Raw genomic sequence first — 42,771 nt, forward strand, 5'->3', positions numbered from 1 at the left:
CCCCCCCCCCCGCCCCCCGCCCCCCCCCCCCCCGCCCCCCCCCCGCCCTTTTTATCAGGCAGAAGACGGCATACAAGTTGAATGGGTGTCAGGAGTTGAGTCGTGAGCTGTTCCAATCTGCCGCCGCCCAGGCCCCCGGCGCGGCTCGGCCACGGGCGGCGGGCGACCCCGCTGTCGCACGACCGAGCCCGCGGCATGCGCGATGGCCCTCGCCGAACCGGATGCGGCGTCAGGGGCCACCGGCACCGGGCCGGGGCGGCCGCGCCAGACCACCGGCCACCGGCGTTCACCGCGTACAGCACACCGGAACGGCCCGCCGCGCTGTAGCGACCAGGCTCCGGCCCCCGAGGTGGTCGGGACAGCTCGCGGCATACGGCACGACCCGACGCGCGGGACGTGCCGCGCCGCGGCGCACAAGGCCGGGCGGCGGGGGCACGCGGCGATCCGCACGTCCGCGCGGCGCGCAAGCGGGCCGTAGGCCATCTGACGACGCCCGCGTTCCCGCGTCGAGGGTCGGTCAGACGGTCAGGACCCGGCGCCCGCGCGTGTGTCCTGCCCGGCTGTCGGCGTGCGCGGCCGCGGCCTCGGCCAGCGTGTACGTCTTCTCGACGGGGATGTGCAGCTTCCCCCGCGCGATGAGTCCCGCCGCCTCGCCGAGCGCGTCCTCCATGCTGCCCGCCACGCCCGAGAACCGGACGCCGAACTCCGGCGCCGTCAGGTCGGCGATGGAGACCACCTTCCGCGGGTCCCCGGTCAGTTCGACCAGCTCGCGGAGCACGCCCGAGCCCGCCAGGTCGAGGGCCGCGTCGACGCGTCCGAGTCGCCGCACGCGCCCGGCCCACCCCTCGCCGTACGTCGTGGCGGCGGCGCCCAGACCGCGCAGGTAATCCTGGTTCGCCGCACCGGCCGTGCCGATCACCGCGATGCCCCGCTCGCGCGCGATCTGCAGCACCGCCGATCCCACACCCCCCGACGCGCCGCTGACCAGCAGCGTCTGCCCGGGCCTCACCTCCACCTCGCGGAGGACGCGCAACGCGGTCTCCACCACGGACGGGTACCCGGCAGCCTCCTCGAAGGTCAGCCCCTCGGGCATACGGACCCACGCCGACAGCACCGCGAACTCGGCGTACGTGCTCGACCCCTCGCCGAACACGTGATCGCCGGCCTCGACGCCCGTCACGCCATCGCCGACCTCGTCCACCACCCCGGCGGCGTCGATACCGACCCCGGAGGGCAGCACCGTCGGATGCGCCCCCAGCACCTGGCCTTCCCGAATCCTCCAGTCGACGGGATTCACGCCGGCCGCCCGCACGGCGACGCGTATCCGGCCGGGGCCCGCGTGTGGTTCCTCCTCGTCCATCAGCCGCAGCACCTCAGGACCGCCGAACTCGGCGAAGCTCACTCTCTTCATGCCGCCGACCGTAACACTAACCGTTAGCTTTTCCTAACGGTTACTAATTCAGACCTGGTAGCGTCAACCCATGACCGTGCAGCAGTCCGGACGCCGCGAGCGCAAGAAGGCCGCGACCCGTCAGAAGATCGCCGACACCGCCCTGCGGCTCTTCCTGGAACGCGGGTACGACGAGGTGGGCATCCGTGACGTGGCCGCCGAGGCCGACGTGGCCGTCACCACACTCTTCTCCCACTTCGCCTCGAAAGAGGCCCTGGTGTTCGAGCAGGACCAGGACTTCGAGCAGCGCCTCGCACAGGCCGTCACCGGCCGGGCGCCGGACGAGCCGCTGATCCCCGCGCTGCGCCGCGAGATCCACGCCCTGGTGCGCCACTGCACGGCGGAGGGCGCCGCCCCGATCTGGCGCATGATCGACGGATCGACCGCCCTGCGCGAGTACGAGGAGTCGATGAGGCTGCGCCACGCGGAGTCGCTTGCGGCGGCGATCGCCGCCGATCCCCGCCTGTCACGGACCGCGCTGGCCTGCCGCACGATCGCGAGGTTCGCGATCGACGCCTACCCGCTGGCCCGCGAGTCGGACGAACCGGAGGCCGCGGTGGACGAGGTCTTCCGGATGGTCGAGGCGGCCTGGGACGCAGCCGCCTGACCATCGGCCCTGCGTGAGCCGACCCTCAACCCCCCGTGGTGTGGGTGTGCGGGTCGCTGGTGGACGGTTCGCCCGTCTCGACGTGGCCGGCGAAGCGGCGGACGTACGCCGCGTCGGCGTCGTTCGTCACCGTGACGTCGTACCAGCGGTTCCCCGCGGCGACGCCCCAGTCCGGGACGGTCACCGAAGCGCCGGGGCGCACGGTGTACGTGTAGTGGTGCGCCGGCGCGTACGAGTCGGTGGCCGTGAAGGTGACCGTCGCGCCGCCACCGGGATTGGTGAACGTGAGGGTGACGTGCCCGCTGGAACGGTCGTGGCGCGCGGTGACCTCGGGGCCGAGCCCCGCGATGGTGCCGGCGAACTCGCGCAGCCAGCCGCCGGGCCCGAACACCGAGTACTGGTACCGGGACGCGCCCCCGCTCGGCAGCGCCCAGCTGTCGCTGAGCGTCTTTCCCGCCTCGACGGTGTACGGCCAGGGGCTGTCGGAGCGGACGGTCGAGGTGACGTGGAAACCGGCCCCCACGGACCCGAGGTTGGTGAACGTGAAGTGCAGGCGGCCGCCCTCCGCGTGGCTGTCGGCGGCCAGGTCGTACGGCAGCGGCCGCGCCTTGCGCAGGCCGGGCTCCTGCCGCGGCAGCGCGCCGTCGGCCGGCGGCACCGGGTGGTAGTCGGGCGGTGTGCTGTGGTCGGCGGGCGGCTGGTAGCCGCTGGTGCCCGGCAGGCCGGGGACCCTGCCGCTCGCCCCCGTGAAGTCGAACGCGGAGGTGAGGTCGCCGCACACCGCGCGCCGCCACGCGGAGACGTTCGGGTTGTGCACGCCGAACCGCTTCTCGATGAACTGCACGATCGACGTGTGGTCGAACGTCTGCGAGCACACCCAACCCCCGGTGCTCCACGGGGAGATGGCAAGCATCGGCACCCGCGGCCCTAGCCCGTACGGCAGGTTCTTCTCGTACGACGAGGAGGCGCCGCCCGTGTAGATCTCGCCCGAGGTGCTGACGGTGGAAAGGCCCCAGGAGGAGTCCACCGGCGGGTACGGGGGCACGGCGTGGTCGAAGAACCCGTCGTTCTCGTCGTAGGTGAGCAGCAGGACCGTCTTGCTCCACACATCGGGGTCGGAGGTGAGCGCGTCGAGGACCTGGGAGACGTACCAGGCACCGTAGTTGGCCGGCCAGCTCGGGTGCTCGCAGTACGCCTCGGGCGCGGCGATCCAGGAGACCTGCGGCAGCCTGCCGCCCTTCACGTCCGCCCGCAGGCCGTCGAACAGCCCGCCGCCGCCGTCGACATGCGTGCCCGTGCGCGCCTTCTCGTACAGCGGGCTGCCGGGTGCGGCGTTCTGGTACTGGGTGAAGTAGAGCAGCGAGTTGTCGCCGTAGTTGCCGATGTACGGGTCCGAGGTCCAGCCCCATCCGCCGGCCTTGTCCAGGCCCGTCCCGGTGTCCTGGTAGATCTTCCACGAGACACCGGCCCGCTCCAGCATCTCCGGGAACGTCCGCCAGCCGTACCCGGCCTCCTCGTTGCCGATCACGGGCCCGCCGCCCGAACCGTCGTTGCCGACCCAGCCCGTGTACATGTAGTAGCGGTTGGGGTCCGTGGAGGACAGCAGCGAGCAGTGGTAGGCGTCGCAGATGGTGAACGCGTCGGCCAGCGCGTAGTGGAACGGGATGTCCTTGCGGCTCAGGTGCGCCATGGTGGTGGCCGTCTTGGCCGGGATCCAGCTGTCCCAGTTGCCCTGGTTGAACGCGTTGTGCGTGCCGTTCCAGTCGTGGTTGAGGTCCTCGATGAACGTCAGCCCGAGGTTGGCCTCGTCCGGGCGGAACGGCAGGGTGACCTTGCCCGCACCGTCCGCCTGGTACCAGACGGGCTTCCCGTTCGGCAGCGGCACGGGACGCGGGTCGCCGAAGCCGCGCACGCCGTTCAGCGTGCCGAAGTAGTGGTCGAACGACCGGTTCTCCTGCATCAGCACGACGACGTGCTCGACGTCCTGCACGGTCCCGCTGCGTACGGCGGCCGGGATGGCGGCGGCGCGCGCGATGGCGGCGGGCAGCGCGGAGGTCGCGGCCGTGGCCGCGGCGAGTTGGAGGAAGCGCCGGCGGTTGACGTGCGACATCGTTGTCTCCTGGGGCGGGGAGCCGACCGGCGGTTGCCGTCTGCCGGTTGCCGTCTGTCGGTACGAGCGGCAGCGGGGAGATCGTTGCTCCGCTGACCGGGCCCCGTCAATACCACCACCCGGCGTTCGCCGGATCGCCCCCGAAGATTCAGGCGCACGGCAGCACGTCAACGCGCAGTCCATGGTGGTGTGCGCGGGTTGGGCCGAGCCGGGTCCTTGACGGGCGCGGCTGGCCGGCGTGCGTCGGCCCACTGTCAGTGCCGGCTGATAGGAAGCCGGGATGACCCAGGCACCCGCCTTCGAAGACCTGCTGGCCCTGGTCCAGGACCGCTCGGCGGCCACCCTGCGCGGCAGCGTCGCCGGTGCCCCCGATCTGGATGTCCGCGTCCCCAGCTGCCCCGACTGGTCGCTCCGCGACCTGGTCGAGCACGTTGCCGAGGTGCACCGGTTCTGGGCCGCGGTGGTCGCGGCGGGCCCCAGCGAGAAGCCACCGGTCGTGGCACCGGCCGTGGACACGCTGTCCGCCGACCTCTCGGCCCGTTCCGCCTCGGCCACCCAGGAGCTGATCGCCGCCCTGCGAGCCGCGGGCCCCTCGGTGGGCTGCTGGACATGGTGGGGAGGCTCCGACGTCCCGGCGACGAGCGGAGCCGTGGCGCGCCACCAGGTACAGGAGGCATCGATCCACGCCTTCGATGCCCAGCTGGCCACCGGAACTGCCCAGCCCGTTCCGGCTGTTGCGGCGCTCGACGGTATCGCCGAGTTCGTCGGCGTCAGCCATGGCACCGCCGGCCGCTGGCCGCACGAGCCGACCCGGATCGGCCTGCACGCCGCAGAGGGCGGGTCATGGCTGCTCGACTCGACGGAGTCGGGCTCGCACCTCGTCGACGGCCGGCACGAGGCGGATGCCGACGTCCACGGTTCGGCGAGCGACCTGTTGCTCACCCTGCACCGCCGCCCCACCCTGGGCAGCCTGCGGTACGAGGGCGACCGCGCCGCCCTGGAAAACCTGCTGAACTGGCCAGACCTGGACTGACCCCAGCCGGGAAACTGCCGGAGGTGCGGCGACCTCCGCAGCGAGGTCATACCGGCAGTGGCCAGGAGGGCCCGCTCGGGTCCCCGATCCACACGTACTGGGCGTGGTCGGTCGTCACTGACAGACCGAAGGCGGACTGGTCTGGCTGCCCCACTGCCTTCCACGTGGTGATGGCATCCTCGACCTGGTCCCACAGTCGCAGTGGCCCGTGCTGGTGCACGGCCCACGTGCCCGACACCCGTTCCGTCCAGGCCTGGGACCCGGTGGCCACGTCCCACAGAACGAGGCCATCCTCGGTCGTCATCAACTCGGCCGACGGCGCCGCGAGCTGAGCCAGGAACCTTCCCGTCCAGCCCTCAAGCTCCTGCGGTGGCACGAGACATTCACGCGCAGTCCCTTCATGCTGGAAGAAGGCGGGGTGCGGCGGGCGTTCATGCGGGCGGGCAAGCATGTAGGACACCTGGTCCCGGGTGAAGCGACCGGAGGCACTGCCATCCTCGGCGAGCGTCAGGCGCACGAGCCCGGATGCCAGCATCCAGCCACTGAGTGTCGTGGTGACGGTGCCTCCCGCACGGACCTGGACCATCCACGAGAACGGGATGGAACGCACCGAACAGGTGGCAACCAGGACGTCGTAAGGGGCACCCGGCGCATACCCGTGCAGGCCGTCCCCGACGACCAGGTCCGGAGACCACCCAGTTGCTCGCAGCGACGCAGCCGCGTGGCGGGCCACGCTCCGATCGCATTCGACGGACGTGACGCGTTCCGCTCCCAGGCGGTGACACAGCACAGCAGTCGAGTAGCCGGTACCCGTGCCGATCTCCAACACTCGGTCGGTCGACTCGACCCGAGCCACTTCGAGCATCCGGATGATGAGGGACGGCAGCGTTGACGACGACGTCGGGTTGCCCGACACAGACGATTCGGTGGAAGCGGCGTCGATGCCCTCGACCTGTGTCACCCACGTTTCATCGCGGTAGGCGAGGTCGAGCCATTCATCGAGGCGCACCTGGTCGCGGCGAACCGGCTCCCAGGCGGTGCCACAGGGCCGGAAAACGGCCTGGCCGAGGAATGCCTCCCGTGGAACGCTCTCGATGGCTGCCCGCCATGCGGGGTCGCTCAACGAGCCGCTTTCCGCCATGCGACGGGCGAGCCGGACGCGCAGTGAAGCAGCGTCGATCGTCATGTATCTGCTCCTGGTTTTGCCAGCTGGTCGGCGAGGGCTTCAGCGATCGGCCCGCAGATCGTGTCCGGGAACCAGGCCCATTGCCCGTTCGGATTGCATTCGTAGAGCCACCACCGGCCGTCCGCGTCCAGGCCGAAGTCGAGAGCGCCGTAGACGAGCCCGAACGCCTGGAGATACGAACGCACACCGCGCCGGATGTGAGGCGGCGTGCCGATCGGTGTGTAGCTCAGCACGTCGTAGTGGCGCCGCCAGTCCACGCCCGGTGAGCCGTCGACCCGCACGGCGAAGAACTGGTCACCAACCACCGTCAAACGAATGTCGGCCTCCTTCCTCACGCGTTGCTGGAACAGGTGCGCGGTCCTGGACACGCCCGAGTCGATGGCCTCAGGAGGCACGTCGTCGATCCATACGGTTCTGGCGCGCATGTCCTCTCCGGTGTAGTCGGTGTTCCACAGCGGCTTGTACAGCACCGGCGCATACCGCGCCGCGAACTCGCGGGCCTGGCATGGATCGCTGGTGACGAGCGTCGGCGGAATGCGGAGGCCGCAACGCGCCGCCGTCGCGAGCTGAGCGGGCTTGTACTCGGCGTCTCGGTTGCGCCAGGGATGATTGACGTAGTGCGCTAGAGGAAGGGACGCCAGGATCCCGCCGATCCCGTAGCGCGCCTGGTCAAGGCACCAACGTGCGTCCTGCTCTCGCAGGCCCGGCGAGGACGCGTACGGGTTCGGCCTTCGCCAGTAGACGGACCTGACCGCCTTGAGTTCGAACGCACGGCTCAGAGTTCTCATCGTGCCGGCCATTCCCGAGTCGTCGAACGAGGCGCTGGCCCGGACGCCCATCGGGAAGTCACCTGGATCGAGGCGCACGACCGGTACCGCGCGTTGGTTCAGCTCCGCGATCACCAGGTCCGCCGTGGCATCGTCCAGACGCGTGACCACGAGCACGGGCCCTGCGGGCCTCGCGGGCATCAGTCGGTGTCTCCCTGCTGGTCGCTGCCCTCGTCGCTGTTGCCGTCCAGACTCGTACGCGTGGTCGTCTCCTTCGAGGTCTCGGACCGCTTGTGCTTGGCCATCTCCGGCAGGCGGGTACCGTCTTCGCCGAGCCAGTTCCCGGTCTGCGTCTCCGCGTCCAGCACGACGCGTGTTGCCGGGAGAACGGCCCCTGCCGGAAACGGCTCCATTCTGCGGACTCCCCAGGGAGTCTTTTCAATCATGGTCATTTTCGGGATCTCCTTTGTAGTCGAAGCTCGCACGATGGTCTTCGTTGTCACTGTGCATAGCCGGAGGGACGCCCATACGTGCTTCCCGGGTCGAGAGGTGGTGCGTGTGAAGCCCCAGAATCCCTCGCTGAGAGCAGCCACGAGTTGCAGGCCCCGGCCGTTCTCGTCGTCGCCGAACGCCGGCCGCAGGACCGGGGGTTCATCGGTCTCGTCGTGGACCGAGACGTAGAGGCGGGGGCCGCTGAACCACAGGGACAGGGAGCATGCGCGTGCTCTCGGAGGTTTCGGCGCGGCGTCCAGCCGCCCGGGCTCGTGCGTGCCCGCGTGCCGTACGGCGTTGGCGGTCAACTCCGACACGATGGTGAGGGCGTCGTAGCCCGTCTCACGGGGAACACCCCAGGCACGGAAGCAGTCTCTCGCATGGCTGCGGGCGTGCCGAACGGATGACGGCTCACATGCCAGGTCGACTCTGCTGGAGTTGCCGGAACTGGGGTACAAGGTCACGCCTCCTGCGCGGATGGGCGAGGGAGCCAACGGCTCTTCGTGCATGCACTACGCAACCGCGTGATCACGCACAGGGGTACCGTTGAACGGGCACCGCAAGTGGAAACCGTGGAAAGTCCGTGCACACGCTGGGAGTCGGCAATGACCAACCGTGACGCGAACGACGGCCTCAAGTCCCTTCTGCAAGAGGCCGGATGGACCCAGGTCGAGCTCGCCGCCGCGGTGAACCGCGTGGCGGCGGAGGCGCAGGTCGACGGGCGTTGCGACAAGAGCAACGTCAACAAGTGGCTTGGCGGCACAGTGCCGAGGGCGAGGCTCCGTCCGCTCGTCGTCGAGGCCCTCTCCCGTCGCCTGGGCCGCCCCGTCACCCTCGCCGAAGCGGGAATGCCCCCGGCAGCAGCCGAGCCCGTCACCGGCCCCGCTTTGCCGGCGGACATGACGGAACAGCTCGTCACGACCGGAAGGGAAGACATGGACCCGTCTCGACGCAGGTTCCTCGCAACGACCCTCTACGCCGCCGCGTTGCCGGTCCCCGCGTACGTCGATCTCGCCGGCCGAGCCGACGCGCACGCGACCGGGCGCACCGTCCGGATCGGTGCGGGCGAAGTCGCCACGGTCAGGACGATGACCGATCGACTCGCGGACATTCTCGACGAGTTGGGGGGTGGTCACGCCAGGCCGATGGCGGCGGCCTTCCTCGTCAACACGGTCGCGCCGTACCTCCGTGCCGACGCCTCCGATGCTGTCCGGAAAGACATGCTGGCCGCTGCCTCCGACCTCGTGTACCTGACGGGCTGGATGGCGATGTACGAGAGGGCACACGGCCTGGGGCAGCGCTACTACCTGCAGGCCCTCTCGCTTGCGGGCGCTGCGGAGGATCACCTCACGTACTGCCGCACTCTGCGCGGCATGTCGCTGCAAGCGGCCAACCTCAAGCACGCCAGGAAGTCGTTGGAGCTGGCGGACTCCGCCGCTGAATCGGCCCCGAAGGCCGGTCCGCGGCTACAGGCGTTCCTCACCGGTCAGCAGGCTCACGGTGCGGCGCTGGTCGGTGACAGGCGTCAGGCTTTCACCCGGCTGACCGAGACGGAGGCCGCCCTGTCGAAGGCTGACGACCGCCGGGATGCGATCGGCGGCTACGACAAGGCCGCCTACCACTTCCATGTGTCGAGCGTCCTCTACGCGCTCGGTGACGTGCCCGGGTCGATCAAGGCCATGAACGATTCCAATCGGGTGCGGCCAGTGGTCGAGAAGCAGGGCAGGGCCCACGCGAACGGGCTGCTCGCGCAGCGCCAGCTCGAAGTGGGACACCTTGAGGCGTCGTGTGCCACGTGGAGTCGATTCCTCGACGACTACGAGACGCTGTCGTCGGCCCGCGCGGACGAGCACTTCGACACACTGCGGCGGCGTATCCGTCCGCACCGCGCCAACGCGCACGCACGGCAGGTCTACGAGCGGGCCACGGAACTGGCGCGCCACAAGGCCGCCGCCTAGCGCCGTGGCCGGAGGCGATCGCCGGGGCGGGCGAGGACCGTGAGCGGGCTCCATTCGCTGGGCGGTCGCCCGGCCGGGCGGCGGGGCTCGGGCGGCGGGCGGCCGTGACGGCCCCGCCGCCCGAGTGTGATGCGAATGACGGGTCAGACCCGGGCCACCGGCACCTGGAGTTCCGTCACCCAGTCGTCGCGGTTTTCCGGGCACTCCAGGTTGATCTCGCGGTGATACCCCGTCGAGCGGTAGCCGTTGGCGTCGATCCATCGGGCCAGGGCCTGGGCCGTGGGGAGCACGGTGTCCATGGAACCCCGGTGCACGATGGTCGCCGCCTGGTCGACGGACGGCAGGTCCAGGATTCGTACCGTGTCGTCCTGGAGAGGGGCGGAGACCTGGATGGCGGCGTGGACGGTGATCCTGCCACCGCCCTCCTGAGCCTCCTCGTAGTACGCGACGCCGGGGCCCGTGGGGGTGATGTCCGCCGCGCGCAGCCGCCGGAACAGCTCGTCGTAGAGCGGCCCGATGACCGGGCTGATGTGCTCGGGCTCGAAACCTGCGGCGGTGCCGGTCAGCTCCGCCACCCTTACGGACGGGACGCTCTTGAGGACAACGTCGTTCGTGGGCATGTGACCCTCACTCTCGATCGCTCGGAGCCTCGCCTCGACCTGGACCAGCCGCGCTTCCGCGGCAGCCACCGCGGTCTCCAGCTCGGCCCGCCGCAGCCGCAGCATGCCGCGCAGCTCGCCGGGGCCGACCTTGTCGTCCACGATGTCCCGGACCTGCTGGAGCGTGAACCCGAGGTCCTTGAGCGCGATGATCCGGTTGAGGCGTGCGAGCTGGGCAGCGGTGTAGTAGCGGTAGCCGCTGGCAGGATCGACGTGCGCCGGGCGCAGCAGCCCGGTCTCGTCGTAGTGCCGCAGCATGCGGGCCGATACACGGCCGTGCCGGGCGAAGTCTCCGATGGTGAACATGATGTCTCCGAGTTGACCGCCTGACACGGTGTGAAGGTCAAGCAGACGCGTCTTGCTGCGTGAGCATCCTGAGCATGGCCTGGGCCGTGTTGTTCTCGGAGTCGAGGCCGAAGGTCTCGTCACCTTCGAACGTGACGGGCTCGGCGCTGCGGGCGTGCATGGACTGCTCGTGCTCGGCGAGCGCGGCTTCCGCGTCGCCGGGGTGCGAGGCGAGGCTCTTGCCGAGTTCCGCGCCGTCGAGCATGGCCAGGTTGGCGCCTTCGCCGTTCGGGGCCGCGAGGTGGGCGGCGTCGCCGATGAGGGTTACTCCCGGCACCCGGCTCCACCGGAGGCCGGCCGGCAGGGCGTGGTGCGGCCGCAGCACGGGGCCCGTGTCGGCGTCCGTGATCAGCGCGGTGAGCTCCGGCGCCCAGCCGTCGAACTCGTGCGCGATGCGCGCGGCCGCGGCGGCGGGGTCGGCGAAGTCGATGGCGGCGAACCAGGCTTCCGGCCTCGCCAGTGCGGCATAGGTGTGCAGGGTGTCGCCGCTCTCCCGGTGGGTGAATATCTCCTTGCCCGGCGAGGGCGCGATCATCGACCCGCCGCCCACCAGCCGTGCCGAACGGGTGTGCCGGGTGTCGGCGTCGAACAGGTAGGTCTCGACGAACGACGTGCCGGCGTACTCCGGTACGGCATCGGAGAGCAGTGGCCGGACCCGCGACCAGGCGCCGTCCGCGCCGACCAGCAGGCTCGTGACGACGGTGCTGCCGTCAAAGAACGTCACCTCGTGGCGGCCCTCGCCGAGGGAGCGCGCGCCGGTCGCCTTCTGTCCCCAGCGGACCGTGCCTGCCGGGAGTGAGTCGAGCAGGAGACGCCGCAGCTCCGCGCGCTGCACCTCGGGGCGCCCGCCCGTGCCGTCGTCGACCGTCTCGTGCAGGACGGTCCCGTCCCGCTCGACGAGCCGCATGGTCTGGCGGCCCTCGATGACGATGGAGTGGAACTCTTCCATCAAGTCGGCTTTCTTGAGGGCGAGTCGCCCGTTGTGGTCGTGGATGTCGAGCATTCCGCCCTGTGCGCGTGCCGTCGGCGAGGCGTCGGCCTCGTGGACCGTGACCGGGACTCCGTGGACGTGCAGGACGCGGGCCAGCGTCAGTCCGCCGAGTCCGGCGCCGATGATCGTAACGGGGGTGTGCATGGTCGCTCCTCCGGGTCGGGGCCGCCCAGTGGTCCTGCGGCGGCCGCTACGAGAACGGTGCCGAAACGCGTCGACAGGCCGCCGACATCGGGCCGACAGCACCCACAGACGGCCGACGCGGCCGGAAGGGCGTGCGGCTCGGCGCCCGGGCTCCGAGGGCGCGCGGCCCGTAGGCTGGGGGCGTGTCGGTCTCTCGTCTGCAGCGCGTCGCCGTGCTCGTGCTCGCGGGGGCCAAGCCGCTCGACGTGGGGATTCCCGCGCAGGTGTTCACGACCCGGGCGAGCATGCCGTACGAGGTGCGGATGTGCGGCGCCGCGCCCGGGCTCGTGGCCGGTGGGGACGGGCTGTCCTACCACGTCGCCCACGGGCTCTCCGCGCTCGCCTGGGCCGATGTCGTCTTCGTGCCCGGCTACCGCTTTCCCGACCGCGACGACCCGCCGCCCGACGTCGTCGACGCGCTGGTCGGCGCCCACCGGCGCGGCGCGCGGCTCGCCGCCATCTCGACGGGCGCCTTCGCGCTCGCCGCGACCGGACTGCTCGACGGCAAGCGCGCCACCACGCACTGGCACTACACGCGGGCGCTCGCCGCGCGGCATCCGCTCGTGCGCGTCGACGAGAACGTGCTGTTCGTCGACGAGGGCAGCGTCCTGACGTCCGCCGGAGCCGCCTCCGGCATCGACCTGTGCCTGCACCTGCTGCGCCGCGACCTCGGCGTGGCCGCGTCGAACCATGCCGCGCGGCGCCTCGTCGCGGCGCCCTACCGCAGCGGCGGCCAGGCGCAGTACGTGCCGCGCAGCGTGCCCGAGCCGCTCGGCGAGCGGTTCGCCGCCACCCGCCAGTGGGCGCTGCACCGGCTCGGCGAACACCTCTCCCTCGGTGTGCTCGCCCGGCACGCGGCGGTCTCACCGCGCACGTTCTCGCGCCGCTTCGCCGAGGACACCGGCTACACGCCCATGCAGTGGGTCATGCGCGCCCGCATCGACGCGGCACGCGAGCTGCTTGAGCGGTCGCAACTCGGCGTCGAGCAGATCGCGGTGGACGTCGGCCTCGGGACCGGCGCCAACCTGCGGATGCACTTCCAGCGCGTCCTCGGCACCTCGCCGAGCGAGTACCGGCGCACGTTCACTCGCGGCGAGTAGGAGCCGCGCCGGGCGGCCCCGGGGGCGGCCGCGGGGGCGTGCGCCGCGCGCGTGGCGCGATCCTTGCGAACCATGGCGCCCGCGCCGGGGCCGCTCGACCGGTCGCGCGAGCGAGCCTGGTGGGGACCGCAGGGAAACGGAAAGGACACCGGCCTTGACTCGCATCGCCATCAACGGATTCGGCCGCATCGGACGCAACGTGCTGCGCGCCCTGCTGGAGCGCGGCAGCGACAGCATCGAGGTCGTCGCCGTCAACGACCTCACCGAGCCCGCCACCCTCGCGCGCCTGCTCGCCTTCGACACGACGGCGGGCCGCCTCGGCCGCCCCGTCACGGTCGACGGGGACACGCTCGTCGTCGACGGCCGCCGCATCAAGGTGCTCGCCGAGCGGGAGCCCGCGCGGCTGCCGTGGGCCGAACTCGGCGTCGACGTCGTGCTCGAGGCGACCGGCCGCTTCGCGTCCGCCGCTGCCGCCCGCGCCCACATCGACGCGGGCGCGCGGAAGGTGCTCGTCAGCGCGCCCTCCGACGGCGCCGACGTGACGCTCGCGTTCGGCGTCAACAACGACGCGTACGACCCGGCCGCGCACACGGTCGTCTCGAACGCCTCGTGCACGACCAACGCGCTGGCGCCGCTCGCCCAGGTGCTCGACGAACTCGCGGGCATCGAGCACGGGTTCATGACGACCGTGCACGCCTACACGCAGGAGCAGAACCTGCAGGACGGCCCGCACCGCGACGCCCGGCGCGCACGCGCCGCCGGCGTCAACATCGTGCCGACCACGACGGGCGCCGCGAAGGCGATCGGCCTCGTGCTGCCGAACCTGGACGGCAGGCTCTCGGGCGACTCGATCCGCGTGCCCGTGCCGGTGGGCTCCATCGTCGAACTCAACACGGTGGTCGCCCATGACGTGACACGCGACGACGTGCTGGCCGCGTACCTCAAGGCGGCGCAGGGCCCGCTGGCCGGCGTACTGGAGTACTCGGATGACCCGCTCGTGTCGTCCGACATCACCGGCAACCCGGCCTCGTCGATCTTCGACTCGGCGCTGACCCGCGTCGACGGCCGGCACGTCAAGGTGGTCGCCTGGTACGACAACGAGTGGGGGTTCTCGAACCGCGTGATCGACACGCTCGAACTCCTCGCCGCCGGCTGAGCCGTTGGCGGCAGCAGGGGCGTGTGGACGCGGAGGCCGCGGCGTGCGGCCTCCGGTCCAGCCCTCTCACTCGACTTCGATGCCGAAGTCCCCCACCAGCGCCTCAAGGCCGCCCCGGTAGCCCTTGCCGCCCAGCACGAAGTCCCAGTCGCCGCCCGCGCGCCGCCGGAACGAGCCGAGTACCAGGGCCGTCTCGCCCGGACGCCCGTCCGAGACCGCCAGCCGGTCGAGTTCCGCGCCCGACGCGTCCCGCAGCAGTACGCCCGCGTCCGTGAACCCCGACAGGTCGGCCTCCGGGTTGGCCACCGGGTCGACGGCGGCGACGAGGACGAGCCGGTCGGCGCCCGGCGGCAGGCGGTCGAAGCCGACGCGTATCGCCGCGCGGTCGCCGCGGGACGGCTCCACCATGGCGACCGAACCGTCCGGCGTGCGGCGGTTGTTGAAGAACACGAAGTGGTCGTCGCTCAGCACGCGCCCGCCGCGGCACACCAGCGCGCACACGTCCAGCGCGACCTGCCCGGCCCACACCATGCCGAGCGTCGCGGCGTCCGGATCGGCCTGCGGTACGTCCACCAGCGTGGCGCCGGGGCCGGCACCCGTGTCCGAACCGGCGCCAACGCCAACGCCAATTCCGGCGCCCGTGCCCCCGCCTTCACCGAGCCGGCCGCGCAGCCCGTACCTGTGCAGCAGCTCCACCAGCTCGGGGCCCGAGACCAGTTGCAGCGGCTTGCCGTTGGCGAACGCCCGCGAGCCGTTGCCGAACCCCGAGGTCGTGACGAGGAGCCCCTTGTTCGCGCCCTGGTCCTGGACCGTCCCGTACAGGTCGCGCACCGCGGTGGGCGGCACCGTGTTGCGGTAGCGCTTCACCTGCACCACGATCTTGCCGCCGCTGATCGGGTCGGGGTCGAGCGCGTCCACGTCCACACCGCCGTCGCCCGACCTGCGCGTCGTCAGCGCCCGCATCCCGCGCGCCCGGAACAGCTCGGCGACGAGCTCCTCGAACTCCAGCGGGTCCATCTCGAACAGGTCGGGCTCCTCGCCCGCGCCGTGCGAGACGACGGCGCCCGCGCCCACGTCGCCCGGCAGCCGGCCGTGCGCGACCGCCGCGAGCTGCTCGGGACGGGTGGACAGGCGGCCGCGCAAGCCGTCCACCAGGCAGTCGACCGGGCTCACCAGCTCCAGGTTGAGCGCCTCGAAGTCCGCGCGACGCACATCCACCGACGCCAGGTACACGCGCGTCCGGCGACCCGTCGCCGGGTCCGGGCCTTCGGCGAAGCCGTTCAGCGCCACCGCGCGCAGCACGCCGAACTCGTCCGCCGCGAAGACGTCACGCAGCACGAGCAGGACACACTGCGCGAGCGTGTCCCGGTAGAGCGCGCGCCGCTGCGTGACCGGGCGCGCCACCTCGCGCTCCTCGTCCGCACTCGCCACGTACCGCACCGACTTCACCTCGGGCACGGCCTCGTACGGCGGGAGCTCCCAGTCGAGCACCAGCTCGCCCGCGAACCCGTCGAAGGCCGCCGACACCTGGCGCGGGAACGCGTCGGGCCACGCCGTCGACGCGTACAAGGCGGCCGAGAAGTACTCGACGACCGTGGCCGCCTCGCCGTCGCGCAGCCCGGCCGCCATCGCGCGCACGCTGTCGTTGTGGCGCTGCGTCCCGGCCCGCACGCCGGCCGCCCACTCGTCGTACGCCCTGCGGTACTCGGCGAGTTGGCGCGTGCGCTGCTCCTGCGCGTACTGGGCCGCGCGCAGGTCGTGCTCGTAGCGCTGCCGCGCCTCCTGGAGCGCCGCCTGGCGCCGCGCCTGCGACCAGCCGCCGCCGGCCGGCCGGTAGCGCGCCGGGTCGGGCAGGGGGACGGGATGGGCCAGCGCGCCCGGCGCGAACGGCTCGAGCGGGCCCTGCTCGCGCATCAGCGACGCCGTGCCGAACGGCGGCGCGCCGCACCCCTTCACCAGCAGCCCCGACAGCTCGGCGACACGCCCCTCGAGCTCGGCGGTGCGGCGCTGGGCCTCCGCCTCGCGCTCCCGCTTGTACTGCGCGCGCAGCTCGCGGTCGGCCCGCGTCGCCGCCTGATGCCGCCGCCGCTCCTCCCGCTGGGCGGCGGCCCGCTCGCGCTGCCGCGCCTCGTACTGCCGCTGCTGCTGACGCTGCGCCTCCGCCCAGACCCCCGCCAGTCCGCCGGCACGATGGCTCATGTCCCACGCCCTCCCCACACCGCGGCGCGTGCGGTGCCACCCCGCCGCGCCGCGTTCCCCTCACCCGGCACTTTTCGCGCTGCCCGCGCGTCTCGTGGTCGATTCTCCCGGACGCCGACCACCGTGAATGCAGGGTCCGCCCTACATTCGCCGATGAGTTTCGCGCGCGGGACGGGTCTTCCCCTCCGACAGCGCACGCAGAGCGACCGGCTCATGGAGGAACCATGCCCAAGCTCATCCCGAACCTGTGGTTCGACTCGAACGGCATGGAGGCCGCGGAGTACTACGTCTCGGTCTTCCCGAACTCGCGGATCAACCACGTCTCGCACTACGGCGACGCGGGGCCGGGCCCGGCGGGCACGGTCCTGACCGTCGAGTTCGAGCTGGACGGCCGGCCTTTCACGATCATCAACGGCGGCCCGGAGTTCACGTTCGACGAGGCGGTCTCGTTCCAGATCGACTGCGCCGACCAGCAGGAGGTCGACGCCTACTGGGACCGGCTGGTCGGCGACGGCGGCCAGGAGGGCCCCTGCGGCTGGCTCAAGGACAAGTACGGCCTGTCGTGGCAGGTGGTGCCCGCCGCCATGGCCGCGCTGATGGCCGACCCGGACCAGGCGCGTACCGACCGGGCGATGAAGGCCATGCTCGGCATGAAGAAGCTCGACATCGCGGCCCTGGAGGCAGCGGCGAACGGGGCGTGACGGGCGGCATCGCGGGTCGCGCCCGCGATGCCGCCGGGTCGCGGCCGCGCGCGGGGCGGGTCGCGCCGTCGGGGTCGTCCGCGCCGTCACGGGGGCGGGGCGGACGGGCGTCTGCGCCGACTCCGAGGGTGGGGAGGATCGGTCCCTGGTGGGGCTGACCCGGTTATGGCCGGCGTCCTGGTAGGCGCGGGTGAGCGTGTACGGGGCTTGGCTCGAGCGCCGGCCGTGATGACGTCGAAGTCCTCGTCCCGCAGCGCGCGGGCGATCACATCACGCGGCCAACGGTCGTCCTCGGCAAGGAGGACCAGGCTGTCGAGGGTCTTTCTCACGGTGACGCCCATCTCTTCCGCGGTCGCACGGAGAGGTGATGTCTACGCCACTGCAGGCGGTGGTGGCTTCGTCTCCGGTGTGGTCTCAAGCCGGTAGCCGTGTCCGCGCAGCGTGGTGATGTGCGGCAGGAGGCACAGGGAGGATGCCGATGCCTGTGCTGTGGCCAGCTTGCGGCGGAGCGAGGCCATGGTGACGTCGAGGGTCTTGGTGGGGCCGAACCAGTTCTCGTCCCAGACCTGGGCCATCAGCTCCTCACGGGATACGGCGGCGTCGGCTCGGCGGGCGAGTGCGGTCAGCAGGTCGAATTCCTTGGGGCGCAGGACGAGCTCTGACCCGCCTACCAGGCACCGGCGGGCCTGGAGGTCCATGGTCAGTCCGCCGAGTAGGATCGGCGGCTCGGCAGGGGACGGGGCGGGCCGGCGTCTGAGGTGGGCGCGCAGCCGGGCCATCAGCACGGAGAGGCTGAATGGCTTCTGGAGGTAGTCGTCGGCGCCTGCGTCGAGTCCGGCGATGACGTCGATCTCCTCGCTGCGTGCGGTGAGGATCACGATGAGCGTGCCGGGCAGATGGGTGCGAAGGTGACGGGCCACGTCCAGGCCGTCGGCGTCGGGGAGGCCGAGGTCGAGGATCACCACGTCATAGGCTGCCGACCGGGCGACCTCGCCGAGTGCGCCGCCGGCCGTCCGGCACCAGGTGGGGGCGTATCCGCCGCCGGTGAGGCCGGTCTCCAGGTGGCGTCCGATGACGTCGTCGTCCTCGACGACGAGGACCCGGAGACCGGCCGGCGGCACGGGCTCTTGCATGGTCACAGCGTAGAGCGCCCGTCTCCGCCTGTGTCCTTCACAGGTCGCGCAGCTCCTCGACGGCGGGCCGCCGGGAGCGTCGGGCCCCGTTGAGTGCCGCGCCGGCGACGGCGGCGACGGATGTCAGCACTGCCAGAGCCAGGTATGGCCAGGGGACCGCAAGCGCTGCGGGCGGTGGATCGAACACGCCGCTGAGGACCTTGACGAGCATCTGGGACAGGACCCACCCGATGACGCCGCCGCCGATCAGGCCCCCGGCCGTGACGAGGGCGGCCTCGCCCAGCACGAGGCCGCGGAGCTGCCGCCGTTTCGCGCCGAGCACGGTGGCGATGGCGAAGGTGCGCCGGCGCTCGGCAAGCCCCAGGGCCAGCACCAGACCGCCTGCCCCGGCCGCGAGGAGGATGGCGAAGACCAACTCGATGCGGGTCAGTCCTGACAGGTCGACGGAGGTGAGGCTGGTGCCGACCTTCGAACGCGTCTGGGTGATGTCGGTCACCTGTGCGTTCGTGCCGACCGTGTGCCGAAGCCGGTCGGCGACCGCCTTCTGGTGGGTACCGCCGGTGTCCACCAGGAACGTGCCGACCGCGTCGCTCCCGGTGACCTTGGCGACGTAGGAGGCGTTGGCGACGAAGAAGCTGTCGCTCGGCGCGGTGGGGAACTCCTTGACGACCCCCGCGTAGTGGAAGGGCACGGTGCGCAGCCGGTGAGTGCGGCCGTCCTGGATGCGCAGTTTGACGGTGTCACCGGGCTTGAGCTGGAAGTCCCGCACGGTCTCGGCGCTCAACAGCAGCGAATCCGGGTGCTTGGCCAGCTTGTCCATCAGCTGCTGCGCGGTGCCGCCGGCGAAGTAGGAGTCCTGCAGAGAGGTCGCCGAGGTGATCGAGTGGGGCCGTACCCCGTACAGGTCCTGCAGGTCGGAGCCGACGTAGGCGAAGCGGTGCTGAAGCGGTTCCACATGCCGTACGCCCTGGACGTGCAGTCGGCTTGCGGGCTTCGGTCCCACGTGGGCCCCGGGCGGTTCGGTGACCGCCACGTCGGCGCCGTTGGTGAGCTGCGCGTCGGCTTCCGCCTGCTGGGCGTAGGTCGCGTTGAAGGTGGCGGTGGATGCGGCGAAGGCCAGGGCGAGGGCGAGGACGACCACGGAGCGGGCCAGCGGCCTGCGGCGACGGGTCAGGAGAGCAGCGGCCATGCCCGAGAGGTTTCCCGTCAGGGGTCGGTTCAGCCTGCCGAGCACCCTGCGGCCGTGGGTGAGCGCCAGGGTCGCCAGTCGCCACAACAGCAGTGCCGCGCCGCCCCACAAGAGCGCGGGTCCGAAGAACGCCCAGTACGAGACCGAGATGCGCGGTACCCCTTCCGGCGCGAGCACGAGGGCGTACTGATCGCCGCTGGAAGCCCAGAAGACCAGCAGGGAGATCGCGATCAGGGCGAAGTCCAGGCAGTAGCGCATCCACCAGGGGGACCGGTGCGTGGAGGCGCTGCGCCGCGCGTCCGCCACGGTACTCGAGCGCAGTTCGCGTAGGGCCGGCACGAGCACGGCGGAGGCGGCGACGGCCAGTCCCACGACGACGGCGGCGCCGAACCAGAGTGCCGCCGACAGTCCGGTCGCGCCGAACGCGGCTGTGCCGAAGGCTGTTTGGCCCAGAACGGCCGCGGCGCCGATGCCGAGCAGGCCGCCGGCCAGTCCGACGGTGCCGGCCTCGAGGGCGGCAAGGCCGAGCACCTGCCGGGGCCGCAGCCCGCGCAGTCGCAGCAGAGCTTGCTCACCGCGGCGCCGTTCCGCACCCGCGCCGGTCACGGCCGCGGTCAGCACGGCCGCCAGCACGGCCCCGGGGAGGCCGAGGAAGAGGAAGAGGATCTGCGCGTAGAGCGCGTCCTCGCGCGCCGCGCCGAGTGCGGCGCCCAGGTTGTCGCCGACCAGGGCGCCGCCGGAGGCGCGTGCCTCCAGGTTGTGGGCCGCGTGGGTCACGCTCTGGTAGGCGCCCGACGGGTCGGCCGGCAGCGGCGCGTCCCGGTTGACGTGGATCTGGGTCGTCACGGCGGACGGGTCGGCGGCAGCCGCCTTCTTCACCAGGGCCGCGAACTGACGGCTCGGCATGAGCAGCACGTTGTCCGGCGGTGCGGCCGGCTGCGCCTGGGGAGGGGCGCCCACCTTCTGGAAGAGTGAGTCGGCCTGCGGCAGCTCCACGACTCCGTCGATGTGCACCGACACCGCCCGGCCGGTGCCCGGCAGCCGCACCTGGACGGTGTCGCCGGGGGCGGCGTGCAGATTGGCGGCGGTCTGCTGAGCGAGAAGCACACCGGTGGGTGATCCCGTCAGCCTCCGGATCTCACCGGGAAACGCCTTCTGGTAGCCGTTCGGGAGGCCGAGCAGCATCCCCGCGCCGGTCCGCTGCGAGGCGCCGCCGGAGCTGGAGCTGAAGGCCGTGGTGCGCGCGTAGCCGACCGGCAGCGCCGTCTTTGTGCCGCTGTCCGCGCGGACCTGCGAGAGCACCGCGTGAGCGGAGGCCCCCGGTTGCACCTCGACCTGCCAGTCGACTGCCACCGCCTGTTGCGCCCGGTGGGTCATCTGCGACTTCGAGGCGGTGAGGAAGGCGCCCAGCGACGCCACCAGGCACACGGAGACCGCGATCCCGGCGACGGTGGCCAGCAGCCTGCCGGTCCGGCGGCGCAGCAGCCCGCCGAGCCACGCGACGATCATGACTTCTCCTCCTGGACGTCGACCAGCCGGCCGCCGTGCATGGCCAGCCTCGTGGTCATGCGCGCGGCGATGGCAGGGTCGTGGGTGGTCACGACGAGCGCGGCGCCCGTCGCGTCGGCAGCGGAGAGCAGCGTGTCCAGAACGCGCTGGCCGGTCACTCCGTCGAGGCGGCCGGTCGGTTCGTCGGCCAGGATGAGGCGCGGAGCGAGCGCCAGTACCCGGGCGACCGCCGCCCGCTGCCCCTGGCCGCCCGAGATCTCCTCGGGCAGGTGCTCGGCGAGGTCGGCGATCGCGGTCAGACGCAGTGCGGCCAGGGCGGCGGCGTGGGCCGTCTCCTCGGACGCTCCGCCGACCACCAGAGGCAGCGCGACGTTCTCGGCCACGGTCAGCGCGGGTATCAGACTGGGCCCCTGGAAGATCATGCCGACGTCCTGCGCCGAGAACGGTCCGGAGCGCAGGACCGTGCCTCCGGTGGGCTCCTCGAGTCCTGCGATCAGGTGCAGCAGCGTGGACTTGCCCGACCCGGACGCACCGGTGATGGCCATGCGCTCGCCGGCGCGGATCCGGCAGTTGACGCCCTGCACCGCCACGACGGCGGTCGGCCCGCCGCCGAAGGTGCGCGAGGCGTCGCGGCATTCGAGCAGCACGTCAGTCGCGCTCATCGACGTTCCTCCCGTCGTGCAAGGTGATCACCCGGTCGGCGATGCTCAGCGCGGCGCTGCTGTGGGTGACCAGCAGCACGGCGCGACCGTCGTTCGCGCGACGCCGCAGGATCTGAAGGACGCGCTGCTCGCTGTCGCCGTCGAGTTCGCCGGTCGGCTCGTCGGCCAGCACCACGTCGGGGTCGTTGGCGAGAGCCGCCGCGAGGCCGGCTCGGGCGAGTTCACCACCGGAGAGTTCTTGTGGGAGGGCGTCGGCACGGTGACTCAGCTCAACCTGGTCGAGCAGCTCCGTCACAGGCCGGTGCCGCCCGTGGCGGTCGGCTGCGCGGGCCAGGCGGATGTTGTCGCGCACGCTCAGGTGGCGGATGAGGGTTCCCGACTGCAGCAGGATCCCGACGTGCCGGGCGCGAAGGCGGGAGCGTTCCGCCTCCGGCCGGTGGCTGATCCGCGTGCCACCGACGTGGACGGCGCCTCCCGAGGGCTCGTCCAGCCCGGCCAGGCAGGCGAGCAGGGTCGACTTGCCCGACCCGGAGGGGCCGATGACCGCCACCGTCTCGCCGCGCCGCACGCGGATGTCCACACCGCGCAGGGCGGCCGTCTCGTCCTCACCGACGCGGAAGAAGCGGTACAGGCCGCGCCCGTCGAGGAGCGGCGCGGCATTCGGGTCGTCGTCCTTCATCGCGTTCACTTCCAGCTGAAGGAGTCGGTGACGATGCGCCACGGATCGACATTGTCCGCGTGCACCGGCCCGGAGAGGGTGATGTCCACCTGGTGGCCGTTGCGGAAGAAGGCGTACCGCTCGAAGGCGTCCGTGACCGTCTTGCCGGTCACCGGGTCCGGTGCTGAGTCGCCCTGATAGGTGAGCAGCACGACCTTGCCGGCGTGCCGGGAGACGGTCTTCACATCGCTCTTCGTGAAGTGCGGCACCTGCTTGCGGAGCTTCGGCACGACGGTCGCCTTGACGGATGCGGGATCCGGCGCCGTCGAGGAGGAGGCGGAGATCGCGATGTGGTTCAGCTTGTCGGCAAAGGTGGTGCCGGAGCCCTGGTTCTTGCGTGTCCAGCCTTCCGGAACCTTGACCGTGAAGGTGCCCTTGTCGGGTGTGAAGGACACATAAGCCTGGTTGTCGGGTATGTCGCCGGCCGGGTTGGACTCGGCGGAGGGCCCCGGTGAACCGCCCGCGTCGTGTGAGGCGCCGGATGAGGCGCCGGACGAGGCGCCGCAACCGGCGAGCAGGCCGCCGGCCAGAAGGGCAGCCGCTGTGGTGAGGAGATGAGTGCGCATCGTTCGTCGAGCCCTTCTGGAGAGGAACGGACACCCAGGACGCTAGGAAGGTGCGGGTTAACCCATCCGACGCTGACGGTTAGACGACGGCAAAACCCGGTGTCACCTTCCCTACCCCCCCCTGTCGGGCCGCATCATGGGGCCATGAGACGGCGTGTCGTACGGGTGGCGGTGGTATCCGTCCTGGTGGCCCTGGTGCTCTTCGCGCTTCCACTGGGCGCCGCGCTGAGGGCCTACCTGTTCGCCGACGAACGCAACGAACTCGAGCGGGAGGCACTCGCCGCCGCCGTCCGCGTCGGGCCGGACTTCGCCTCAGGTGACCGGGTCGAACTACCGCCCGCACCCCCCGGCGTACGCATCGGCGTCTACGACATGAGCCTGCGACGCCAAGCGGGAGCCGGCCCCCGCAAGGCAGGCAGCGCGGCCCGCCGCGCGGCACGCGGCAGCGTCTTTGCCGCACACACCACCGCGGACGGGGCACTGGTCACGGCCGTGCCGGTCTCGCGCAACGAGCAGGTGGTGGGCATCGTGCGGGCCTCGACGGATACCGGCGGGCTGTGGTGGCACGTCGCGGAAGGCTGGCTCGCACTGGTCGCCACCGCACTGGTGGCTCTCGGCGCGGCGATCTTGGCGGCCCGACGCCAGGCACGCGCCCTCACGAAGCCGCTGGAGTCACTCTCCCGCCAGTGCCGCGCCGTTGCCGGAGGGGATCTGTCCGCCCGCGCCTCCCCCAGCGCCATCGCCGAAATCGACCAGGTCGCCCGCACCCATAACGACATGGTCAGCAGCATCTCCCGGCTCCTGGAACGCGAGAGGAACTTCGCGGCCAACGCCTCCCACCAACTACGCACGCCACTCACCGGGCTGCAACTCGCTCTGGAAGCGGCCCTGACCAACCCGCACGCGGACCTGCGGGCCGCCCTGGAAGAAGCCTCCGACAGCTCCCGCCGCCTGCAGACCACCGTGGACGAGGTGCTGGCGCTCGCCCACAGCCGGCGGCCGGACTCACTTACCGGCGTAGCGGAACTCGGGACGGTGCTGGACGCACTCGAGCACCGCTGGCACGGCCTCTTGGCCCTCGGCGACCGCCGGTTGACCGTGCAATCCGAATCATCGGCGCGCGCCCGGCACGTGCCCCGTGTGTGCGGCCAGATCCTGGACGCACTGCTGGACAACGCACGAGTGCACGGGCAGGGCACGGTCGAGGTCCGGGTCCGCGAGGTCGGAGGCGCCGCAGCGATCGACGTCGCCGACGAGGGGCACATCTCCACGGGCACCACGGTGCTCTTCGCGCGGGGGCAATCGGGCGGGGCCGGCACCGGGATCGGTCTCGCTCTGGCCCGTGAACTGGCCGAATCAGCCGGATGCAGGCTCAACCTGGCGCGCGCGGATCCCTCGATGTTCACGCTGTTGTGCCCACCGGAGTGACCACATCCGCTACCGCCGGATCGCCCTGGCAACTACCGCCGGATCGCCCTGGACGCTGCCCCAGACGCACTGGGCCACTGTTACGCCCAGCTCAAGCCACTCCTGACGGAGACGCCGACAAGCCGGCCGCCGCCGTCGACCAACTCCCCGTTGGCCGGCAACCAGCCGGCATCATGGCCGACGACGAAGCGTCACAACCGTCTGACCAGTCAAGACCGCGGGGGGCCGCCCGCGGGATCGTCCGCGCATTCCCGGGGCGGGCGGACGATCCCGGCAGGTGGCGGGTCGTCAGAGCGTGACCACGACCTTGCCGTGGACGTGGCGTCCGGCCTGCAGTTCCACCGCGTCGCGGATCCGCTCGACGGGGAAGGTCGCGGCGATCGGCACGGTGACGTCGCCTGCGACGATCGCCTTGGCGATCCGCTCCAGCGAGCCGGGCTCAGCGTCGAAGCCGCCGGTCTCGCGCACGCCACCGGGAGCGTTGCCGCCCGCCGCGATCGTGGAGATGCGCTCGGGCCGCACGCCGAGCGCGAGCGCGGCCTCGGCCGTCTCGGTGCCGAACAGGTCGGTCGCCGCGGTCACACCGCCGGGGGCCACCTCCCGTACCCGGTCGGCCAGCCCGTCGCCGTACGCCACGGGCTCCGCGCCCAGCTGCCGCAGGAACGCGAACGTGGACTCCGAGGCGGTCCCGATCACCCTGGCGCCCGCCAGCTTCGCGAGCTGCACGACGAACACGCCGACCCCGCCCGCGGCGCCGCCCACCAGGACGGTGTCGCCGGAGCCCAGGCCGATCGACGCCAGGGCGGCCGCGGCCGTCGCACCGGCCACCGCGAGCGTGCCCGCCACCTCGTCACTGATGTCCTCAGGGGTGCGGTGGAGTGCCTCGGGCCCCTCCATGGGCGTCTTGACCACCACGTGATCGGCGACGGCCCTGCTCAGCGCGCCGCCGTACACGCGGTCGCCGACGGCGAAGCCCGTGACGCCGGCGCCGGCCTCGTCCACGACGCCCGCGTAGTCGTGGCCGAAACCGGACGGCAGCGTGACGCCGAATCGCTCGGCCGCCTCCGGCATCGAGGCGAGGAGCCAGTCCATGGGGTTGAGGCCGGCGGCCGTCACGCGGACGCGGACCTCGCCCGGCCCGGCGTGCGGCTCCGGAACCTCCCGCAGGTCCAGGACCTCGGGGCCTCCGAACTTCTCGTACATGATTGCTCGGCTCATGGGAAACCTCCAGCGAGAGAGAGTGATGGGACTTGGTCTCATCACTGTACACCGGTGACGGGACCAAGTGCCGTAGACTCGTCCCATGGCCCGCTGGCAGCCCAACGCACCCGAGCGACTCGTCGTCGCCGCCCTCGACCTGTTCGCCGAGCGCGGCTACGAGAGCACGACGGTGATCGACATCGCGGAGCGCGCGGGACTGACGAAGAGCACCTTCTTCCGGCACTTCCCCGACAAGCGGGAGGTGCTCTTCGCGGGCGGCGGCTCGATGGCCGACGTGCTCGCGGAGGGCATCGCCGCGGCGCCGGACACCGCCGCCCCGCTCGAAGCCGTGGCTCACGGCCTGGACGCGGTCGGCAGGGAGGTCTTCGTACCCGCCCGCCGCGCGTTCGCGACGAAGCGGCAGACGGTGATCGCCGCCAACCCGGAGCTGAGGGAACGGGAGGCACTCAAGGGGATCGACCTCACCGCCGCGATGGCCGGCGCGCTGCGGAGCCGCGGCGTTTCCGACGTGGCCTCGCGCGTGGCGGTGCAGCTCGGCGCGCTCGTCATGAAGATCGCCTACGAGCGCTGGACGGGCACGGACGAGGGCGAGGAGTTCGGCGACGTCGCACGGCAGGCGCTCGCCGAAGTACGCGAAGCCGGCGCACTGTCCCTCGCGTGACGCCGCCGAAACGCTGACGCGACCGCCACGTTGACGCTGACGCAACGTTGACGCCGCCGCAACCTTGACGCCGCCGCAACGCTGAACGCGACCGAAGCGCCGGTGCCGCCGAAGCCGTGACGCCGGTAGGCCGCCCGCAACCCCGGTCCGCACGCGGCATTTGCTGGCCGAGCGTTCACCCGGACGCCAACCGCGCGCCACCCGCCCGCCCGTACGGCTCGCAGAGCATGTTCACCGAAATCCGACAGCGCATGCCGGCACACACCCGTGCGGGGAGCGGCCTGGGTGCGCACGCATGGACAGGTGGACAGATGTTCAGTGCAAGAGCCACCGCGGCGCCCGGCAGGCGGGGCGCGGGCGCGGGCAGGGCCACGGGCAGGGCCGCGGCACTCGTCGCGGCCGCCGCGCTCGTCGCCCTCGGCGGTTCCGCGGTCCCGGCCTCCGCCGCCCACAAGGCCAGGGACAACAGCGCGAGGACCACCACACCGATCAAGCACGTCGTGGTCATCTTCGGCGAGAACGAGTCCTTCGACCACTACTTCGCCACCTACCCGAAGGCCGCGAACACGGACGGCACCCCGTTCGTCGCCGCGGGGAACACACCGAAGGTCGACAACCTCGCGAACGCGCACCTTCTGAAGAAGAACCCCAACCAGTACGCGCCGAAGCGCCTTTCCGCGTCCCAGGCGCTGACCTGCGACCAGAACCACAGCTACGGCCCCGAGCAACTCGCCTACAACAACGGCAAGGCCGACAAGTTCGTCCAGAACACGGAGACGGACACCTGCTCGGGCGGGCTGTTCGGCGAGCCCGGCCTGTCCATGGACTACTACGACGGCAACACCACGACCGCGCTGTGGAACTACGCGCAGCACTACACACTGAGCGACAACTCGTACGGTTCGACCTTCGGCCCGTCGACGCCCGGCGCGCTGAACCTGATCTCCGGCCAGACGCACGGTGTCGTCTCGATGGACCCGTCCACCGGCACCGAGCACCCGAAGCGGACGAAGACGCCGAGTTCGTCCGTGCTGGCGTCGCCGGACAAGAAGGGCGTCGGCACCGTCATCGGCGACCCGGACCCCGCCTACGACGACTGCTCGGACTCGAACCACAAGTCCACGTCGGCGCTCGCGGCGATGAAGGGCAAGAACATCGGCGACCTGCTCAACGCCAAGAAGGTGACCTGGGGCTGGTTCCAGGGCGGCTTCCGGCCGACGCAGGCGTGGGACGGGACGAAGGGCGACTACGCGGTCTGCGGCGCGACCCACACGAACATCGGCGGCGCGTCCGTCGTCGACTACAGCCCGCACCACTCGCCGTTCCAGTACTACAAGTCCACGTCGAACCCGCACCACTTGGCGCCGGCGAGCGTCAAGGAGATCGGCCACGCGGGCCGCGCGAACCACGACTACGACCTGACGGACTTCGACGCGGCACTCGCCGCCCAGAGGCTGCCCGCCGTGTCGTTCCTGAAGGCCGCCGAGTACCAGGACGCCCACCCCGGCTACTCGGACCCGATCGACGAGCAGAACTTCCTCATCTCCGAGATCAACAAGATCCAGAAGTCGCCGCAGTGGAAGTCCACCGCGATCGTCCTCGCCTACGACGACTCGGACGGCTGGTACGACCACGTCTCGCCGCCCGTGCTGAACGGGTCGAAGGACACCACGATCGGCTCCAACGGCAAGCCCACGGACTCCGCCGCCTGCCGCCGGGGGCCCAGGGCCAGGGGCGGCTACGCCGACCGCTGCGGACCGGGCCCGCGCGTGCCGATGATGGTCATCTCGCCGTACGCGAAGACCAACCACGTCGACCACACACTGACGGAGCAGGCGTCCGTCACGCGCTTCATCGAGGACAACTGGTCGACGCGGAAGATCGGTGACGCGTCGTTCGACTCGCGCGCCGGCACGATGCGCAACTTCTTCGACTTCAGGAGGCCCAACAAGGTCGAGGTGCTCCTCGACAAGAAGGGCCGGGTCTCCAAGGTCACGTCCATCCCGAAGAAGGCGCCGAAGCCGCGGACGGACGTCAGGATCACCGGACCCATGGGCGGCGGCCTCGACGGCGCGGGACTCGCCTCGCAGAGCGGGCCCTCGACTTCCGTGACCGTTCCGGTCGTTGCCGGGGTGGCGCTGCTGGCGGCGATCGGCGGCGGCGCCGCGCTGCGCAGGAGGCGGAGGAACGCCGCGTGAGGCCGTAAAGCGTCAGGAACACCGCCCGGAGGGCGGAGGGGCGGAAAACGGGAGGGGCGGCGTCACCGGAGGGTGGCGCCGCCCCTCCGCGCTTGTGTGACCAGCCCGTTCGAACCAAGTCTTGAACAAATTGCGAGTGAACTGTGAGATTCCTGAGACTATAGTTATGCGTCCCGAGTCGGGTACGTGTGCGACTCGGACTTCACCTTCAACGCGCCCGGGCACACTCGGCTGCGCGTCTTTCACATCCCTGGGGGGGTTGTGTCGCATTCCCTTTCGGCGCTTTCCCGTACGCGCCGTTCCCGCCGCCTCGTCGCGGCCTGCACCACCGGAATCCTCGCCGCCGGAGCCTTCGCTCTCGGCCCGGCCGCCGTCGCGCAGGCCGACACCGGTTCCGGCGCCACCGCACCGCACACCGTGAAGCCGGCCGCGCCGCAGACCACTCTGCGGCCCACGTTCACACTGCGGAAGCGCGCCACCTCGCCCACGAAGCGCACCCGTTCGCTGGCGGTCGCCGGCGCGGCGGCGCTGCACACGCCGCGCTTCGACCCCAACGACGACGGCTACGCCGACCTGCTCACCCAGGAGGAGGACGGCACGATCGCGGAGTGGAACTCCGACACCGGCGAGTGGACGTCCAACGGCGTCACCCCCGTCAAGTATCTCGACGTCCTGACGCCCGGCCACGAGACGGCCTCGGGCACCCAGGTCCTCACGCTCACCACCACGGGCCACCTGTCCCTGTGGGACTACACGTCCTTCCCCAGCGGCTCGCCGGTGTGGACGGGCACGGGGTGGAACACCTACAACAAGGTCGTCGCGGTCGGTGACACCAACGGCGACGGCCGGGGCGACCTACTCGCCCGTACGCACAGCGGGGACCTGTACCTCTACCTCGGCACGGGCAACACGTCCAACCCGTTCACCACCAGGGTCAAGGTGGGGACCGGCTTCGGCATCTACGACCAGATGGTCGGTGGCGGCGACATCACCGGCACCGGCCACGAGTCGCTGATCGCCCGCGACCTGAACGGCTACCTCTGGTACTACCGGCTCGACGGCACGCAGGCGAAGCCTCTCGCCACCCGCGTGAAGATCGGCTCCGGCTGGAACACGTACAACCAGATCATCGGCTACGGCGACGCCCAGGGGCAGCAGGGCGGGCTTTTCGGCCGTAAGGTCTCCGGTGACCTGTACTTCTACCAGGGCGCGCCCGGCGGCAGCGGTGTGCACACGCTCACGAGCAAGACGCACGTCGGGAGCGGCTGGTACGACGAGCTCCTCTCCGGCCAGGGCAGCAATCCGTTCTGGGGCAAGAACCGGCTGTGGGCCGTGAGCTCGGGCGGCACGCTGTACGTCTACTTCGGCACGAAAACCGGCGGAGTCACCTCGCGCATCAACGCGAGTGGCGACAGCAACTGGAAGGGCGCCAAACTGGCGTCCACCGTCTCCCTCACCAGCCAGGACGAGCAGTCGCTGCTCGAGGTCTTCCAGGGCACTCTCTACAACGACACCCCGGGCTACGTGGACAAGGCGACGACGGGCTTCGGCGGATACAACATCGTGTTCGGCCCCGGCGACCTCAACGGCGACGGCAACAGCGACCTGATCGCCCGCGACTCCGGCGGCACGCTGTGGCTCTACCCCGGCAAGGGCGACGGAACGTTCCACGCGCGGACGAGGATCGGCAGCGGCTGGAACCAGTTCAACCGCATCACCGGCGCCGGCGACATCAACGGTGACGGCTACGCCGACATCGTCGCCCGGAACTCGAAGGGCCAGCTCTACTTCTACGCCGGCACCGGCAAGGGCAGCGCGCCGTTCAAGTCGAAGTCCCTGATCGGCTCCGGCTGGAACACCTACACCAAGCTCGCCGCGCCCGGCGACCTTGACGGTGACGGCCGCGCCGACATCGTGGGCGTCAACTCGGCCGGCCAGCTCTACCGCTACTCCGGTACGGGACACACCGGCACCGCCACGTTCAAGGTGCGTTCGGAGATCGGCAAGAGCGGCTGGAACAGCTACACCTCGGTGTTCTGACCGGCCCAGGGCCCCGTCCCGCGCGAGCGGCGGGGCCCTGACCACCTTCGACGCGCGGCCACCGCACGATCACCAGGGTCCACGACCCGCCGGCGATCGCGCGGTGGCCGCTGCCGTTTCCGCGCATACCCAGCCACAAGTCATGGCCAACGATTGACACGACGCAACGATCACCGTCTAATGATCAGCTTCCGGATCCCCCCACCGATTGTGATCGCTTTTGATGAGACACCAGAGTGTCCGGTGTGACGCGTGAGGCCACCCAGACCGGCGTTCCGTACGGCATATCCGCCCACACACGAAATGACCGACACGGCCCTCGGAGCCACGTTCCAGCCGGAGTTCCAGCCGGAGTTCCAGAACTGGCAGGCGCCCGCGCACGACTTCGGCGATGGACCGCCCGCCGCGGAGGTGCTGACGCCTGACGAGGTCGCGCTGGTGCGTGCGAGCGCGGCGGTGGTCGAGCCGATGGCGACCGAGATGGCGGAGTACTTCTACGCGGTACTGTTCGCGCGCTACCCGCAGGTCAGGGACCTGTTCCCGGTCGAGATGGACGTACAGCGCGACCGGCTGCTGCGCGGTCTGCTGCGGATCGTGGACCTCGTCGACGACCCGGAGAACCTGGTCGGCCTCTGCGCCCGCCTGGGGCGCGACCACCGCAAGTTCGGCGCCGTGACCGCCCATTACCCCGCGGTCGGTGACTGCCTGCTCGAAGCGCTGGCGCGGTTCGCCGGGCCCGCGTGGAGCGACGCCACGGCCGACGCGTGGGCCCGGGCCTACAGCACGGTCGCCCGTGTGATGTCCCAGGCGGCGGAGGACGACGCGCTGCGCGGGCCCGCCGTCTGGCCGGCCGAGATCGTCCACCACGTCCACCGCGGCCACGGCATCGCCGAGATCACCGTACGTCCGCACAGCCCCTACCCCTACAGGGCGGGCCAGTACGTCAGCATGGAAACACCGTGGCAGCCGAGGGCCTGGCGCTACTACTCGCCGTGCCACGCCCCGCGCACGGACACCACGCTCACCTTCCACGTGCGTGCCGTGAACGGCGGCGCGGTCAGCACGGGCCTCGTCCACCACTCGCGGCTCGGCGACGTCGTCCACCTGGGTCCCGCGCAGGGGGAAATGGTCCTCGACCCCGACGGCACCCGCGACATCGTCTGCGTCGCCGGCGGCACCGGCCTCGCGCCCATACGCGCCCTGGTGGAGCAGGCCGCACGCAACGGGTCGCACCGATACGTCGACGTGTTCCTCGGCGCGCGGACCGGCGAGGAGCTGTACGGCATGGACGACATGCTGCGCATGGCGCAGCGCCACCACTGGCTTTCCGTGCGCGCCGCCGTGTCCCACCAGCGCATACCGGGACGCGAGGGCCTACTGCCCGACGTGCTGCGCGAATTCGGGCCCTGGTACCAGCACGAGGCCTTCCTGTGCGGTCCCGTCCCCATGGTGAGGGCCGCCACCCAGGCCCTCATGGACCACGGAATGCCCCGTCACCGCATCCGCTACGACCCTTTGGAAGGCGTACCTGCCCTGGAAGCGCCCCTGGCAACGGCCCCGGAAGAAGACGAAAGGTTCTGAAGCCTTGGTGAGCGGCCACTACGACGATGCCTCCCCCTCTCTCGGGGAGCGCCTCCTGCAGCGCGAGCTGGGCACCACCGAGCGTGCCACGGCCTTCTACGACCGGCAGGTGCACGCGCAACTCACCCCGGCGATGGCGCGTTTCATCGCGCGCCAGTCCATGGTCTTCCTGTCCACGGCCGACGCGGCGGGCCGCTGCGACACGAGTTTCCGCGCCGGGCCGCCCGGCTTCGTGGAGGTCCTTGACGACCACACCGTCGCCTACCCCGAGTACCGGGGCAACGGCGTGATGGCCAGCGCGGGCAACGTGACGGAGAACCCGCACATCGGCCTGCTCTTCATGGACTTCACCCAGGACCACATCGGGCTCCACGTCAACGGCACGGCACACCTGCGCGCCGACAGCGACCAGCGGGCCCTCTACCCCGGGATAGCCCCGCCCCAGGCGGCCGGCCGCGCGCCGATGATGTGGCTGCACATCACCGTCCACGAGGCGTACGTCCACTGCTCGCGGCACATTCCGCACCTGCAGGCCGTGCCGCGCGTCCCCCGCGCGCGGGGCGGCGGCCGCAACCGCCCCAAGGACGCCGACTACTTCACCGCTCAGGAGCCGCGGTACTCGCCGGCGTACGAGAACGCCGCCGCCTACGAGGGTGCCGCCGCCTACGAGAACGCGACGGCACGACGTCCCCAGGAACCCGCCGCGTACCACCAAGAGCTGCCCCCCGAGCGCTGGTACGAGGCCGAGCCGCAGCCCCGGCCGCAGCCGCAGCCCCAGCCGGAGTGGCGGGGCCGGTAGCGCAGTCCGCACGCACGCGCCGTCACCGGAAGCCCCGGCGCCGGTCCCGTGGGCTGACGGGAGCCGTGCGGCCGCACAAGCGGAACGTGCACGCCTATGGACTCCCCGTGAGGCACACCCGTAACCTGCTCGGCAGTCCGCCGGATTGAAACGTTCTAACTCGGCCCACTGGGAGCATGATGGATCGCGCAGCAGCACAGGGACCACGGCGTCGCACCGTCGTCGCGGCCGCCATGACGTCCGCCCTGGTCAGTACCGTCGGCCTCGGCGCCGTGCCGGCCTTCGCGGCCCCGCGTCGGGGGCGCGGGCCCGGCATGGCGAAGGCCCCGTCCGGGCGTTGGGATCGGTTCAATCTCTCGCCCCGCGACCGGACCGTGCGGCCCGTGTCCACCTACCCGCGCGCCGGCCACGGCCCCGGCCGCGACGTCACCCACGCCGTGCTCAGCGGCCAAGGCGCCTCCGTCACCTTCGACTTCGGCCAGGAGACCGGGGGCTTCGTCACCCTGCGGTTCTCGTCGGCCACCGACGCGGGGCAGACCGTCGGCCTGACCTACTCCGAGCTGTCCACCTACGTGAGCGCCACGTCTAGCGACGGCTCCAACGGCGGCTCGAACGTCGAACCGCCCGTCCAGTACGCCGTCACCCCCGGCGGCGCGGTCAGCACCCGCCGCGACACGCCCGTCGCCGGGACGAGCGACGCGGCCGCCGCCGACCCCGCGTCCCAGCTGCGCGGCGGCTTCCGCTACCTCACCGTCACCAACCAGACCACCGGCACCGTGCGCCTCACCGACGTGACCGTGACCGTCACCTTCGCGCCGAACGCGGCCGACCTGCGCGCGTACCCCAACTACTTCCACTGCGACGACGACCTGCTCAACCGGGTCTGGTACGCGGGCGCCTACACCGTCCAGACCAACATCATCGCCCGCGACCAGGGGCGCGTGTGGGGGCCACCCGACGTCGGCTGGAACAACAGCGCCCTCGTCGGCGAGAGCGGCCCCACCGTCCTCGTCGACGGCGCGAAGCGCGACCGTACGGTGTGGCCGGGCGACCTCGGCATCTCGGTGCTCACCGACTACGTGTCACTCGGCGACCTGGACACCGTGCGGGGCAGCCTGGAGACGCTCTACCACCACCAGGACCCGGCGACCGGCGCCCTGCCCTACGCCGGGCCCGCCGTCGACTTCATCGGCAACTCCGACGCGTACCACCTGTGGACGCTCATCGGCACGGCCGCGTACGTGCAACTGTCGGGCGACACGGCGTGGGCGCGCTCCGTCTACGCCGCCTACCGCAAGGCCCTCGCCTTCTCCCTGGCCAAGCTGGACACGGACGGGCTGCTCGATGTGACCGCCGCCGCCGACTGGGCACGCACCGACGCCGACGGCAAGAACCTCGAAGCCAACGCCATCATGCACCGCGCGCTGATCACCGCGGCGGGCCTCGCCCGCACGCTGCGCGACACCACGTCCGCCGCGGACTGGGCGCACCGCGCGGCCGTCCTCAAGTCGGCCGTGGAGTCCGGCGGTTACTGGGACGCGTCGGCAGGCCTCTACCGCGACAAGCCCACGGGGCCCGGCGCGTCGCTCCATCCGCAGGACGGCAACGCGCTCGCGCTGTGGTTCGGGCTCGTCGACTCCACCGACCGTGCCGCCACCATCAGCGCGGCGCTCGCCGGGCGCTGGACGCCCGTCGGGGCGCTGACGCCGGAGAAGTCCGCCGCGTCCGTGCACCCGTTCCCCGGCTCCATGGAGGTGCACGCCCACTTCGCCGCCGGCCGCGACGCCACCGCGCTCGACCTGATACGCCGCGAGTGGGGGTACATGCTCGACGCGGAGCAGGGCACGGCGTCCACGTTCTGGGAGGGCTACCGCACCGACGGCACGTCCGACTACGGCGGTTCGTACATGAGCGCGGCACACGGCTGGTCCACGGGCCCGACCTCGGCGCTCACGTACCGGCTGCTGGGCATCGCGCCCGCCGACGACGGCGGCCCGGGACACACCGTCGTGCCGCACCCGGGCGGACAGCGCTACGCGGAGGGCCAGTTGACGACGGCGGACGGGGTGATCGCCGCCTCCTGGCAGCGCGGCCACGACGGCGCCTTCGACCTCACGGTCAGCGCGCCCCACGGCGCCGTCATCGAGGTCGGGGTGCCGGTCGGTGACGGCAAGGGCCAGGTCGTACGGCTGGACGGCACGACCGTCTGGGACGGCGCCCCGCGCGCCCACCACGCCCGTCACGCCGACGGCTACGTGTACGTGACCGGACTGCCGGGCGGCAGCCACCGGTTCACCGTGCGCAAGGGCCGCGGCCGCGCCGGGAAGAGGGGCTGACCATGACCGTCACGCGTACACCGAGCCCGTCGCACAGCCCCCGCACCTCCCGCGTTCGCCGCGCCTGCCTGGCCGCTGTGGCCTCCGGCGCCGCGCTGTTCGCGCTGCTGCCGGCCTCCGGGCCCGCGGCCGCCGCCCCGCACCCGGCGCGCGGCCCCTGGTCCGACGCGCACTACATGCCGCACCCCGGCGACTGGCGCCCGTACGTCCTCGCGCCGAGCGGTCACACCGTCGCGCCGCGGCGGATACTGTCGACCGATCCGCGCGGCGGCTCCCTCAGCGGCGACCCGCGCGCGCTGCTCGGCCAGGGGCGCGGGACCGTCCGCCTCACCAGCACCGGCGACCGCACCACATCGCCGCTGGTCACCCTCGACTTCGGTAAGGAGGTCGGCGGGCGCGTCAGCATCCGCGTGGCGGGCGCGTCGGCGACCCCGCCCAAGCTGCACGTGTGCTTCAGCGAGTCCCGCCAGTACGCGGCGACCACGCCCACCGCCAACAGCGGCGAGGCCGCGTACGCGCCGGGCTGCGACACCGCGAACATCTGGAACGGCTACCCGGGCCAGCCGTACACGTACGACTCCGACAGCCACACGCTCACCTTCGACCCGTCGCACCTGCCCGCCACCGTCACCGACCAGCAGATCAGGGGCGGCTTCCGGTACGCGACGCTCTTCCTCGACGGCCCCGGGTGGCTCGACCTCGGCGCCTCGTCCCTGCGGTTCGACGCCGCGCCGAAACAGGCGGACCCGGCCGCGTACAAGGGATGGTTCCTCTCCAGTGACAACGAGCTCAACAAGATCTGGTACGCGGGCGCCTACACCGTCCAGATGGACACCTGGATGCCCGGCACGGCCAAGAGCTGGCCGTACACACCGGGCGAGCCCGACCACGCCGACGCCGTGATCCCCGGCGCCGACCCGGGCAAGGAGGTCATACTCGACGGCGCGAAGCGCGACCGTGTGGTGTGGCAGGGCGACCTGGCCGTGCAGGCCCCGGTCACGTACCTCACCACCGACGACACCGACGCCGTCGACAACTCCCTCTCGTCGCTGGCCGGTCAGCAGCTCGCGGACGGATTCGTCCCGGCGGAGAGCCTCGTCGGACAGCACAACCAGGACGAGATCCGCACCTACGGCGAGTACGTGACGTGGTTCGTGCAGAACCACTACGACCACTGGCTCTACACCGGCGACTCGGCGTACCTCAAGAAGTGGTGGCCGGCTCTGACCCGCGCCACGGCCTGGCTGGAGTCGGTCAGGCAGCAGGACCCGGGCGGCCTCATCGCGTTCGGGAACGCCGGATCGTGCGGCCACTACGGGTACAGCGACTGCGGACACGAGACGTACGTCAACGCGCTGTACGTCCGCAACCTGCGCGACATGGCGCGGCTCGCCACCGCGGAGGGCGACAAGGCGTCCTCCGGCACCTACGCCGAGCGCGCCGACGTCGTCGCGGCGGCGATCAACTCCCAGCTGTGGGACGCTTCCACGGGCGCGTACCGGCTCTCCCGGGAGACTCCGGGCGCCTACCCGCAGGACGCCAACGCGACCGCCGTCCTGACGGGCATCGCGGGCCCTGACCAGGCCACGCGCGCCATGGACTACCTGCACCGCACCAGCTGGGGCACGTACGGCGCGCTCACCGTCGCGCCCTCCACACCGAACGCGTCGATCAAGCCGTTCTACGAGCCGCTGCCCAGCGGATTCGAGGCGAGCGCGCGGCTGTCGCTCGCCGACCCGAGCGGCACGCAGCAGGCGCGCGGACTCGACCTGATCCGCACGTTCTGGGGCCACCAGCTGGCCGGCGACCCGGGCTCCACGTTCTGGGAGAAGGCCGACACGGCGGGGAACCCGGGCATCCAGCAGTTCACCAGCCTCGCGCACGGCTGGGCCTCGGGGCCCACCGTCTCCCTGACCTCGCAGGTGCTCGGTGTCACACCGACCGGGCCCGGCTACGCGTCGTACGACATCGTGCCGGTGGACGGCGGCCTGCACTGGGCGCAGGGCGCGGTCCCGACGCCGCACGGCACGATCACCGCGTCCTGGCGCCGCACCGCGCACGGCTTCACGCTCACCACGCGCGCGCCGCACGGCACGAGCGGGCGGCTCGCGGTGCCGACCGGCGGCAAGCACGTACGGGTCACGCTCGACGGCCGCACGGTGTGGAACGGCACGCGGGCGGTCGGCCACGCGCACGCGACGAGCGACGGCGTGCACGTGTACGTCGACGGCGTCCCGGCGGGACACCACACGCTGACGGCGCACTGACCTGGTACAGCACGAAGCACAGGACGGCGTGGGGCCCCTCCCGGAACCGGGAGGGGCCCCACGCTCCGTCTTCCGTGACTAGCGTCCGGTCGTGAAGGTGTGCGTGCCCGGGCCGAGTCCGGTGACCGTCACGTACGAGCCGTCGCCGCTGACGCCCTTCACCCGCGCGCGGCGCCCGTCCCACACCACCGTGCGGCCCGCGCGTACCCGCGTCGCCGCGCCGTCGACGGGCACGGCCACCGAACCGCGGGTGCCGTGCGGCGCGTGCACGGTCAGGGTGAGCCCGCCGCCGTCCTCGCGGTCCCAGCGGACGGTGAGCGGGCCGTGCGGCGTGGGCAGTTGGCCCTCCGCCCAGCTGAGCGACGCCGGCGGGCACGGGCGCACCGCCCACTCGGCGAAGCCGGGCGCCGTGGGGACGGCGCCGAGCAACTGGTTGGTGAGCGCGGGCAGTACGCCCGTGGACCAGCCGTGCGCGCAGCTCGTGTACGCGTCCTCGTAGAGGGAGCCGCCGGGACCTATGCCCTCCCAGTGCGTGATGCCGGGGTCGTGCGACGCCATCCACCCGTAGGTGCGGCGGATCTGGTCGATCGCGGAGTCCGCGCGGCCGGTCCGGAAGCGTGCGACCAGCTCGGGGTACGACGTGAAGGCGTAGACACGCTGCGAGGCGCCGCCGAACAGTGTGTCGTTGTCCATGAACGCGTTGCCGTAACGGGTCTTCGTCGTCGCGTCGAGGTGGTCGAGCGCCGAGCCCGCGCGGTCGGCGTCCGCGACGCCCGCCGTGATGGCGATGGAGTTGCCGTCCTGCGCGTGGCGCACCGCGCCCGTCGCGGAGTCCAGGTAGGCGCCGGCGGCCTCGTCCCACAGGTGGGCGTTGACGGCCTTGGCGACCGCGTCGGCGCGGTCGCGCCAGCGGGCGGCGTCGGAGGTGTGGCCGAGGAAGCCGGCGAGCGATGCCGCGTCCTTGAGTGCCTGGACGTAGTTGGCGTTGTAGTACGTGACGCGCCCGGTGCGGCCGAGGAACGCGTAGTCGCCGTACCCACTCGTGCCGTTGAGGCCCTTGCTCAGCAGGCCCGCCGAGTCCGTGACGCTCGGGTACCAGGTGTCGAGCACCTTGAGCAGGTGCGGGTAGTAGGCGGCCGCGTAGGCGCGATCGCCGGTGTACAGCACGTAGTCCCAGCTGCACGTCACCCACCAGAGCGGATAGTCGAACAGCGGCAGCGTGTAGTTGTTGATGGACGCGGGCGGTATCCAGCCGTCGGCGCGCTGGTGGTCGGCGAGGTCCGCGAGGACGTTGCGCGCGGCCTCGGCGGCGTCGACGTGGGTGAGGTAGAGGGTGCGGGCGGAGACCGCGAGGTCCCCGACGTACGGGTCGCGGTCGCGCTTGGCGCCGTCGTGCAGCACGAGCTTGCCGTCGAGCGTGGGCGAGTAGGCGTTCCTCGGGTCGACGTCGTCGCGCCTGAAGTGGTCGGTGACCAGCTCGTTGGTGTAGGCGGCGGCGTACCAGTAGCGGTTGAGCTCGTCGTCCGAGGACAGGAACCAGCCGCCGTAGCTCTCCGGGGTACCGACGTACGCGGTGAAGTCCAGCGACACCGAGTCGACGGCGACCGTGCCCCAGGGCTGTGCGGCAGGCGCGTCGGAGGCGAGCGCGTCGAGGGTGATGCGCAGGTAGCGGAAGCCGTGCAGGCCGTCCGCGTACACCTTGTCGGGGGCCGAGGCGTCGTCGCCCGCCTGGTAGCCGCGGTGGTCGTCGCGCCACTCCGCGCCCTTCGCGGGGACGGCGAACTGGTCGGTGCCGTGGCCGGGGTCGCCGGCCTGGTCGCCGCGGGTGAAGTCGGAGCGCGTGGTGAGGAACTTCGTCGACTCGGAGAACGCCAGCCGCACGCCGGGGTTGTTGCCGGACGCGTACGCGAACCGCACGCGCGGGTAGCCGACGACGACCTTGCCGAAGTCCACGGTGACACTGGGCGGTTCCACCACGGGCACGACGTCGGGCCACACCTCGTTGACGCGGGTGAACTCGCCCTGCGGGGTGGCCTGGTCGGCCGTCACGGTGATCCGGACGGCGGTGGTGGTGACCGGCGCGGCGAAGGGCACGGGCCGCTGCACGGCGGTGTTGCCCGTAACGGTGGCGGCGCGCTGCCAGGCTCCACCGTCCCAGGTGTCGACGGTGAACGCGGTGGGCACGCCGTCCGCGTTGGACAGGACGGTCACGCCGGGCAGGGTGTGCGCGGCAGGCAGCGTGATAGTCAGGGTGTCCGGATAGGCGCCCTGCGTGTCGTCGTTCCAGAACGTGTCGGGGTCGCCGTCGATCGCGTTCTTCGCGTCGTACGTGCGGGGGTTGCCGTCGTTGCCGCCGTTGGGCGCGTGCGCGGAGGACGCCTCGGCGGTCGTGCCGTCGGGCCAGGCGGGCGGGGCGGCGGGACGTGGTCTGGTGAGGACGGCCGGGCGGCCGCCGGGCTTCAGCAGAGCGTCCGCGTCGCGCACGTCGCCGGTGGTGGCGTCCGGCAGGACGCGGGCGGGGCGCACGGTGCGCGAGGACGGCCCTTGGACGTAGCGGTGCCAGGCTCCCGCGCCTTGTGCGGGGTGCGGCGGCCTTCCCGGGTGCCCGGGCCGGGCGGCGAAGGCGGTGCCGGAGAACGGGCCGAGCGCGACCGCGCCCACCGCGGCGCCCGCGGCACCGGCCGCCAGCACCGCGCGGCGGGCGGGACCCGAGCGTGCGGCCGGGTCGTCGTCGTGCTGCCTTGAGGTCATGGTGTCGCTGCCTTTCACACGGGTTCAGCAGGTGTCGGGACGAGTGTGTTGAAACGTTTCAAAAGGCGAGATCAAGGGCGACGGTATACCGGCGACCCTCGGCTGTACAGAGCCCCGGCAGCCGCGCGGGACCGCGACCGGCGCATCGGTGCGCCGTCGCGTGCCCCCTTGACGTGTCCGCGCCGTGGCGCTCCCCTGGGGATGGCCGCGCCCCAGCCGGGTGCGCGACGCCCCCCACGTGAACGGCCGCGCGCCGTGCGGCCGGAGAGGACAGCCGTGCACCTCACCCGCGTACGGTCCGCCGCCACCCGCGGCAGACGCCTCACGCTCCTCGCAGCCCTGTGCCTGCCGCTGTCGCTGCTCGCCGTGCCACCCAGCGCGTCCGCCGCCACGACGGGCGGCACGGCTGCCGACACGGCTGCCTACGCGGCGACCGGGACGGGGGCGGGGGCCGTCACGGCTCCGGCCGCCGCCCGGCACGCCGCCGCTGCCGCCGCTGCCGCCGCATCGATCTGCGACATCTACTGCGACACCAGGGACCCGGCGGACGCCAGTGCCCCGCGCGACGCCGCGACGGCGACGGTGCACGGGCGCACGATCAAACTGGTGCTCTCCGACAACGATGTCATGGGGTTCGCCTCCATCGACGGCGGCGGCCAGGGCGACGAGGTCTGGCTCGACCGCTCCTTCGACGGCGGCAGGACCTGGGCGTCGGGCAGCAAGCTCGGCGACACGTTCACCCCGGCCGGCTCCCAGGGCTGGCGCACGCTCATGTACAACGTCGACGACTGGGCCAACACGGGCGTCGGCGCCCTGCGCGCCTGCGGCAAGGCGGGCGACCAGCCCGAGATCGCCTGCACGCAGTGGGCCCGCGTCAACCGCAACGCGTGGTCACGCTCCACCGCCGCCGCCACCGCGCTGATGATGCTCTACGACAACAAGACCGGCCTGTTCGAGTCGAACGGCTGGTGGACCGGGGCCAACGCGCTCACCGCCGTCATCGACAACGCCCGCATCAGCGGCATGGGCAGCTACGAGTACGCCATCTCGAAGACGTACGACCTCAACAAGAACGCCCAGGGCGGCAACTTCACCAACAACTTCCTCGACGACACCGGCTGGTGGGGCCTGGCCTGGGTCGACGCGTACGACCTCACCCACGACTCCCGCTACCTCGACACGGCGCGCGCCGACGCCGACCACATGAACGCCTACTGGGAGACCGGCACGTGCGGCGGCGGCGTGTGGTGGAGCTCCGACAGCGACAAGCGCTACAAGAACGCGATCACCAACGAGCTCTACCTGGAACTCAACGCGGCCCTGCACAACCGCATCCCCGGCGACACCGCCTACCTCGGCAGGGCGCGCGCCGAGTGGTCCTGGTTCAAGGGCAGCGGAATGATCAACGGCGGCCACCTGATCAACGACGGCCTGAACAGCTCGAACTGCGCCCCCACCGGCTCCACGTACACCTACAACCAGGGCGTGGTGCTCGGCGGCCTGAGCGAGCTGTACCGCGCGACCGGCGACACCACCCTGCTCGACACGGCGCAGACGCTCGCGAACGCCTCCACCGCGTCCAGCGCACTCAACCCCGGCGGCGTCCTCAGCGACATCGGCGAGGCCGGCAACTGCTCCTCGGACGGTGCGAGCTTCAAGGGCCCCTACGTGCGGGGTCTCGCGGCGCTCGACAGCACGATGTCGAGCCACCCGTACAGCGCCTACCTGGACCGTCAGGCGGACGCGGCCTACGCACACGACCGCGACCTCCTCGACCAGTACGGCCCGCACTGGAACGGCCCCTTCTCGCTCCCCACCCCCGGCCACGGCTGCCAGCAGTCGGCGCTCTCCGCCCTCAACGCGGCCGAACAGAACTGAGCTGCCGCCGTCCTACCGGCGCCCGGCGCGACTGCCCCGATCAGGCTGAGCGGGACAGTCGCCCCGGTGCGCGTACAGCACCACCTGCGCACCCTTGACGCGTATGCGGTCGCACAGCACGAAGTGGCGCCGCAGCACCTCCCGTTTGACGACCTCCGTCGCGGTCGTGTCCAGCGGCTGGCCCCGCGGGTCGGTGAGCGCGACGACCCTGCGGGCCGCGAGCACCCGCTCGCGCACCACGGGTGCCGGCTCCTCCTCGCCCTCCAGCGTGTGCGACCTGACGGCGTCGCGCCGCAGCGCGAGGTCCCGGAGACCCAGATAGGGGCCCGGGTAGGACATCCGCCACTCGCGCCGCCTCGACGGCATGAACAGCACGCCGTCGGCGCCGGGCGCGAGCCGCCGCACGGCGTGCGACACGGCCGTCACGTCGTCCTTGCGGCTGTCGGGCGTCCGCATCTCCAGCGTCACCGGTACGAGCGCGAGGACGGCGAGCACGACGCCGCACCAGGCGCCGCGCCTGCGCCAGGCCCTCCCGCGCGTCTGCGCGAACAGCGCGTCGAGCGCCCGCCCCATCAGCAGTCCGAGACCCAGGTACGAGTAGAGGACGTACCGGTCCAGATACATGGGCTTGTAGGCGCCGGCCGCCAGCAGCAGCGCCGTCGGCACGACCAGCAGCGGCAGCCCGAGACGCGCGGCCGTCACCGGCCCCGTCCTCCACGGCGCCCCGCGACGTGGGGCGGGCCCGTGGAGCGCCGCGCAGCCCACGCCGAGCGCCACGACCGCCGCGATCTGGAGCCACTGCACAAGCCCGGGCCCGCCGAGCCACGCGACCTGCGCCGACTGCCCGGTGCTGAACACGGCGAGCGGCGCGACCGCCATGGCGCTCACCAGCAGTTG

Annotated in this window: 30 protein-coding genes and 2 pseudogenes; 15 read left to right on the forward strand and 17 right to left on the reverse strand. The window is 71.8% G+C overall.

Annotation, left to right across the window (positions count from 1 at the left end):
* Window positions 1-517 precede the first annotated feature (517 nt).
* Window positions 518-1,411, reverse strand: coding sequence for an NADP-dependent oxidoreductase (locus tag JFN87_RS13665; RefSeq protein ID WP_209340297.1), 894 nt, complete (start codon window positions 1,409-1,411; stop codon window positions 518-520).
* Between the two features lie 70 nt (window positions 1,412-1,481).
* Between JFN87_RS13665 and JFN87_RS13670 the strand changes: the two genes are divergently transcribed.
* Entirely contained in the window at window positions 1,482-2,057 is a 576-nt protein-coding gene (locus JFN87_RS13670) for a TetR/AcrR family transcriptional regulator (protein ID WP_209340298.1), read from the forward strand.
* A 25-nt stretch (window positions 2,058-2,082) separates the two neighbouring features.
* On the opposite strand, the gene JFN87_RS13675 is transcribed toward JFN87_RS13670, so the two are convergent.
* Window positions 2,083-4,167, reverse strand: coding sequence for a phosphocholine-specific phospholipase C (locus tag JFN87_RS13675; RefSeq protein WP_209340299.1), 2,085 nt, complete (start codon window positions 4,165-4,167; stop codon window positions 2,083-2,085).
* 280 nt (window positions 4,168-4,447) lie between these two features.
* On the opposite strand from JFN87_RS13675, the gene JFN87_RS13680 reads away from it, so the two are divergent.
* Complete coding sequence (locus tag JFN87_RS13680; protein ID WP_209340300.1) at window positions 4,448-5,200, forward strand: maleylpyruvate isomerase family mycothiol-dependent enzyme; 753 nt, start codon at window positions 4,448-4,450, stop codon at window positions 5,198-5,200.
* Between the two features lie 46 nt (window positions 5,201-5,246).
* Here the strand turns inward: JFN87_RS13680 and tgmC are convergent, their stop codons facing one another.
* The 4 genes and pseudogenes from tgmC to JFN87_RS34520 form a co-directional block, all read right to left on the reverse strand.
* On the reverse strand, window positions 5,247-6,386 hold the full coding sequence (gene tgmC, locus JFN87_RS13685) for an ATP-grasp peptide maturase system methyltransferase (protein WP_209340301.1): 1,140 nt from the start codon (window positions 6,384-6,386) through the stop codon (window positions 5,247-5,249).
* Window positions 6,383-7,330, reverse strand: coding sequence for an ATP-grasp ribosomal peptide maturase (gene tgmB, locus JFN87_RS13690; RefSeq protein WP_307865436.1), 948 nt, complete (start codon window positions 7,328-7,330; stop codon window positions 6,383-6,385). Before tgmB ends, tgmC begins: the two co-directional genes overlap by 4 nt.
* Window positions 7,331-7,353: 23 nt before the next feature.
* Window positions 7,354-7,605, reverse strand: coding sequence for a putative ATP-grasp-modified RiPP (gene tgmA, locus JFN87_RS33660; protein WP_307865437.1), 252 nt, complete (start codon window positions 7,603-7,605; stop codon window positions 7,354-7,356).
* A gap of 84 nt (window positions 7,606-7,689) precedes the next feature.
* Window positions 7,690-8,154: pseudogene (locus tag JFN87_RS34520) on the reverse strand (ATP-binding protein); the annotation flags it as partial.
* Between the two features lie 96 nt (window positions 8,155-8,250).
* On the opposite strand from JFN87_RS34520, the gene JFN87_RS13700 reads away from it, so the two are divergent.
* A complete protein-coding gene (locus JFN87_RS13700) occupies window positions 8,251-9,603 on the forward strand; it encodes an NsdA family TPR-like regulatory protein (RefSeq protein ID WP_209340326.1) in 1,353 nt (450 codons plus the stop codon).
* 143 nt (window positions 9,604-9,746) lie between these two features.
* Here the strand turns inward: JFN87_RS13700 and JFN87_RS13705 are convergent, their stop codons facing one another.
* Together JFN87_RS13705 and JFN87_RS13710 are read right to left on the reverse strand one after the other, a co-directional pair.
* On the reverse strand, window positions 9,747-10,568 hold the full coding sequence (locus JFN87_RS13705; RefSeq protein ID WP_209340304.1) for a MerR family transcriptional regulator: 822 nt from the start codon (window positions 10,566-10,568) through the stop codon (window positions 9,747-9,749).
* A 37-nt stretch (window positions 10,569-10,605) separates the two neighbouring features.
* Entirely contained in the window at window positions 10,606-11,742 is a 1,137-nt protein-coding gene (locus JFN87_RS13710) for an FAD-dependent oxidoreductase (RefSeq protein WP_209340305.1), read from the reverse strand.
* Between the two features lie 182 nt (window positions 11,743-11,924).
* Between JFN87_RS13710 and JFN87_RS13715 the strand changes: the two genes are divergently transcribed.
* Both JFN87_RS13715 and gap read left to right on the forward strand, forming a co-directional pair.
* Window positions 11,925-12,881: a GlxA family transcriptional regulator gene (locus tag JFN87_RS13715; RefSeq protein ID WP_209340306.1), complete on the forward strand. Its 957-nt coding sequence runs from the start codon at window positions 11,925-11,927 to the stop codon at window positions 12,879-12,881.
* A 154-nt stretch (window positions 12,882-13,035) separates the two neighbouring features.
* Window positions 13,036-14,037 carry a type I glyceraldehyde-3-phosphate dehydrogenase gene (gap, locus tag JFN87_RS13720; RefSeq protein WP_209340307.1) on the forward strand — a complete coding sequence of 334 codons (1,002 nt, stop codon included), beginning with the start codon at window positions 13,036-13,038 and terminating at the stop codon, window positions 14,035-14,037.
* Between the two features lie 66 nt (window positions 14,038-14,103).
* Here the strand turns inward: gap and JFN87_RS13725 are convergent, their stop codons facing one another.
* Window positions 14,104-16,236 carry a restriction endonuclease gene (locus JFN87_RS13725; RefSeq protein WP_209340308.1) on the reverse strand — a complete coding sequence of 711 codons (2,133 nt, stop codon included), beginning with the start codon at window positions 16,234-16,236 and terminating at the stop codon, window positions 14,104-14,106.
* Between the two features lie 224 nt (window positions 16,237-16,460).
* Between JFN87_RS13725 and JFN87_RS13730 the strand changes: the two genes are divergently transcribed.
* Complete coding sequence (locus tag JFN87_RS13730; protein ID WP_209340309.1) at window positions 16,461-16,937, forward strand: VOC family protein; 477 nt, start codon at window positions 16,461-16,463, stop codon at window positions 16,935-16,937.
* Between the two features lie 371 nt (window positions 16,938-17,308).
* On the opposite strand, the gene JFN87_RS13735 is transcribed toward JFN87_RS13730, so the two are convergent.
* From JFN87_RS13735 to JFN87_RS13755, 5 genes are read right to left on the reverse strand one after another with little or no spacing between them, the layout of a single operon-like run.
* Complete coding sequence (locus JFN87_RS13735) at window positions 17,309-18,070, reverse strand: response regulator transcription factor (RefSeq protein ID WP_209340310.1); 762 nt, start codon at window positions 18,068-18,070, stop codon at window positions 17,309-17,311.
* Window positions 18,071-18,107: 37 nt separating this feature from the next.
* Complete coding sequence (locus tag JFN87_RS13740) at window positions 18,108-20,768, reverse strand: ABC transporter permease (RefSeq protein WP_209340311.1); 2,661 nt, start codon at window positions 20,766-20,768, stop codon at window positions 18,108-18,110.
* Window positions 20,765-21,430, reverse strand: coding sequence for an ABC transporter ATP-binding protein (locus tag JFN87_RS13745; RefSeq protein ID WP_209340312.1), 666 nt, complete (start codon window positions 21,428-21,430; stop codon window positions 20,765-20,767). Before JFN87_RS13745 ends, JFN87_RS13740 begins: the two co-directional genes overlap by 4 nt.
* Window positions 21,417-22,109: an ABC transporter ATP-binding protein gene (locus JFN87_RS13750; protein ID WP_209340313.1), complete on the reverse strand. Its 693-nt coding sequence runs from the start codon at window positions 22,107-22,109 to the stop codon at window positions 21,417-21,419. Before JFN87_RS13750 ends, JFN87_RS13745 begins: the two co-directional genes overlap by 14 nt.
* Before the next feature lie 5 nt (window positions 22,110-22,114).
* Complete coding sequence (locus tag JFN87_RS13755; RefSeq protein ID WP_209340314.1) at window positions 22,115-22,714, reverse strand: hypothetical protein; 600 nt, start codon at window positions 22,712-22,714, stop codon at window positions 22,115-22,117.
* Between the two features lie 144 nt (window positions 22,715-22,858).
* Between JFN87_RS13755 and JFN87_RS13760 the strand changes: the two genes are divergently transcribed.
* Window positions 22,859-24,142 carry a sensor histidine kinase gene (locus JFN87_RS13760; RefSeq protein WP_209340315.1) on the forward strand — a complete coding sequence of 428 codons (1,284 nt, stop codon included), beginning with the start codon at window positions 22,859-22,861 and terminating at the stop codon, window positions 24,140-24,142.
* 288 nt (window positions 24,143-24,430) lie between these two features.
* Here the strand turns inward: JFN87_RS13760 and JFN87_RS13765 are convergent, their stop codons facing one another.
* Window positions 24,431-25,360, reverse strand: a complete 930-nt coding sequence (locus JFN87_RS13765) for an NADP-dependent oxidoreductase (protein ID WP_209340316.1) — start codon at window positions 25,358-25,360, stop codon at window positions 24,431-24,433.
* A gap of 85 nt (window positions 25,361-25,445) precedes the next feature.
* On the opposite strand from JFN87_RS13765, the gene JFN87_RS13770 reads away from it, so the two are divergent.
* The 7 genes from JFN87_RS13770 (at window position 25,446) to JFN87_RS13800 (ending at window position 37,245) form a co-directional block, all read left to right on the forward strand.
* The gene (locus JFN87_RS13770; RefSeq protein WP_209340317.1) at window positions 25,446-26,024 is read left to right on the forward strand and encodes a TetR/AcrR family transcriptional regulator; all 579 of its coding nucleotides are present in this window, start codon (window positions 25,446-25,448) and stop codon (window positions 26,022-26,024) included.
* Between the two features lie 311 nt (window positions 26,025-26,335).
* Window positions 26,336-28,222 carry a phospholipase C gene (locus tag JFN87_RS13775; protein ID WP_209340318.1) on the forward strand — a complete coding sequence of 629 codons (1,887 nt, stop codon included), beginning with the start codon at window positions 26,336-26,338 and terminating at the stop codon, window positions 28,220-28,222.
* Between the two features lie 261 nt (window positions 28,223-28,483).
* Entirely contained in the window at window positions 28,484-30,262 is a 1,779-nt protein-coding gene (locus JFN87_RS34335) for an FG-GAP repeat domain-containing protein (RefSeq protein ID WP_209340319.1), read from the forward strand.
* 303 nt (window positions 30,263-30,565) lie between these two features.
* Complete coding sequence (locus tag JFN87_RS13785) at window positions 30,566-31,843, forward strand: globin domain-containing protein (RefSeq protein ID WP_209340320.1); 1,278 nt, start codon at window positions 30,566-30,568, stop codon at window positions 31,841-31,843.
* 7 nt (window positions 31,844-31,850) lie between these two features.
* On the forward strand, window positions 31,851-32,642 hold the full coding sequence (locus JFN87_RS13790) for a pyridoxamine 5'-phosphate oxidase family protein (RefSeq protein WP_209340321.1): 792 nt from the start codon (window positions 31,851-31,853) through the stop codon (window positions 32,640-32,642).
* 383 nt (window positions 32,643-33,025) lie between these two features.
* A complete protein-coding gene (locus JFN87_RS13795; protein ID WP_209340322.1) occupies window positions 33,026-34,978 on the forward strand; it encodes an alpha-L-rhamnosidase-related protein in 1,953 nt (650 codons plus the stop codon).
* A 2-nt stretch (window positions 34,979-34,980) separates the two neighbouring features.
* On the forward strand, window positions 34,981-37,245 hold the full coding sequence (locus tag JFN87_RS13800) for an alpha-L-rhamnosidase-related protein (RefSeq protein ID WP_209340323.1): 2,265 nt from the start codon (window positions 34,981-34,983) through the stop codon (window positions 37,243-37,245).
* A gap of 78 nt (window positions 37,246-37,323) precedes the next feature.
* Here JFN87_RS13800 and JFN87_RS13805 read toward each other — a convergent pair whose 3' ends face one another.
* Window positions 37,324-39,996 (reverse strand): alpha-L-rhamnosidase-related protein, encoded by a 2,673-nt coding sequence (locus JFN87_RS13805; RefSeq protein WP_209340324.1) that lies wholly within the window; start codon window positions 39,994-39,996, stop codon window positions 37,324-37,326.
* A gap of 366 nt (window positions 39,997-40,362) precedes the next feature.
* On the opposite strand from JFN87_RS13805, the gene JFN87_RS13810 reads away from it, so the two are divergent.
* A complete protein-coding gene (locus JFN87_RS13810) occupies window positions 40,363-41,874 on the forward strand; it encodes a glycoside hydrolase family 76 protein (protein WP_372449229.1) in 1,512 nt (503 codons plus the stop codon).
* Between the two features lie 12 nt (window positions 41,875-41,886).
* Here JFN87_RS13810 and JFN87_RS13815 read toward each other — a convergent pair.
* Window positions 41,887-42,771, reverse strand: a pseudogene (locus JFN87_RS13815) (glycosyltransferase family 39 protein); the annotation flags it as partial.

The sequence above is a fragment of the Streptomyces montanisoli genome, assembly GCF_017813245.1.
GTDB lineage: Bacteria > Actinomycetota > Actinomycetes > Streptomycetales > Streptomycetaceae > Streptomyces > Streptomyces montanisoli.

Bases quoted from the DNA above. Each gene is read 5' to 3' on its own strand.
- JFN87_RS13665 (WP_209340297.1), bottom strand. From the start codon at position 1,411: ATGAAGAGAGTGAGCTTCGCCGAGTTCGGCGGTCCTGAGGTGCTGCGG.
- JFN87_RS13670 (WP_209340298.1), top strand. From the start codon at position 1,482: ATGACCGTGCAGCAGTCCGGACGCCGCGAGCGCAAGAAGGCCGCGACC.
- JFN87_RS13675 (WP_209340299.1), bottom strand. From the start codon at position 4,167: ATGTCGCACGTCAACCGCCGGCGCTTCCTCCAACTCGCCGCGGCCACG.
- JFN87_RS13680 (WP_209340300.1), top strand. From the start codon at position 4,448: ATGACCCAGGCACCCGCCTTCGAAGACCTGCTGGCCCTGGTCCAGGAC.
- tgmC (WP_209340301.1), bottom strand. From the start codon at position 6,386: ATGACGATCGACGCTGCTTCACTGCGCGTCCGGCTCGCCCGTCGCATG.
- tgmA (WP_307865437.1), bottom strand. From the start codon at position 7,605: ATGACCATGATTGAAAAGACTCCCTGGGGAGTCCGCAGAATGGAGCCG.
- JFN87_RS13700 (WP_209340326.1), top strand. From the start codon at position 8,251: ATGACCAACCGTGACGCGAACGACGGCCTCAAGTCCCTTCTGCAAGAG.
- JFN87_RS13705 (WP_209340304.1), bottom strand. From the start codon at position 10,568: ATGTTCACCATCGGAGACTTCGCCCGGCACGGCCGTGTATCGGCCCGC.
- JFN87_RS13710 (WP_209340305.1), bottom strand. From the start codon at position 11,742: ATGCACACCCCCGTTACGATCATCGGCGCCGGACTCGGCGGACTGACG.
- JFN87_RS13725 (WP_209340308.1), bottom strand. From the start codon at position 16,236: ATGAGCCATCGTGCCGGCGGACTGGCGGGGGTCTGGGCGGAGGCGCAG.
- JFN87_RS13730 (WP_209340309.1), top strand. From the start codon at position 16,461: ATGCCCAAGCTCATCCCGAACCTGTGGTTCGACTCGAACGGCATGGAG.
- JFN87_RS13735 (WP_209340310.1), bottom strand. From the start codon at position 18,070: ATGCAAGAGCCCGTGCCGCCGGCCGGTCTCCGGGTCCTCGTCGTCGAG.
- JFN87_RS13740 (WP_209340311.1), bottom strand. From the start codon at position 20,768: ATGATCGTCGCGTGGCTCGGCGGGCTGCTGCGCCGCCGGACCGGCAGG.
- JFN87_RS13745 (WP_209340312.1), bottom strand. From the start codon at position 21,430: ATGAGCGCGACTGACGTGCTGCTCGAATGCCGCGACGCCTCGCGCACC.
- JFN87_RS13750 (WP_209340313.1), bottom strand. From the start codon at position 22,109: ATGAAGGACGACGACCCGAATGCCGCGCCGCTCCTCGACGGGCGCGGC.
- JFN87_RS13755 (WP_209340314.1), bottom strand. From the start codon at position 22,714: ATGCGCACTCATCTCCTCACCACAGCGGCTGCCCTTCTGGCCGGCGGC.
- JFN87_RS13760 (WP_209340315.1), top strand. From the start codon at position 22,859: ATGAGACGGCGTGTCGTACGGGTGGCGGTGGTATCCGTCCTGGTGGCC.
- JFN87_RS13765 (WP_209340316.1), bottom strand. From the start codon at position 25,360: ATGAGCCGAGCAATCATGTACGAGAAGTTCGGAGGCCCCGAGGTCCTG.
- JFN87_RS13770 (WP_209340317.1), top strand. From the start codon at position 25,446: ATGGCCCGCTGGCAGCCCAACGCACCCGAGCGACTCGTCGTCGCCGCC.
- JFN87_RS13775 (WP_209340318.1), top strand. From the start codon at position 26,336: ATGTTCAGTGCAAGAGCCACCGCGGCGCCCGGCAGGCGGGGCGCGGGC.
- JFN87_RS13785 (WP_209340320.1), top strand. From the start codon at position 30,566: ATGACCGACACGGCCCTCGGAGCCACGTTCCAGCCGGAGTTCCAGCCG.
- JFN87_RS13800 (WP_209340323.1), top strand. From the start codon at position 34,981: ATGACCGTCACGCGTACACCGAGCCCGTCGCACAGCCCCCGCACCTCC.
- JFN87_RS13805 (WP_209340324.1), bottom strand. From the start codon at position 39,996: ATGACCTCAAGGCAGCACGACGACGACCCGGCCGCACGCTCGGGTCCC.